37 protein-coding genes (1 of these 37 running past the window's edge) are annotated in these 40,810 nt (G+C 44.5%); 13 read left to right on the forward strand and 24 right to left on the reverse strand.

The features are described 5' to 3' along the window. Positions 1-219: the end of a pantoate--beta-alanine ligase gene (gene panC / locus R7Z41_RS14030; protein WP_065274834.1), read on the forward strand. The gene continues 687 nt to the left of window position 1, outside the view; the window shows 219 of its 906 coding nt (coding positions 688-906); its start codon lies beyond the left edge, outside the window; the stop codon is at positions 217-219. Between the two features lie 53 nt (positions 220-272). Here the strand turns inward: panC and R7Z41_RS14035 are convergent, their stop codons facing one another. From R7Z41_RS14035 to R7Z41_RS14050, 4 genes are all read right to left on the reverse strand, one after another. Further along, positions 273-1,202: a Kdo(2)-lipid IV(A) acyltransferase gene (locus tag R7Z41_RS14035; protein WP_053304122.1), complete on the reverse strand. Its 930-nt coding sequence runs from the start codon at positions 1,200-1,202 to the stop codon at positions 273-275. A 127-nt stretch (positions 1,203-1,329) separates the two neighbouring features. Beyond that, the gene (locus R7Z41_RS14040) at positions 1,330-2,100 is read right to left on the reverse strand and encodes an ABC transporter permease (RefSeq protein WP_065274835.1); all 771 of its coding nucleotides are present in this window, start codon (positions 2,098-2,100) and stop codon (positions 1,330-1,332) included. After that, on the reverse strand, positions 2,101-3,018 hold the full coding sequence (locus tag R7Z41_RS14045; protein ID WP_005380000.1) for an ABC transporter ATP-binding protein: 918 nt from the start codon (positions 3,016-3,018) through the stop codon (positions 2,101-2,103). It lies immediately after the preceding gene. Positions 3,019-3,268: 250 nt separating this feature from the next. After that, positions 3,269-4,939 carry a SulP family inorganic anion transporter gene (locus R7Z41_RS14050; protein ID WP_065274836.1) on the reverse strand — a complete coding sequence of 557 codons (1,671 nt, stop codon included), beginning with the start codon at positions 4,937-4,939 and terminating at the stop codon, positions 3,269-3,271. Positions 4,940-5,220: 281 nt separating this feature from the next. Here R7Z41_RS14050 and can point away from each other — a divergent pair, with 281 nt between their 5' ends. Further along, positions 5,221-5,889 (forward strand): carbonate dehydratase, encoded by a 669-nt coding sequence (gene can, locus R7Z41_RS14055; RefSeq protein WP_005379996.1) that lies wholly within the window; start codon positions 5,221-5,223, stop codon positions 5,887-5,889. A 77-nt stretch (positions 5,890-5,966) separates the two neighbouring features. Here the strand turns inward: can and hpt are convergent, their stop codons facing one another. Further along, positions 5,967-6,497: a hypoxanthine phosphoribosyltransferase gene (gene hpt / locus R7Z41_RS14060; protein WP_005379995.1), complete on the reverse strand. Its 531-nt coding sequence runs from the start codon at positions 6,495-6,497 to the stop codon at positions 5,967-5,969. A 319-nt stretch (positions 6,498-6,816) separates the two neighbouring features. On the opposite strand from hpt, the gene opaR reads away from it, so the two are divergent. Then, a complete protein-coding gene (gene opaR, locus R7Z41_RS14065; RefSeq protein WP_005379994.1) occupies positions 6,817-7,431 on the forward strand; it encodes a transcriptional regulator OpaR in 615 nt (204 codons plus the stop codon). A 138-nt stretch (positions 7,432-7,569) separates the two neighbouring features. Here the strand turns inward: opaR and lpdA are convergent, their stop codons facing one another. From lpdA to ampD, 5 genes are all read right to left on the reverse strand, one after another. Further along, positions 7,570-8,997, reverse strand: coding sequence for a dihydrolipoyl dehydrogenase (gene lpdA / locus R7Z41_RS14070; protein ID WP_005379993.1), 1,428 nt, complete (start codon positions 8,995-8,997; stop codon positions 7,570-7,572). Positions 8,998-9,264: 267 nt separating this feature from the next. Beyond that, on the reverse strand, positions 9,265-11,163 hold the full coding sequence (gene aceF, locus R7Z41_RS14075; RefSeq protein ID WP_005386611.1) for a pyruvate dehydrogenase complex dihydrolipoyllysine-residue acetyltransferase: 1,899 nt from the start codon (positions 11,161-11,163) through the stop codon (positions 9,265-9,267). A 19-nt stretch (positions 11,164-11,182) separates the two neighbouring features. Beyond that, the gene (gene aceE / locus R7Z41_RS14080) at positions 11,183-13,846 is read right to left on the reverse strand and encodes a pyruvate dehydrogenase (acetyl-transferring), homodimeric type (protein WP_005386612.1); all 2,664 of its coding nucleotides are present in this window, start codon (positions 13,844-13,846) and stop codon (positions 11,183-11,185) included. A 48-nt stretch (positions 13,847-13,894) separates the two neighbouring features. Then, positions 13,895-14,662, reverse strand: a complete 768-nt coding sequence (gene pdhR / locus R7Z41_RS14085) for a pyruvate dehydrogenase complex transcriptional repressor PdhR (protein WP_005379989.1) — start codon at positions 14,660-14,662, stop codon at positions 13,895-13,897. A gap of 405 nt (positions 14,663-15,067) precedes the next feature. Continuing rightward, on the reverse strand, positions 15,068-15,619 hold the full coding sequence (ampD, locus tag R7Z41_RS14090; RefSeq protein ID WP_167415436.1) for a 1,6-anhydro-N-acetylmuramyl-L-alanine amidase AmpD: 552 nt from the start codon (positions 15,617-15,619) through the stop codon (positions 15,068-15,070). 92 nt (positions 15,620-15,711) lie between these two features. Between ampD and nadC the strand changes: the two genes are divergently transcribed. The 8 genes from nadC to yacG all read left to right on the forward strand — a co-directional run bounded on the left by nadC (position 15,712) and on the right by yacG (position 22,880). Beyond that, a complete protein-coding gene (gene nadC / locus R7Z41_RS14095; RefSeq protein ID WP_213915272.1) occupies positions 15,712-16,599 on the forward strand; it encodes a carboxylating nicotinate-nucleotide diphosphorylase in 888 nt (295 codons plus the stop codon). Between the two features lie 264 nt (positions 16,600-16,863). Continuing rightward, a complete protein-coding gene (locus R7Z41_RS14100) occupies positions 16,864-17,274 on the forward strand; it encodes a prepilin-type N-terminal cleavage/methylation domain-containing protein (protein WP_172563500.1) in 411 nt (136 codons plus the stop codon). Between the two features lie 3 nt (positions 17,275-17,277). Further along, positions 17,278-18,963 (forward strand): type IV-A pilus assembly ATPase PilB, encoded by a 1,686-nt coding sequence (gene pilB / locus R7Z41_RS14105; protein ID WP_213915271.1) that lies wholly within the window; start codon positions 17,278-17,280, stop codon positions 18,961-18,963. Between the two features lie 23 nt (positions 18,964-18,986). Then, positions 18,987-20,210 carry a type II secretion system F family protein gene (locus R7Z41_RS14110; RefSeq protein WP_213915270.1) on the forward strand — a complete coding sequence of 408 codons (1,224 nt, stop codon included), beginning with the start codon at positions 18,987-18,989 and terminating at the stop codon, positions 20,208-20,210. Positions 20,211-20,274: 64 nt separating this feature from the next. Beyond that, positions 20,275-21,144 (forward strand): prepilin peptidase, encoded by an 870-nt coding sequence (locus R7Z41_RS14115; RefSeq protein WP_017635919.1) that lies wholly within the window; start codon positions 20,275-20,277, stop codon positions 21,142-21,144. Beyond that, positions 21,145-21,759, forward strand: a complete 615-nt coding sequence (gene coaE / locus R7Z41_RS14120) for a dephospho-CoA kinase (protein ID WP_225478057.1) — start codon at positions 21,145-21,147, stop codon at positions 21,757-21,759. It begins immediately after the preceding gene. A 27-nt stretch (positions 21,760-21,786) separates the two neighbouring features. Next, positions 21,787-22,527 carry a cell division protein ZapD gene (gene zapD, locus R7Z41_RS14125; protein WP_005373086.1) on the forward strand — a complete coding sequence of 247 codons (741 nt, stop codon included), beginning with the start codon at positions 21,787-21,789 and terminating at the stop codon, positions 22,525-22,527. A 158-nt stretch (positions 22,528-22,685) separates the two neighbouring features. Then, the gene (gene yacG / locus R7Z41_RS14130) at positions 22,686-22,880 is read left to right on the forward strand and encodes a DNA gyrase inhibitor YacG (RefSeq protein WP_017635922.1); all 195 of its coding nucleotides are present in this window, start codon (positions 22,686-22,688) and stop codon (positions 22,878-22,880) included. A 654-nt stretch (positions 22,881-23,534) separates the two neighbouring features. On the opposite strand, the gene rplS is transcribed toward yacG, so the two are convergent. The 5 genes from rplS to ffh all read right to left on the reverse strand — a co-directional run bounded on the left by rplS (position 23,535) and on the right by ffh (position 27,137). Further along, a complete protein-coding gene (gene rplS / locus R7Z41_RS14135) occupies positions 23,535-23,888 on the reverse strand; it encodes a 50S ribosomal protein L19 (RefSeq protein WP_005379971.1) in 354 nt (117 codons plus the stop codon). Between the two features lie 41 nt (positions 23,889-23,929). Further along, positions 23,930-24,691, reverse strand: a complete 762-nt coding sequence (gene trmD / locus R7Z41_RS14140; RefSeq protein ID WP_005385420.1) for a tRNA (guanosine(37)-N1)-methyltransferase TrmD — start codon at positions 24,689-24,691, stop codon at positions 23,930-23,932. 27 nt (positions 24,692-24,718) lie between these two features. After that, positions 24,719-25,267, reverse strand: coding sequence for a ribosome maturation factor RimM (gene rimM / locus R7Z41_RS14145; protein ID WP_005379964.1), 549 nt, complete (start codon positions 25,265-25,267; stop codon positions 24,719-24,721). Positions 25,268-25,296: 29 nt separating this feature from the next. Next, on the reverse strand, positions 25,297-25,545 hold the full coding sequence (rpsP, locus tag R7Z41_RS14150; RefSeq protein WP_005379962.1) for a 30S ribosomal protein S16: 249 nt from the start codon (positions 25,543-25,545) through the stop codon (positions 25,297-25,299). Between the two features lie 209 nt (positions 25,546-25,754). Then, positions 25,755-27,137, reverse strand: coding sequence for a signal recognition particle protein (gene ffh, locus R7Z41_RS14155; RefSeq protein ID WP_158174155.1), 1,383 nt, complete (start codon positions 27,135-27,137; stop codon positions 25,755-25,757). A gap of 224 nt (positions 27,138-27,361) precedes the next feature. Between ffh and R7Z41_RS14160 the strand changes: the two genes are divergently transcribed. Then, complete coding sequence (locus R7Z41_RS14160; protein WP_005379950.1) at positions 27,362-28,156, forward strand: inner membrane protein YpjD; 795 nt, start codon at positions 27,362-27,364, stop codon at positions 28,154-28,156. Positions 28,157-28,280: 124 nt separating this feature from the next. Next, complete coding sequence (locus R7Z41_RS14165) at positions 28,281-29,561, forward strand: HlyC/CorC family transporter (protein WP_005379948.1); 1,281 nt, start codon at positions 28,281-28,283, stop codon at positions 29,559-29,561. Between the two features lie 68 nt (positions 29,562-29,629). Here R7Z41_RS14165 and luxS read toward each other — a convergent pair whose 3' ends face one another. The 9 genes from luxS to R7Z41_RS14210 all read right to left on the reverse strand — a co-directional run bounded on the left by luxS (position 29,630) and on the right by R7Z41_RS14210 (position 40,182). Next, on the reverse strand, positions 29,630-30,148 hold the full coding sequence (gene luxS / locus R7Z41_RS14170; protein WP_017820391.1) for an S-ribosylhomocysteine lyase: 519 nt from the start codon (positions 30,146-30,148) through the stop codon (positions 29,630-29,632). A gap of 84 nt (positions 30,149-30,232) precedes the next feature. Next, positions 30,233-30,838: a hypothetical protein gene (locus R7Z41_RS14175; protein WP_169644374.1), complete on the reverse strand. Its 606-nt coding sequence runs from the start codon at positions 30,836-30,838 to the stop codon at positions 30,233-30,235. 23 nt (positions 30,839-30,861) lie between these two features. Further along, positions 30,862-32,430, reverse strand: coding sequence for a glutamate--cysteine ligase (gene gshA, locus R7Z41_RS14180; protein WP_005385430.1), 1,569 nt, complete (start codon positions 32,428-32,430; stop codon positions 30,862-30,864). Between the two features lie 156 nt (positions 32,431-32,586). Then, positions 32,587-35,430 carry a M16 family metallopeptidase gene (locus R7Z41_RS14185; RefSeq protein WP_158174157.1) on the reverse strand — a complete coding sequence of 948 codons (2,844 nt, stop codon included), beginning with the start codon at positions 35,428-35,430 and terminating at the stop codon, positions 32,587-32,589. 9 nt (positions 35,431-35,439) lie between these two features. Further along, on the reverse strand, positions 35,440-35,901 hold the full coding sequence (locus R7Z41_RS14190; RefSeq protein ID WP_005379938.1) for a YqaA family protein: 462 nt from the start codon (positions 35,899-35,901) through the stop codon (positions 35,440-35,442). Continuing rightward, the gene (locus R7Z41_RS14195; RefSeq protein WP_005385434.1) at positions 35,895-36,845 is read right to left on the reverse strand and encodes an NADP-dependent oxidoreductase; all 951 of its coding nucleotides are present in this window, start codon (positions 36,843-36,845) and stop codon (positions 35,895-35,897) included. Before R7Z41_RS14195 ends, R7Z41_RS14190 begins: the two co-directional genes overlap by 7 nt. 123 nt (positions 36,846-36,968) lie before the next feature. Beyond that, positions 36,969-38,099: a sodium ion-translocating decarboxylase subunit beta gene (locus R7Z41_RS14200; RefSeq protein WP_005379935.1), complete on the reverse strand. Its 1,131-nt coding sequence runs from the start codon at positions 38,097-38,099 to the stop codon at positions 36,969-36,971. Positions 38,100-38,108: 9 nt separating this feature from the next. Next, positions 38,109-39,893 (reverse strand): sodium-extruding oxaloacetate decarboxylase subunit alpha, encoded by a 1,785-nt coding sequence (oadA, locus tag R7Z41_RS14205; protein ID WP_017820387.1) that lies wholly within the window; start codon positions 39,891-39,893, stop codon positions 38,109-38,111. Positions 39,894-39,924: 31 nt separating this feature from the next. Continuing rightward, entirely contained in the window at positions 39,925-40,182 is a 258-nt protein-coding gene (locus tag R7Z41_RS14210; RefSeq protein ID WP_005379932.1) for an oxaloacetate decarboxylase subunit gamma, read from the reverse strand. Positions 40,183-40,810: the final 628 nt, after the last annotated feature.

The following is a 40,810-nucleotide window of genomic DNA, read 5'->3' on the forward strand; positions in this document are numbered from 1 at the left end:
AGCGACCAACTTCGAGCTGCAGGTCTGCACCCTGATGAGATCTTCATTCGTGATGCTCGTACATTACAAGTGATCACACCAGAAACGACACAAGCTGTTATTCTGATGTCTGCGTTCCTAGGCAAAGCTCGTCTTATCGATAACCAAACGGTAGATATGGTTGTCGAAACGAAGGAAGAAGCTGAATCTAACAATACAAACTCAGAGAACGCAGAGTAAGCTCTGAGCCATAAAAGTAAAAAGGTCGACTCTTAGTCGACCTTTTTTATACTCTACGTATAGACGCAATCTAACCCTTCAGGGCGAGTTTTAAACCGCTTGTGCAGCCACATCCACGCTGGAATATCACGTTTTATCATTTTCTCAAGCTCTTGGTTCAAGATGCTTGCCGCTTTAACCGCATTACGTCTCTCGAAACGCTCGCTAATGTCTTTTCCAATGTACAGCGTGTAATGGTGATTTTTACTCACTGTAACGCCAGATATAACCGCGCACTTTGTTGCATCAATGAGAACACTAGACCCGACGGTACTCGCCGCTTGTTCAACAGCAAAAAACGGCGCAAAAACAGAATGGCTAACGCCATAATCATGGTCGGGCAAATACCAAAGTCGATGACCATTCTTCAGAACTTTGAGCATTGATTTCACGTCTTTTCGATCAATCATTTGATGTCCAAAACGAGTTCGACCTCGATGTTGAATAAACTCATAAGCAGGATTCGAATTTGGGCGATAAACGCCATAACCTTGGGCAAACTGGCTAAAAATACGAGCGGTTATCTCCAAGTTTAAATGGTGACTGCACACCACCAACACACCACGTCCATTCTTTTCCTCAGCGAGTAAACGATCTTTTCCAACAATAGAGGTTATCCGACGTATCCGCCAATCTGGCCAAAACCAAGCGATACCGGTTTCGATGATAGCCATTCCAGTATATTGAAAGTTTTTTCGTACTACGTCCTTACATTGCCAATCCGTAAAATCAGGGAAACACAGCTGGAGATTACGCAGAGCGATCTTGTGTCGGCGCTTCATTACATGCATCGCAATACAGCCGATGCTTCTACCTAAGATTCGCAATACTACGTATGGCAGTACATTAACAAGAATCGCTAAAGATCCAAATGCCAGCCATACAGACCAATATTTGGGCTTAAGTAACTGATAGGAGAAAGGCGGCGGCGGGACAATATTCATAGGATCACTCATTTATTACAAATGATTGAAACCTACCATGATAAAAACCGAAAAATTGTATGGGTATGTATTGTTATGCACGCGAAAGAGCAGCGTGAATCGCCGCTCTTTGCTTTATGAGAATGGCTTAGCTTCTTAGCCCAATCCCTTTGGTTACTAGATAATGCGCAATGACATACAGTGCAACAACAAACACTGCAAGTACACTAAATGAAGTGACAATGCCCACATCCGAGACACCTAAAAAGCCGTAGCGGAACGCATTCACCATGTAGACGATTGGGTTGATCTTAGAAACGCCTTGCCAAAATTCAGGCAGCAGACTGATCGAATAAAAGACTCCTCCCAAGTAAGTTAAAGGAGTCAATACAAACGTAGGGATGATCGAAATATCATCAAACGTTTTTGCGTAAACCGCATTGATCAAGCCACCGAGAGCAAATACAACCGACGTCATGAAGACAGTCGCGACAATAATGCCCCAGTGCTCCACTTGCAAATCAACGAACAAAAGTGACACACAAGTAACAATTGCACCGACCAACAAACCTCGAGTCACGCCGCCCATCACATAGCCAGCAATAATCACATAGTTTGGTACCGGTGCCACCAGCAGTTCTTCAATATTCTTCTGTAGCTTTGCACTAAAGAATGACGACGCCACGTTCGAGTATGAGTTAGTGATCACCGACATCATGATCAAACCTGGAACAATGTACTCCATGTAACTAAAGCCGCTCATCTCACCAATTCGAGAGCCAATAAGATTGCCGAAAATGATGAAGTACAACGTCATCGTAATGGCTGGCGGCACTAAGGTTTGCACCCAAATACGTGTAAAACGAGTGACTTCTTTGCTCAGCAAGCTGCGAAATGCCGTCCAATATAAACCGTACATTTAATTACTCCCCTCTCTTACAATGCTGACAAACAACTCTTCAAGTCGGTTGGCTTTGTTACGCATTGAGAGAACTTTAATGCCATGCTCTGTTAACTGACTGAATACCGAATTCAATCCTTGGCTCTTATCTAGTTCTATCTCTAAAGAGCCATCAACAATACTTTGTCGATTAACACCTTCAAGCTCAGGCACCTCGACTTCTGACTCAATATCCAAGATAAATGTCTCGACGCTTAGCTTACCTAGTAACGCCTTCATGGTGGTATTTTCAATCAGCTCACCACGATTAATAATGCCGATATTTCGACACAGCATCTCCGCTTCTTCTAGGTAGTGTGTCGTTAAAATAATCGTAATTCCTTGCTCTTGGTTGATCTCTTTCAGAAACCCCCACATTGAGCGGCGTAGTTCAATATCCACTCCAGCCGTTGGTTCATCTAAAATGAGTAATTGCGGCTCGTGCATCAAAGCTCTTGCGATCATTAAACGACGCTTCATCCCACCGGATAGGTTACGAGCACGCTCTTGGCGTTTTTCCCATAAATCCAATTTTTTCAGGTATTTTTCTGCTCTTTCTTTGGCTAATACTTTAGACACACCGTAATAGCCAGCTTGCTGCATCACAATTTGCTCAACGGTTTCAAACTGGTTGAAGTTGAACTCCTGTGGCACCAAGCCTAAATTCTGCTTGGCCAATTCGAGGTCGGTATCAATGTCATAACCGAAAACTTTCGTCGTTCCGGAGGTTTTATTCACTAAGGAGGAAATGATGCCAATCGTGGTCGATTTTCCTGCACCATTGGGACCCAGAAGCGCGTAGAAGTCACCCTTTTTCACTTGGAGACTTATACCTTTTAACGCCTCAAAGCCACCTGCATACGTCTTGCGCAATTGTTCAATTTCTAATGCGTACATAAGGTCTTGATTGCCGTTTGTTTGTGATTACTAATACCGACTCATATTTAGCAGCGGTTTACTACAAAATCGCCTTGGGTATCGTACTGGAGGTCCATCAGTTTATCGTTGAATAACGATGATTACAAATAAACCTTTCGATAATATTGGAAATATAACCCTTACCTCGTAAAGGTTATCTTTAAGTAAGACAAAATAGAGCATAAAAAAACGCAACAGGAAACTGTTGCGTTTTTAACTGTCAGAATGATTACGCCGTTATGCGCTGATACTGGTCTGCCTCAACATGTGCCGCCGCCGCATTCAATGCTTCGTAACGGAATTGGTACATATTTTCATCCGGGACAAGGTCAATCACATGGAATTTCTCTAGCTGTTCTCGTGTTCGCTCATTCGGGCATAATAAATACACGGCACAATTGGCATCGAGAGCATCCTTAATCGCATTCTCTAACGCCAAACCGACGGTTACATCAATCATTGGTACATCCGTAAGATCGAGAATCATCACGTCATAGTCCGAAATACTAGAGTGCTGACGTGAAATGGCTTTAGAAACACTAAAGATCATCGGACCGGAAAGATAAAAGAACAGCACTTTACCATTAGCACGATCCAACAAACCACGCTCGCTGTCAGTCAGCGGCACATCATCTTCATCCGCGTCGCTGATCGCTTTTACTTGTCGCGCCTGCTCTCGGCTCAAACGCTCGATGATGATAATGTTCGAGATAAAGACGCCTAAACCCACCGCAACGATAAGATCAACGAATACTGTAAGCAACATAACGCCATACATCACCGCCATTCCGGAAAAGCTTACCTTATGTGCCCTCTGAATAAAGCTCCAGTCTAGGATGTTAAAGCCAACATACACCGCAATGCCTGCTAACACAGCCATCGGGATTGGCTCTGTTAATCCGCCAGCAACCAGTACAACCAACGCCAACATTAGTGCACGAATCACACCAGATAATGGCGAACGAGCCCCAACTTGGATATTCGTTACCGTCCCCATGGTAGCCCCCGCCCCCGGCAGCGCACCAAACAAGCCTGAGATCATGTTAGCTAACCCTTGACCTCGCAGCTCTTTATCTGAGTCGTGTTCTTTACGAGTTAATGAGTCACCGATAACCGCCGTTAACAAAGTATCAATACAACCTAATGTGCCGAGCACTAATGCATCAATGACCATCTCGACAAACATATCTGTGTCAATATAAGGGGCGACGAGAGAAGGTAACCCAGCAGGAATTTCACCGATACGACGAATATCTTCTGTATCAAAGAGAATCACAGACAATAAAGTCACCGCGACCAATGCCACGAGCTGTGCAGGAACGTATTTACGATATTGCTTAGGGAAGAAAAAAAGAATCCCCAAAGTCAGTAGTCCCAAAAACAACTCACTGAACTTAAGGTTAGAAATGGTCTCCGGCAAAGCAGATAACGTTCCGAGTACTCCCCCTGAAGGCGCAGCATGCCCCATCAAAGGCGATAACTGTAGAATGATAAGAATCACACCAATGCCAGACATAAACCCGGAAATAACGCTGTAAGGCATCAAGGTAACGTATTTACCCAGTTTTAACGTCCCCAATAGGATTTGGAACGCGCCAGCCATCATGACAATCGTGAAAGTCATAGCCATGCCCGTTTCTGGGTATTTCGCCATCATACTGGTTAATACTGCGGTCATGATTACCGTCATTGGCCCTGTCGGTTCTGATATTAACGTATTAGAACCACCAAATAACGAGGCAAACAAACCGACCATTATTGCCCCCCAAAGGCCGGCCTCAGCACCGGCTCCGGATGCAACACCAAACGCTAACGCCAGAGGGAGAGAGATAATCGCCGTGGTTACCCCGCCAAATACATCCCCTTTGAAATTGATATCTTCAAAACGACTACCGAACACTGCTGATTTTCCCTGCATTCAATTTTAAAAAGTAAAATATCACTACTTTAACGAGCTAGGCGAAAATTTAAACCATAAATAGATTAAGGCTAAATTCACACCACAAATAGTTTCACCAGATTTTACTTTTTTCTTAATGAAAACTAGTCAGATGAGTCCTATCTGACGAATATTTAACGAGATCGAAATTGTAACATTGTGTATAGTTACAACACTGATCGCTTGCATGTGCACACAAACAGCGGCAGCGATTTTGTCTTTTAAGGGAAGTAGTTTGCAAAATGCCGGAAATAAAACAGTTATTTGAAAACAATTCGAAATGGTCTCAAGAGATCAAATCTGATCGACCTGAATACTTCGCAAAACTCGCTGAGGGGCAAAAGCCTGATTTTCTTTGGATTGGCTGCTCTGATAGCCGCGTTCCTGCCGAGCGACTAACCGGGCTATACTCAGGTGAACTCTTTGTTCATCGGAATGTTGCAAACCAAGTTATCCATACTGATCTCAACTGTCTATCGGTCGTCCAGTACGCTGTAGACGTTCTTAAGGTTAAACACATCATTGTCTGTGGGCACTATGGATGTGGTGGTGTAAACGCAGCCATTGATAACCCTAAGCTAGGTCTTATTAATAATTGGCTGTTACATATCAGAGATATCTATTTCAAACACCGCACTTACCTAGATCAAATGCCGCAACAAGATCGAGCGGATAAACTAGGCGAGCTTAATGTTGCAGAGCAAGTGTACAACTTGGGTAACTCAACCATCCTGCAAAACGCTTGGGAGCGTGGGCAAGATGTTGAAATTCATGGTGTGGTATACGGAATTGAAGATGGTCGCTTAGAGTACTTAGGCATTCGTTCTAACTCTAAGGAAACCGTAGAAGCGTCTTACCAGAAAGCTCTTTCGACGATTCTAAATACAGATAACAAGCTGCTTTGTCGCTAAGTCATATCTAAAAGTTGAACAAAAAACGCCCATCTTAGATGGGCGTTTTTTTATATTTTTAATGCTGCTCTCAATGATTATTCTTGAGGTACAACTTTACCGATGTATGGTAAGTGGCGGTATTTCTGCGCGTAATCAATACCCACACCAACGACAAACTCATCTGGGATTTCGAAACCAATCCAATCCACAGGAACATTCACTTCACGACGAGATGGTTTATCTAGGAGCGTACAAATCGCGATAGACTTCGGCTCACGTAGCGAAAGAATCTCACGGATTTTATTTAGTGTGTTACCAGTGTCAATGATGTCTTCAACAAGCAGAATATCTTTACCTTTGATGTCATCATCCAAATCTTTCAAGATACGAACGTCACGTGAGCTTTCCATCGTATTGCCGTAGCTTGACGCAGTCATAAAATCAACTTGGTGAGTCAGTTCGATAGCACGTGCCAAGTCTGCCATAAATACAAATGAGCCACGCAATAAGCCTACCAACACAAGATCTTCACTACCTTGATAACGCTCTGTAATTTGTTTGCCTAATTCACGAACTCGCTCCTGAACTTCTTGCTCAGAAATCATGACTTCTATTGTATGTTTCATACTGTGCTCAATCTAAATTTGTGGGTTGAGGTAAGTCGCACGCAAACGATCACCTAATCTTACGGCGTGTAGTGTATCACCACGTTCATTGGGTTGAAAGTCACATCCTGTTGCCAAAAAATCTTGGAAGAAGGTCTTAGTTTTATAAAGTTCATAGCTAAATTTATCAATAATAATGACATTACTGTATATAAATTGTTCTACAGATGTTGACCTTGTGCATATGCACCATTACACTCATCACTGCTTTAAGCAACTATTAAAATAATCAATTAGGGGGTTACCCCCAATATCAACTCAAATGGCAAGGAAAATGGATATGGACTCAATTGCAAAGAGACCTAGAACTAGGCTTTCTCCAATTAAGCGTAAGCAACAGCTAATGGAAATCGCATTGGAAGTATTTGCGCGCCGCGGCATCGGTCGTGGTGGTCACGCAGATATCGCAGAAATTGCTCAAGTTTCTGTGGCGACTGTTTTTAACTACTTCCCTACACGCGAAGACTTGGTGGATGAAGTTCTCAATCACGTCGTACGTCAGTTTTCAAACTTCCTATCGGATAACATAGACCTAGACTTACATGCACGTGAAAACATCGCCAATATTACGAATGCGATGATCGAGCTTGTCAGCCAAGACTGTCACTGGCTAAAAGTATGGTTCGAGTGGAGTGCGTCAACACGTGACGAAGTATGGCCATTGTTTGTTTCAACTAACCGTACTAACCAGTTGCTGGTACAAAACATGTTCATTAAAGCAATTGAACGTGGCGAAGTGTGTGACCAGCACGATTCAGAACACTTGGCAAACCTGTTCCACGGTATTTGTTACTCACTGTTTGTCCAAGCGAACCGCGCTAAAGGTGAAGCGGAGCTGAAACACCTAGTGAATTCATACTTAGATATGCTTTGCATTTACAACCGTGAACACTAAAGCTTAGCTCGTAATATATGTCAGCCCACCGTTTGGTGGGCTTTTTATTGTCTGCTAAGCACACATTTATATTCCTATATAACAAGCATAAAAAAACCGCTGCAATGCAGCGGCTTCTATCATTCAGTCAGAAAAAGCTTACTTCTTCTTAACTGCTTTTTTGTTTGGCAGGTCAGTGATTGAACCTTCAAATACTTCAGCAGCTAGACCTACAGACTCGTGTAGAGTTGGGTGAGCGTGGATAGTCAGAGCGATATCTTCTGCATCACAGCCCATCTCAATTGCAAGGCCGATTTCACCAAGTAGTTCACCACCGTTAGTACCAACGATAGCACCACCGATTACGCGGTGAGTTTCTTTGTCGAAGATTAGCTTAGTCATACCGTCTGCACAGTCAGATGCGATTGCACGACCTGATGCTGCCCATGGGAATGTTGCTACTTCGTACTTGATGCCTTCTTCTTTCGCTTCTTTTTCAGTCTTACCAACCCAAGCTACTTCTGGCTCAGTGTACGCAATTGAAGGGATAACTTTAGGGTCGAAGTAGTGCTTCTTACCAGAGATAACTTCAGCAGCTACGTGACCTTCATGCACACCTTTGTGAGCAAGCATTGGTTGACCAACGATATCACCGATCGCGAAGATGTGAGGAACGTTAGTACGCATTTGCTTATCAACGTTGATGAAGCCACGCTCGTCAATTTCTAGACCCGCTTTTTCACCGTCGATTAGCTTACCATTTGGTACACGACCGATAGCAACTAGAACCGCATCGTAACGCTCAGCTTCAGCTGGCGCTTTCTTGCCTTCCATTGAAACGTAGATACCGTCTTCTTTTGCTTCAACTGCTGTTACTTTCGTTTCTAGCATTAGCTTGAACTTGTCTTTGATACGCTTAGTAAATACTTTCACGATATCTTTGTCTGCTGCAGGAATTACCTGGTCAAACATTTCAACAACTTCAACTTTAGAACCTAGAGAGTGGTAAACCGTACCCATTTCTAGACCGATGATACCACCGCCCATGATAAGCAGTTTTTCTGGCACTTCTTTTAGTTCTAGAGCGTCAGTAGAGTCCCAAATACGTGGGTCTTCATGCGGGATAAATGGCAGTTTGATTGGACGAGAACCAGCCGCAACGATTGCGTTGTCAAAGTTAACAACTGTTGGCTCACCTTCGCCTTCTACAAGGATAGAGTTAGGGCCAGTGAACTTACCGTAACCGTTAACTACTGTTACGTTACGCATCTTAGCCATACCGCTTAGGCCGCCAGTTAGTTGGTTAACAACTTTTTCTTTCCAGATGCGGATTTTGCTGATGTCTGTTTGAGGCTCACCGAACACAACGCCGTGGTCAGCCATCGCTTTCGCTTCTTCAATTACTTTAGAAACGTGAAGCAGTGCTTTAGATGGGATACAACCCACGTTCAGACATACACCGCCAAGCGTGCTGTAACGTTCAACTAGTACAGTTTCAAGACCTAAGTCCGCACAACGGAATGCAGCGGAGTAACCAGCAGGACCAGAACCAAGTACAACAACTTGGGCTTTAATTTCTTTGCTCATTTTGACCTCTTGTAGTCATTATCCCTAACAGGCTGAGTGGGTATCGATTTTTTATGTTTAAGAGAGATTTGTTTTAAACAGTTATTTTCAGACCGCTAACAGTTTACAGAGATGTTAATGGTGTGAAAAGTAAATCAATTTAGCCTGTGAGCTAGACAACAATTCGATTGTGAAAACCCTGAACGAAGCAAGGCTGATAACCAAATTGTCGGTAATTATGATTAGCAGAGGCGGCTAAGTTGCCGCCTCTCATTCATCTAATTTCTATTACAGAACTAGACGACGAATGTCAGATAGACATGAGTTTAGGTAAGTGATGAAGCGCGCACCTTCAGCACCATCGATCACACGGTGGTCGTATGATAGAGACAGTGGAAGTTGTAGACGCGGTTCGAACTCTTTACCGTTCCATACCGGTTTCATTTCTGACTTAGACACACCTAGGATACCAACTTCTGGTGCGTTTACGATTGGAGTAAACGCTGTACCGCCGATACCGCCTAGGCTAGAGATAGTGAAACAGCCACCTTGCATGTCAGCCGCAGTTAGCTTACCAGCGCGTGCTTTCTTAGAAACCGCCATTAGCTCTTCAGATAGCTCGTAGATGCCTTTCTTGTTCACGTCTTTAAATACAGGAACAACTAGACCGTTTGGTGTATCTACCGCGATACCAACATTCACGTATTTCTTCAGAATTAGGCTCTCACCGTCTTCTGATAGAGAAGAGTTGAACGCTGGGAACGCTTCAAGCGCTTTAGCTACCGCTTTCATGATGAACACAAGTGGTGTGATCTTCATGCCAGTGTCTTTCTTCGCTTCAATCGCGTTTTGCTCTTTACGGAATGCTTCAAGAGCCGTGATGTCTGCGTTATCCCACTGTGTAACGTGCGGGATCATTACCCAGTTACGGTGTAGGTTTGCGCCAGAGATCTTCTTAATGCGAGATAGCGGTTGAACTTCTGTCTCACCAAACTTGCTGAAGTCCACTTTTGGCCATGGTAGTAGACCAAGAGCCGCGCCGTCGCCTTTGCCAGATGCTGCTGCACCTGCGCCAGACTCAAGACGCTTAAGTGCATCTTTCACGTAAGCTTGAACGTCTTCTTTTAGGATACGGCTCTTACGACCAGAACCTTTAACCTTAGAAAGATTAACGCCAAATTCACGCGCTAGACGACGAACAACTGGAGACGCGTGAGCGTACTCATCGTTTTCTTTGAAATCGCCAGTCGCTGCTGGAGCTGCTGCCGCTGGAGCTTCTGCTTTAGGAGCTGGAGCTGCAGGTGCTGCCGCTTGAGCTGGAGCTGGAGCTGCTGCAGGAGCAGGTGCTGCGCCCGCCACTTCGAATACCATGATTAGTGAGCCAGTAGACACTTTGTCGCCAGCTGCAATCTTGATTTCTTTAACTGTGCCAGCGAATGGTGCAGGAACTTCCATAGAAGCTTTGTCACCTTCAACAGTGATTAGAGATTGCTCTTCTTCCACTGTGTCGCCAACCGCAACCATGATCTCAGTAACTTCAACTTCGTCGCCGCCGATATCTGGTACGTTCACTTCTTTTGCCGCAGACGCTGCTGGAGCTGCTGCCGCAGGAGCTTCAGCTGCCGCTGGTGCTGCTGGAGCGCCGGAACCTGCGGTTTCGAATACCATGATAAGTGAGCCAGTCGATACTTTATCGCCTGCTGCAACTTTGATCTCTTTTAGAGTACCTGCGAATGGCGCTGGAACTTCCATAGAAGCTTTGTCGCCTTCAACAGTTAGAAGAGATTGCTCTTCTTCGATGCTGTCGCCAACGGCAACCATGATTTCAGTAACTTCTACTTCATCACCACCGATGTCTGGTACGTGAACTTCTTTTAGTTCTGCCGCTGCTGCTGGAGCTGGAGCTGCTGCTGGAGCTGCTTCTGCCGCAGGAGCAGGTGCAGCGTCAGCTGCACCCTCGGCTTCGAAAATCATGATTAGAGAACCAGTAGAAACCTTGTCGCCTTCTGCAACTTTGATTTCTTTAACGATACCCGCTTGAGAAGCAGGAACTTCCATAGAAGCTTTATCGCCTTCAACTGTGATCAGAGACTGCTCTTCTTCAACCTTGTCGCCAACGCTTACAAGAATCTCAGTAACTTCAACCTCATCCGCACCGATGTCTGGTACATTAATTTCGATTGCCATTTCTTATCTACCTTCTTAATTAAGCGTATAGCGGGTTTGTTTTCTCTGTGTCGATGTCGAATTTCTTAATTGCTTCTGCAACTACAGATTTCTCAACTTCGCCACGTTTCGCTAGTTCAGTTAGCGCTGCTACTACTACGTAACCTGCGTTCACTTCGAAGTGACGACGTAGGTTTTCACGGCTGTCTGAACGACCGAAGCCATCAGTACCAAGAACTTTGAAAGACTCAGCAGGAATGTATGCACGAACCTGCTCTGCGTAGTTCTTCATGTAGTCAGTTGCTGCGATAGCAGGTTCAGTACCCATTACTGTTTGGATGTAAGGTACTTTCGCTTCCGCTTCTGGGTGAAGCATGTTGAAACGCTCTGCATCTTGGCCATCGCGAGTTAGTTCGTTGAATGACGTTACAGAGTAAACATCAGAAGCAACACCGTAATCTTCGCTTAGGATTTGAGCTGCTTTACGTACTTCATTCATGATAGTACCAGAGCTCATTAGCTGAACTTTCGCTTTGTCGCCCGTGTAAGTTTCTAGCTTGTAGATACCTTTACGGATGCCTTCTTCAGCGCCTTCTGGCATTGCTGGCATTGCGTAGTTTTCGTTCATTAGCGTTAGGTAGTAGAACACGTTTTCTTGTTCTGGACCGTACATGCGACGGATACCGTCTTGCATGATTACTGCTACTTCGTACGCGAATGTTGGGTCGTAAGAAATACAGTTAGGAACCGTACCCGCCAAAATGTGCGAGTGGCCGTCTTCGTGCTGTAGACCTTCACCGTTCAACGTTGTACGACCCGCAGTTGCACCTAGTAGGAAACCACGTGCTTGTTGGTCACCAGCCATCCACGCCATGTCGCCAACACGTTGGAAGCCGAACATTGAGTAGTAGATGTAGAACGGGATCATTGGTAGGTCGTTTGTCGAGTATGAAGTCGCAGCAGCAACCCATGAAGACATAGCACCTAGCTCGTTGATACCTTCTTGTAGAACCTGACCTGAAGTCGCTTCTTTGTAGTAAGAAACAACGCCACGGTCTTCTGGTGTGTAAGTTTGGCCGTGCGGGTTGTAGATACCGATTTGACGGAACAGACCTTCCATACCGAATGTACGTGCTTCGTCAGCAATGATAGGAACGATGTTCTTACCAATGTTCTTGTTCTTAAGTAGAACGTTTAGCGCACGTACGAATGCCATAGTAGAAGAGATATCACGCTTCTGTTCTTCTAGTAGTGGCTTGAATTCTTCTAGCTCAGGAACGATGAATTCTTGAGTGAATTTTGGTAGACGCTGTGGCGTGTAGCCGTGTAGCGCTTTACGACGAGCGTGTAGGTATTCGTACTCTTTTGAACCTTCTTCAAGTTTAAGGTACGGAAGTTCTTTCACTGCTTCGTCAGTTAGGATGTCTTGAAGGCCTAGACGATCACGTAGGTGTAGTACGTGAGTCATATCCATCTTCTTAACTTGGTGCGCGATGTTCTTACCTTCAGCCGCTTCACCCATGCCGTAACCTTTAACAGTCTTAGCTAGGATTACTGTTGGACGACCTTTAGTTTCTGCCGCGTTTTTGTATGCCGCGTATAGCTTAGAAGACTCGTGACCACCACGCTTAAGTGCGAAGATTTCGTCATCAGTCATGTCAGCAACAAGTGCAGCTGTCTCTGGGTACTTACCAAAGAAGTGCTCACGTACGTACGCGCCATCTTTTGATTTGAATGTTTGGTAGTCGCCGTCGATCGTTTCATTCATAAGCTGTAGAAGCTTACCAGTCGTATCTTTAGCTAGTAGTGAATCCCAGTTGTTACCCCAGATTACCTTCACTACGTTCCAACCAGCACCTTTGAACAGACCTTCAAGTTCTTGAATGATCTTACCGTTACCCATTACAGGGCCATCTAGACGCTGTAGGTTACAGTTGATTAGGAAGCATAGGTTGTCTAGTTTCTCACGCGCAGCGAAAGAGATAGCACCACGTGATTCTGGCTCATCCATCTCACCGTCACCTAGGAACGCGTAAACGCGCTGTTCTGAAGTATCTTTAAGACCACGGCCTTCTAGGTACTTAAGGAAACGAGCTTGGTAGATAGAAGCGATTGGACCTAGGCCCATCGATACTGTCGGGAACTGCCAGAATTCAGGCATCAGTTTAGGGTGCGGGTATGAAGGAATACCTTTGCCGTCTACTTCTTGACGGAAGTTGTCTAGCTGCTCTTCAGTTAGACGACCTTCAACGAATGCACGTGAGTAGATACCTGGTGAAATGTGACCTTGGTAGTAAACTAGGTCGCCACCATCCTTCTCGTTTGGTGCACGGAAGAAGTGGTTGAAACATGTCTCGTAGAACGCAGCAGAAGACTGGAAAGACGCCATGTGGCCGCCTAGCTCTAGGTCTTTCTTAGATGCACGTAGAACGATCATGATAGCGTTCCAACGAATAATTGAGCGAATACGACGCTCAAGTGTTGTGTCACCTGGGTATGCTGGTTCTTGGTCTGCAGGAATCGTGTTGATGTAGTTAGTTGTGATACCTGTTGGCATATCAACACCGTCTAGACGTGCTTTATCTAGAACTTGCTCTAATAGGAATTGAGCACGCTCTAGACCTTCTTCACGTACAACTGACTCAAGCGCTTGTAGCCATTCTTGAGTTTCCAGTGCATCTACGTCATGCTTCATATCAGACATGGCGATCTATCCTTCTGTTGGTTGGATCTACTTATTTAAGTAACGCTCTTACGAGTCATTACCCTGCTGAATTCGACGTAGAGAACGCTCTCGTCGAGACTCTTCTCGAGTCAAATCCAACAATGTTTCTTCGATGTAAGCCAAGTGCGAGTGGGACATTTCTCGCGCCTTTTCAGGCTGACCAGAAACAATCGCATCCACGATATTGGCTCGGTGTTTACTGACTTTCTCGACCGCTTCTGGGCGGCGACGTAGTAATTTAAAATTTTGTAGAATATTTTGCTCAAGCAAAGGTGCTAAGCTTCGAACAATGTGCAACAAAACCACGTTGTGCGCGGCCTCTGTCAAAGCGATCAAAAATTGCATTACTTCCGCAGATTCAGCTTCGATATCGTTGTTTGCTTGCTCTTGACTAATGCGCTCAAGGCAACCTTGAATACGCGCAAAATCTTCTTCGGTACCACGTAAAGCTGCAAAGTAGGCTGAAATTCCTTCCATCGCATGACGAGACTCAAGCACATCAAGCTGGGTTTCAGAATGACTAGACAACAAATTCAACAAGGGATCTGAAAAGCTCTTCCAGATATTCTCACTTACGAATGTTCCGCCACCTTGGCGACGAGTCAACAAACGCTTCGCTTCCAAACGTTGAATGGCTTCTCGGACTGAAGGACGAGACACATCGAACTGTTTTGCCAGTTCACGCTCTGGAGGCAGTTGTTGCCCCGGAGACAATGTTCCTTCCACTATCAACCTTTCTAACTCTTGTTCTATAACATCAGAGAGTTTTGGCTGACGAATCCTTTGATAAGCCATAATTTATTGTTCTTCTACTCTTGCAGGTAATTGGTAATACCAATTTTAAGTTGGTGCAGAAATTAACATAATTAAAACGCCACTGTCCAGCCGAAAATTGACCTAAATCATAGAACGAGCTTACTTCCAACACTCTGATAACAATCGACTGTTAAAACAGCAATAGAATTGGTATGACCAATTACATAAAGCATACAAATGGGAAGTCGACGTGCTAGCAGTTTTGGAAAAGAAATACAGAAAATGACAAAATTATCAGTCTATTTATTCACCAAAACGGCATGTGCGAGCGTAAAAATGTAGTTAACTTTTAACAATCATTAATATTTCTGGTATCAAAAAAAGGCATACCTGATCGTATGCCTTATTTATTTCGCTTTTTTGAATTTACACTTTCGCTACAAATCAACGCTGTATAAGCAGTCTATATTTCACCCAATCAAAGCTTAGACCAGGATCGCTTTTTCTCAAGGGCGCAATATATTGATGACCGGTAATTCGTGGCGGGGTGATTTGAGGATAAGACTGCATAATCACCTCAGTGATCTCTGCAAGTGATTGATATTGCGCTTCTGTGTAGGCAGTAAATTCTGTCCCTTCAAGCTCGATACCAATGGAATAGTCATTACAACGCTCCCTGCCCGCGAAACTGGATTGACCGGCATGCCATGCTCTATCGAGAAAAGAAACAAATTGAACAACCTCGCCGTTTCTTTTAATCAAGCAATGTGCAGAAACGCCCATTTTGTGAATAACTTCAAAAAATGGATGTGCATTTGGGTCTAGCTTGCCAGTGAAGAAGTCCTCAATATACGGTCCACCAAACTGCCCAGGAGGCAAACTGATGTTGTGTACCACCAGCAGAGAGATGTCGTTTGTATCAGAGCGAGCATCAAAAAATGGTGACGGAACATGCTTTGCCTGTGTCAGCCAGCCATTCTCGATAATTGGGCGCATATCAACCTCTCTACTTTGCAAATTAACTGCTGAAATTATTGACACCGGAGAGTATCATTCGTTGCCATCTCCCTTTCAAGACAAGATTTGCGATGAAGAACACACACAACATTCAAGAACGCCTAGAATACCTTAAACAACAACTCCCTTTAGAGATCACTCGCTCTGTCGCTGATACCTTAAAAGAAGATCTAGGTGGCAGTGTCGACGCAGATAACGACATTACTGCATCTTTGATCCCTGCCGATGCGGTTAATACCGCAACGATTATTACTCGTGAGCATGGTGTGTTCTGTGGTCAAGCATGGGCTGATGAAGTTTTTAAACAGCTCGGTGGCAAGGTCAGCATTGAATGGCACGTAAAGGACGGCGATAAAGTCAAACCTAACCAAACCCTTTGCACGCTGACAGGCCCTGCTCGTGACCTGTTGACTGGTGAGCGTAACGCAATGAATTTCATCCAAACGCTGTCTGGCTGCGCAACAGTTACCGCAGAGTACGCTGAAAAAATCGCGCATACTGAGTGCCGTCTACTAGACACACGCAAAACCATTCCTGGTCTGCGTAGCGCACTAAAATACGCCGTGACCTGCGGTGGTGGCTTTAACCATCGCATCGGTGTGTTCGACGCTTACCTTATTAAAGAAAATCACATTATTGCTTGTGGTGGCATCACTCAAGCCATCCAAAAAGCGAAAGAGCTTAACCCAGGCAAACCGGTAGAAGTAGAAACGGAAAGCTTAGAAGAGTTGAAACAAGCGATAGAGGTTGGTGCCGACATCATCATGCTCGATAACTTCACAAAAGAAATGATGCGTGAAGCCGTAGCGATTAACGCAGGTCGTGCCGCTTTAGAGAACTCCGGCAACATTACGCTAGAGACCATCGCAGAATACGCAGAAACCGGTGTCGATTACATTTCGGTAGGCGCGTTGACTAAGCATCTAAAAGCGATGGATCTTTCGATGCGCTTCAAATAATTCCAGAGAACCAAGCGATACTAACTCTCTTAATCTCATAGAGTTACGCTTTTAAAACCGCAATAAAGAGCCACAAGGCTCTTTATTTTTATCCGCTTAAAAAATAACACCACTCGCAAAACCTTGTATGTGATATGCAACTACAGTGCAAAGATTTTTATCTCACTCGAGAGCCACTTCGTTTCCAGTTTCCACTTGTTTCTACTCTTTTTACTCTTCTGTCCCATGCATAAGCATTAACTAAATTTATCTTAAGGAAAGAAGATGAAAACGAATAAACAGAAGAAGCAGCAAGGTTTTACGCTGATTGAATTAATGATTGTGGTGGCAATTATTGGTGTTTTATCTGCAATTGCTATACCTGCATACAAAGACTATACAATCAAATCTAATGTAGTAGCGACTCTTTCTGAGTCTGCCTCTTACAAAACTGCAATTGCTTTGTGTTATCAAGAAACTGGCGCAATGGCTAACTGTGATGCGGGAGCTAATGGTGTTCCAGCTATCGCGGGAAGAATCTCAGATATAACAGATGGCGATATTACTATGACACCTGCAGTAGATTGTGATGGTGATGCAACAGATGACACATTTGTATACTCCCCCTCGCCTAATGCTGGTCTAATTGAATGGTCATTTACAACTGATGCTGGCGGTTGTTCAGGCTATCTGTAAGGCATGCTAACAAACCTCTCAACAGTTCTTCGCCAGGCCGGATTACTAACGTTTTCCCAAGAAGAATCGTTAATAGAGCAAGTCAAAGCTTCTGGCATTTCAATGCCGGAAGCTTTACTCAGTTCTGGATTATTTACATCAAGCGAGATCGCTGAGCACTTAAGTTCTCTCTTTGGTTTAAATCAGCCCGAGTTATCTCAGTACGAGTATGCTTCGCTTTGTCAGCAACTTGGCCTTAGGGAATTAATCACGCGGCATAACGCACTCCCACTCCAGCGTACGTCTTCAACGTTATTACTCGCCGTTGCCGACCCCACCAACCAACAAGCAGAAGATGATTTTCGCTTTGCCACTGGTTTACAGGTTGAATTGGTCTTGGGGGAATTTAGTCAACTCAGCGCGGCAATTCGACGCTTGTATGGTCGTTCATTGAGTCATGAGAAGTCCGGGTTAAAAGAGATCAACCAAGAAGAGTTAGCCAATCTGGTTGACGTGGGCGCAGATGAAATCGACAACATTGAAGACTTGAGCCAAGATGAGTCTCCTGTTAGCCGTTACATCAACCAAATTCTATTGGACGCTGTGCGCAAAGGCGCATCCGATATCCACTTTGAGCCTTATGAAAAGATGTACCGCGTGCGCCTGCGCTGTGATGGCATCTTAATTGAAACACAGCAGCCACCAAGCCACTTGAGTCGTCGCTTATCCGCTCGTATCAAAATCCTCTCTAAGCTTGATATTGCAGAGCGACGTTTACCACAAGATGGGCGTATTAAGCTCAAGTTGAATCAAGACACCGCAATTGATATGCGTGTATCCACGCTGCCTACTCTATTTGGAGAGAAAATTGTACTACGACTGCTCGACAGCAGCTCTGCGTCATTGGATATCGACAAGCTTGGTTATAGCGAACAACAAAAACAATTGTACTTGGATGCGCTGCGTCGCCCACAAGGCATGATTCTGATGACAGGTCCAACCGGGAGCGGAAAAACCGTTTCTCTGTACACCGGGCTGAGTATCCTCAATAAACCAGAAATCAACATTTCTACGGCAGAAGACCCAGTAGAAATTAACTTATCGGGCATTAACCAAGTTCAAGTTCAGCCTAAGATTGGTTTTGGTTTTGCCGAAGCCCTGCGCTCTTTCTTACGTCAAGACCCGGATGTGGTAATGGTCGGTGAGATTCGTGACTTAGACACTGCGGAGATCGCCATCAAAGCCTCGCAAACCGGTCACTTAGTACTTTCAACCTTGCATACCAACTCTGCGGCTGAAACGGTTATTCGTTTATCAAACATGGGCGTAGAAAGCTTTAACTTGGCCTCATCTCTTAGTTTGATTATTGCCCAGCGCTTAGCCCGTAAACTGTGCTCGCACTGTAAACAATCACAAGAGCTTACCGTTCAGCTACAACATCTTGGAATTCAAGCAAGCGACAACATTTTTAAAGCCAATCCCGATGGATGCAATGAGTGTACCCATGGTTATTCCGGCCGAACGGGGATTTATGAAGTGATGCGCTTTGATGAATTTCTTTCCGAAGCGCTTATTAAAGGCGCCTCGGTACATGAACTAGAAAAACTCGCCATCGCAAATGGTATGAGCACGTTACAAATGTCGGGCATAGAAAAACTCAAACAAGGAATCACAAGTTTTAGTGAACTACAGCGCGTACTTTATTTTTAATCCTTTAATCAGCAGTCACATCCATGAAAAGCACTACACCACAACTTAAAAACTTCCGCTGGAAAGGCATCAACAGTTCTGGCAAAAAGACGTCTGGACAAACCCTCGCGATGACAGAAATTGAAGTACGCGAGCGTCTAGACGCACAGCACATCAAGATCAAGAAGTTAAAGAAAAGCAGTATTTCGTTTCTCACTAAACTCAGCCATCGCGTAAAAGGCAGAGACATCACGGTGTTTACCCGCCAAATTTCGACGATGTTGATAACCGGTGTGCCCTTGGTTCAGGCTTTAAAATTGGTATCAGAGAATCACAAAAAAGCAGAGATGAAATCCATTTTGATGAGCGTGACACGCGCCGTTGAAGCGGGGACGCCCATGTCAAAAGCCATGCGCACTGCAAGTGAACACTTTGACCCACTCTATACCGATCTTATCGCCACAGGTGAGCAATCCGGTAACTTAGCAGAAGTGTTCGAGCGCTTAGCCACCTACCGAGAAAAAAATGAACAACTCCGTGCGAAAGTGATCAAAGCACTGATTTACCCAGCTATGGTAGTGCTAGTCGCGTTAGGTGTGTCGTTTATCATGCTCACCAAAGTCATTCCCGAGTTTGAAAAAATGTTTGTTGGTTTTGGTGCTGATTTACCTTGGTTTACCAGGCAAGTATTAGATCTTTCCGCCTGGACACAAAACTGGAGTCCGTTTATCGCACTAGGCTCCATGAGTTTATTCATCTCGGCGAGAATCCTCTCTAAGCGTTCAGATTCTTTTCGCTTAATGCTCAATCGCTCTGTGCTTAAATTTCCTGTCCTCGGGCCCGTATTATCAAAAGCCGCTATCGCCAAATTTAGTCGAACACTCGCCACGAGCTTTACAGCGGGAATTCCAATTCTAACCAGTTTAAAAACCACATCAAAAACCTCAGGAAACTTACACTATCAACTCGCCATAGAAGAAGTTTACCGTGATACCGCCGCAGGTATGCCAATGTATGTTGCCATGCGTAACTGTAATGTGTTCCCTGAATTAGTGTTACAAATGGTCATGATCGGTGAAGAGTCTGGTCGACTTGACGATATGCTCAATAAAGTTGCAACGATCTACGAGTTTGAAGTCGACAACACCGTCGACAACCTTAGTAAAATTCTAGAGCCACTAATTATCGTATTTTTAGGTATCGTTGTTGGCGGATTAGTGACAGCAATGTACTTGCCAATCTTTAACTTAATGAGTGTATTGGGCTAGAATGAGCTGTTAACTCCTTTAAAACAGCATCTTGCTGATTTCACTCATCGCTCAAGAGACAAATATGGAAGTATTCCAATACTACCCTTGGCTATTCGTTGTGTTTGCCACCATCTTCGGTCTGATCGTGGGTAGCTTCCTCAATGTGGTTATTTATCGACTACCTAAAATCATGGAACTAGAATGGCGACGCGAATGTGCCGAGTCATTTCCTGAATACAAAATAGAACCTCCTAAAGAAGTGCTGACCTTGAGCGTCCCACGCTCCTCCTGCCAGAAATGCGCAACACCGATACGTATTCGCGACAACATTCCTGTGATTAGCTGGCTGCTTTTAAAAGGCAAATGTCACAACTGTCAGGCAACCATTAGTGCACGCTATCCACTGATTGAACTGCTCACCGCGTTCTGTTCAGGCTTTATAGCTTATTACTTTGGTTTTAGTTACTTTACCGTTGCCCTACTCTTTTTTACTTTTATCTTAATCGCCGCAACATTTATCGATCTCGATACTATGTTGTTACCTGACCAATTAACATTACCATTAACTTGGGCTGGCATTGCCTTAGCATTAGTCGAAATAAGTCCTGTTACTCTACAAGATTCTGTCATTGGTGCTATTGCTGGTTACCTATGTCTCTGGTCCGTTTACTGGGGCTTTAAACTACTTACTGGTAAAGAAGGAATGGGATATGGTGATTTTAAACTACTAGCAGCACTAGGAGCTTGGCTAGGTTGGCAGTCACTGCCGATGATCATTCTACTTTCTTCTGTGGTTGGCATCGTATTTGGCATCATTCAACTACGCTTGCAAAAGCAGGGAATTGAAAAAGCTTTCCCTTTCGGTCCTTACTTAGCAATTGCTGGTTGGATAAGCTTAATTTGGGGCGACCAGATTTTAAACTGGTACTTTACTTCAGTTCTAGGAGTGTAAATGGCTTTGGTTATTGGTTTAACAGGTGGTATCGCTAGTGGAAAAACAACCGTCGCGAATCTGTTCAAACAACAATTTAAAATCGATATCGTCGATGCCGACATTGTCGCAAGAGAAGTTGTCGAGCCAGGTACTCACGGCCTAAACGCGATTATTGAACACTTTGGTCACGATATCGTTCGTGAAGACCAAACTTTAGATCGCGCAAAGCTGAGAGAAAAAATCTTTTCGAATTCAGATGAAAAAGCATGGCTCAACGCACTGTTGCACCCGATAATTCGTGAAAAGATGATCGAAGATTTGCAGCAAGTCACTTCAGAGTATGCGTTACTTGTGGTGCCGTTGCTCGTAGAAAACAAGCTAGATAGTTTGTGTGATCGCGTTCTTGTCGTCGATGTAGAACCGAATACACAGATATCTCGCACGATGAAACGAGACAATGTGAGTGAAGAGCAAGTTCGCGCCATCCTTGCCTCTCAAGCATCAAGAGAGCAAAGGCTCGCGCTTGCAGACGATGTGGTTAAGAATAATCCAAGTGACCCTGATCTTTTGCTTCAAATCACAGATTTGCACGAAAAGTACCTAGCCATGTGTAAGAAAAATCTGCGAAAATAGGAACGAAACTCACAAAGGCTTATGTCGATGACCACGCACAAATTTGAACATCCGTTAAATGAGAAAACTCGTATTTATCTAAGAGTGGAGTCTCTGCTGCGTCAGGCTCACTTGGCCTCTGGGTTTAGCGAAAATCATCAGTATCAACTGTTTTTCCGTGCGTTATTCGATATGGTTGAGATCTTCGAACAAATCCAACTGAAAAGTGAACTGGCTAAAGATCTTGAGAAGCAACGGCTGTCGTACCGCCATTGGCTCAATGTTGATGGTGTCGATCAAGACGCATTAAATACCTTGCTACAAGAGATAGATGTCGTTCATAGCCAACTAATGGGTGCTGAACGTTTTGGCCAAGCATTAAAAGAAGATCGCTTCCTAAGCTCTATCCGTCAACGCTTTAATCTACCGGGTGGTTCATGCTGTTTTGATCTGCCAGCATTACACTACTGGCTTCATCTACCTATTGAACGTAAAAAGCGTGATGCACAACAGTGGCAAGCAAGCTTAAAGCCCTTATCTGATGCGCTTTCGTTATGGTTAAAGCTCACTAGAGAGACCGGACATTTCAAAGCTCAAATCGGTCGTGCAGGTTTCTTCCAAAGTGACGCTGATGAAGCCAACATTCTAAGACTTCACATCCCAATGGAATATGGCGTGTATCCTATGATTTCAGGCCATAAAAACCGCTTTGCGATCAAGTTCATGTCGTTTGAAAACGGTCAAGCATGCACACAAGATATTGAATTTGAACTTGCTGTTTGCAGCTAAGACGACACTACGCCTCGCCTCCATAATCTAAAATTCAACGCTTTATTGCGCTTATATTTGATAAAATTTCGTAGCAGCAATAGCGCGTTGAATAAGCCATCTTTAATTCGTTTAGGTATACTACCCTTTAACACCAATTAGTAATGGGACGCTCAACTATGTCTAAAGTTACCATCGTTCAATGCCCACAATGTGGCGCCGACGTAGAATGGGGAGAACAAAGTCCTCATCGCCCTTTCTGCAGTAAACAATGCCAAATGATTGATTTTGGTGAATGGGCAGATGAAGAAAACACCATCCCAGGCGCACCCGATATGTCCGATAGTGATGGCTGGTCTGAAGACCAGTATTAAATTGAGACCTAGGGTAAAGGAATACCCTAGGTTCCTTCTTGGGGAACCTGAATCACGCTCCGTCGTCGCTGTCCAGAATGACGAATTTGAACCTCGGTGCTATATAATCTTTGACCATCATTTTCCGTCATTCCGAGGAGCCATAGCGACATCAGGAATCTACTCACAGTAAGGATGAAGCTAACAACTTAAACACTTGCATGCTCGACTAGTAGATTCTGAATCACGCTCCTTCGTCGCTGTCCAGAATGACGAATTTTAACCACGGTACTCTATAATCTTTGACCATCATTTCCTGTCATTCCGAGGAGCCATAGCGGCATCAGGAATCTACGCATAGCAAGGATGAAGCTAACAACTTAAACACTTGCATGCTCGACTAGTAGATTCTGAATCACGCTCCTTCGTCGCTATCCAGAATGACGAATTTTAACCACAGTACCCAGTAATATTTGATCATCATTTCCTGTCATTCCGAGGAGCCATAGCGGCATCAGGAATCTATTCACAGCAAGGCAGAGGCGTGGAGTGTACGTCAGTGCATGAGCATCGACAGTGCAGGTCGGGAGAAAAGAAACGAGCAAGCTAATTACACAAATAAAAAAACGGAGCCCTAAAAGGACTCCGTTTAAGATGAGAACGCTAGTTATAGCATTACTTCTTAGCAAGTTTCTCTTTGATACGAGCAGACTTACCAGAACGCTCACGTAGGTAGTACAACTTGGCACGACGTACTGCACCACGGCGTTTAACTTCGATGCTATCAACGATTGGAGAGTGTGTTTGGAACGTACGCTCAACACCTTCACCGTTAGAGATCTTACGTACAGTGAAAGCAGAGTGTAGACCACGGTTACGGATTGCGATTACAACGCCTTCGAAAGCCTGTAGACGCTCACGGTCACCTTCTTTTACCTTAACTTGAACTACAACAGTGTCACCTGGTGCAAATTTAGGTAGGTCTGATTTCATTTGCTCTTCTTCAAGAGCTTTGATGATGTTACTCATTTTTTAAATTCCTAGAATAAACTGATACTAAATAAATTAGGTTACTTTGCGTTATGTTCTTTAATGGCTTTATGCTCATTAACAAACTCAGCAAGTAATTGTTCCTGTTCGTCAGTCAGAGCTAGGTTTTCCAGGAGCTCTGGTCTTCTTAGCCAAGTACGGCCCAACGACTGCTTGAGTCGCCATTGACGAATGTCCTTGTGATTGCCTGACATCAGTACAGCTGGTACCTCTTTGTCATCCAATACTTCTGGACGCGTATAGTGAGGACAATCTAACAAGCCATTTGCAAAAGAGTCTTCTTCTGCTGACGCGAAATCCCCTAGTACACCCGGAACAAACCGAGAGACAGAGTCGATTAACGTCATGGCTGGTATCTCACCACCCGTCATCACAAAATCACCAATCGACCATTCTTCGTCGACTTCAGATTGAATGATGCGCTCATCTACCCCTTCATAACGACCACAAATCAGAAGCAAGTTCTCATTCGTTGCCAGTTCTTCCACTCCTTTCTGGTCGAGCTTGCGACCTTGAGGAGAAAGGTAGATGACTTTCGTCTTGCCCGGTGAGGCTGCTTTCGCGGTATGAATGGCATCGCGCAAAGGCTGAACCATCATTAACATACCAGGGCCACCACCGTAAGGTCGGTCATCGACTGTGCGATGTTTGTCGTGAGTGAAATCTCTAGGATTCCAAGTCTCAATCGACAAAAGACCTTTTTTAACCGCTTGACCTGTTACTCCAAAATCAGTAACAGAACGGAACATTTCTGGAAAAAGGCTAATAACGCCAACCCACATGTTTATCTCGCTCTGTAATTTTGGAGATTAGAATCCAGGATCCCAGTCAACTTCGATCCGTTGAGCTTCGCGATCAACATTAATGATCACTTGCTCTTCAAGGAACGGGATTAATCGTTCCTTCTGCCCGAAAGCATCTTTAAGATTTGCTTTAACAACCAGAACATCGTTTGAGCCAGTTTCTAGCATGTCAGTAACGACACCTAGATCGTAACCTTTAGTAGTTACAACTTGCATCCCAAACAATTCGCGCCAGTAGAACTCATCTTCTGACAATTCAGGAAGTACCGCAGGGTCAATAGCAATTTCAAAGTTCGTCATTAGATGCGCGTCTTCACGAACATCCATGCCTTCCAGCTTAGCCACCATACCTTTGTTATGGCGCTTCCAGCTTTCTACTTTGTACTCAACCCACTTGCCCTTTTGGTTAATGTACCAAGGGCTGTAATCGAAAATGCTTTCAGCATTGTCTGTGTAGGAAAAAACCTTAAGCCAACCACGAATGCCGTAAGTAGCACCAAACTTGCCTACAACAATCTTTTCGTTGCTCATTGTTTCTTTACCTTTCATCGACATAAACTAGTTTCTACTTTTCAAGTAAAAAATTAAGCCGCTTTTTGAGCGTCTTTAACTAGCTTAGCAACACGGTCAGATACTGACGCGCCTTGACCAACCCAGTGGTTAACGCGGTCTAGGTCTAGACGTAGACCTTCTTCTTGACCTTTAGCAGTTGGGTTGAAGAAACCAACTTTCTCGATGAAACGGCCAGTTGCAGCGTTGCGGCTGTCCGCTACTACGATTTGATAAAATGGACGCTTTTTAGCGCCGTGACGTGCCAAACGAATGGTTACCATGTCGTCCTCTTTGCTTTCTCAAAAATAAAATTAACCCCAAAAACCATTCAAGAAATTAAACAGTTTGGGGTCTCGTGCCAAAATAAAGCTCCGGAATTTTACTCTTCTCCCGGAGCAATGCAAGGAGTTTAGTTACTTTTTCACCAACATAAATTGAATTTAAAGTTTGTGACGTACCTAACACCCTGAATCTATGCGTGATCGATTAATTAACGACCAAATGGGTTGAAGCCACCGCCACCACCCATGCCGCCCATCATGCCTTGCATGTTGCGCATCATGCCTTTCATGCCACCTTTTTGCATCTTTTTCATCATTTTCTGCATTTGGGTGAACTGTTTTAGTAAGCGGTTTACATCTTGAACCTGCACACCAGAACCAGCCGCGATACGCTTCTTGCGCGAGCCCTTGATAATTTCTGGGCGTTGACGTTCTTTCATTGTCATGGAGCTGATGATCGCTTCCATCTGTTTGAACATCTTGTCATCGACTTTATCTTTCACATTGTCTGGTAGCTGGGACATTCCTGGAAGCTTATCCATCATCCCCATCATGCCGCCCATGTTTTGCATCTGGCCTAGCTGTTCACGGAAATCTTCAAGGTCGAAACCTTTCTTCTCTTTGAACTTCTTCGCTAACTTTTCTGCCTTTTCTTGGTCAACGTTGCGTTGTAGGTCTTCAATCAAAGACAGAACGTCACCCATGCCAAGAATACGTGAAGCAACACGATCTGGGTGGAACGGTTCTAGCGCGTCAGTTTTTTCACCGACACCCAAGAATTTGATTGGTTTGCCCGTGACATGGCGTACTGAAAGTGCCGCACCACCACGAGCATCACCATCAACCTTAGTTAGAACTACACCGGTAAGAGGTAGCGCATCGCCAAAGGCTTTTGCTGTATTTGCTGCGTCTTGACCCGTCATGGCGTCAACAACAAATAGCGTTTCTACTGGGTTGATAGCTGAGTGAAGATCTTTGATCTCCCCCATCATCTCTTCATCAATTGCCAAACGACCTGCGGTATCGACAATAAGTACGTCGTAGAATTTTTTCTTCGCATGGTCAATCGCTGCATTGGCGATATCAATAGGCTTTTGGTCTGGTGATGATGGGAAGAAGTCAACACCGATGTCTGATGCCAGTGTTTCAAGCTGCTTGATTGCCGCAGGACGGTAAACGTCGGCAGACACAACCAAAACTTTCTTCTTGTCACGTTCTTTTAGAAGCTTAGATAACTTACCTACCGATGTGGTTTTACCCGCACCTTGTAGACCTGCCATAAGAAGCACAGCAGGTGGTTGAGCAGCAAGGTTTAGCGCCTCATTCGACTCACCCATTACGGCTTCAAGTTCTGTTTGAACGATCTTGATAAATTCCTGACCTGGAGTCAGAGATTTAGAAACTTCTACGCCCACCGCTTTTTCTTTAACGCGGTTCACAAATTCACGAACGACCGGAAGCGCAACGTCAGCTTCAAGTAGAGCCATTCGGACTTCACGTAGGGTTTCTTTAATGTTGTCTTCGGTCAGACGACCTTTACCACTGATATTTTTCAGCGTTTTGGATAATCGATCCGTTAAATTCTCAAACATCTTTGTCTCTTCGCTAAAATGGCGATTAATTAGTGTGAGTATACATTAGCCAAGGTCTGAGTCATACCCGTACCGCTGTCCTATTCTTGTCTCTATTTATATATGGTGCGGTAACTTATTAATTTCAATATCTCATCTCTCACGATTGATGTCGGATATAACGTAGCCCCAAAGTGTAATGCAAGGTATAATTTCTCCATCGTGCACAATAATATTTAGGATTCATGGATAGCTTAATAGCCATCGCGGCCGCCATACTTTATGTCTTGGCGATTGCGACCATCATACCCGGACTCTCACAACAGTCAGGAATCAAAGCAAAAACAGTGTTTGCTAGTGCTGCCTGTGCGCTTGTTTTTCATGCGTGGATTTTGAGTGATCTGATCTTTGATGGTTCAGGTCAAAACCTGAGTATTCTCAACGTGGCTTCTTTGATCAGTTTTATTATTTCTCTGGTCATGAGCCTTGCTATGTTGAAAAACCGACTGTGGTTTTTATTGCCAGTCGTTTATAGCTTTGCTGCCATCAATTTATCTGCTGCCACATTTTTGCCAAGCACGTTTATAAAGCACCTAGAGAATGACCCTAAGCTACTCATTCATATTTCATTTGCGCTCTTCTCATACGCGACTTTAACTATCGGGGCACTCTATGCGCTTCAGTTGGCTTGGCTGGATCACAAACTGAAAGCAAAAAAATCTTTGGCGATTAACCCAAACCTGCCGCCTCTATTAATGGTGGAGCGTCAACTCTTCAAAATTATTTTGATCGGTAACTTATTGTTAACTGCCACGCTCATTACTGGCTTTGTCTTTGTGCAGGATATGTTTGCCCAAGGTAAGGCGCATAAGGGCATTCTTTCTTTCATCGCTTGGGTGGTGTACTCAATACTACTTTGGGGTCACTATCAAAAAGGCTGGCGTGGTAGAAAAGTCACATGGTTCGCTGTTGCAGGAGCAACACTGTTAACTCTGGCATATTTTGGCAGTCGCTTTGTAAAAGAAATCATCTTGAATTAAGGAGCTCTAGGGCTCCTATCCTTTATATTTTAGGCTAGATAAAATACAGTACGCCTTAACTCTTTGACTTAACGGACTTACTCAACCGTTATATAACCCAATACTTACAAGGAACAGCAACGTTTTGGACGACATCTCTACGGGTATCTTGTTTGCGCTACTCGCGTGTCTTATCGTCATATCAGGTTACTTTTCCGGTTCAGAAACAGGGATGATGTCTCTGAATCGTTATCGCTTAAAACACTTAGCCAAAAACGGGCATAAGGGTGCTAAGCGAGTCGAAAGACTATTAGACCGTCCAGATCGTTTGATTGGTCTTATTCTTATCGGCAACAACCTCGTTAATATTCTCGCGTCCGCGATCGCGACCATTATTGGTATGCGTTTGTATGGTGATTTAGGTGTCGCTATCGCAACCGGTGCACTAACTATGGTTGTATTGGTTTTTGCCGAGGTTACCCCTAAAACAATTGCAGCGCTTTACCCTGAACGTGTGTCCTACGCGAGCAGTATATTATTGACCATACTGATGAAGTTACTGTCGCCTTTAGTGATGCTTGTTAACTTTATTACGAATGGCTTTATCCGCTTACTTGGTGTAAGAGCGGATCACTCAGCAGAAGATCATCTTAGCTCCGATGAGCTGCGTACGGTGGTAAATGAAGCTGGCGGTTTGATTCCTCGCCGACACCAAGACATGCTAGTGTCTATTTTAGATCTTGAGCACGTCACCGTGAACGACATTATGGTCCCACGCAATGAAATTACCGGTATTGATATTAACGACGACTGGAAATCCATTGTTCGCCAGCTAACACACTCACCACATGGACGCATAGTTTTCTATCGTGACCAAATTGATGAAGTGGTTGGCATGCTGCGCTTGCGTGAAGCTTATCGTCTGATGTTGGAAAAGAACGAATTCAACAAAGAAACGCTATTACGTGCTGCTGATGAGGTCTATTACATCCCAGAAGGCACACCACTGAACGTGCAAATGTTGAAATTCCAACGCAACAAGCAACGTATCGGTCTGATCGTGGATGAGTACGGTGATATCATCGGTCTAATCACTCTTGAAGATATTCTGGAAGAGATCATTGGTGAGTTCACGACGTCAATTTCTCCAAGCCTCTCTGATGAAATCAGTCCTCAAGGTGACGGAAGCTTTCTTATTGAAGGCAGCACCAATATTCGAGATATTAACAAAGGCCTGAAATGGGATTTACCAACGGATGGCCCAAGAACGTTAAACGGTCTTATTTTGGAGCACCTGGAAGATATTCCAGAGAGCCATTTAAGCGTGAGAGTAGCGGGTCACCCAATGGAACTTGTTGAGATTGAAGAGAACCGAATCAAGCTCGTTCGTGTTTATCCGAAGAAGAAAAAATCGACATCCAAATAAACAAAAGAAAAGCCTGACTCATGTCAGGCTTTTTTACTTATTGGGGCAATATGCTTCTTAATGAGCACCTAGTCGATGCGCAACTCTTTTAACATCGACTCAGGCAAAGCAAGTTCATCATTTTTGTTCACCGAAACACCAGCATCCAAAATGTTCTTTGCGATCTGTTGTGCTTCTTTTAAAGAGTGCATTGCTGCCGTGCCGCATTGGTATTCGTTAAGTTCAGGGATCTTATTCTGACTTTCTACCTTCAGCACGTCTTCCATTGCTGCAATCCAAGCATCTGCGACTTGCTGCTCTGATGGTGTGCCAATCAGACTCATGTAAAAACCTGTGCGGCAACCCATAGGCGAAATATCGATGATCTCAACAGAATCACCGTTTAGGTGATTACGCATAAAGCCTGCATAAAGGTGCTCTAGGGTGTGAATACCTTTTTCAGAAAGAATGTCTTTGTTTGGCGCAGTAAAGCGTAAGTCGAAAACAGTAATCGTATCCCCTTTTGGGGTCTGCATGGTTTTCGCCACTCGCACTGCCGGTGCATTCATACGAGTGTGGTCCACGGTAAAACTATCGAGTAAAGGCATTACATCTCTCCTGATTGTAACTCCAGTACCTTTCGGTAATGGATAAATGTCATTCATCCCTACAGCACATGAACTGACTGTGGGCTAAAAGAACCAGCTGCTGTTGTCTTCTAATTCCTGACGACATTGCTTCAGCTGCCAGCCATAAGTTTTCGCTGTTTGTTCAACACGTCGAGCGACTTTGATTAAACTAGGCTTTCGATTATAAGTACCTCGCTTATACCCACCTCGCCCTTCATGATAAGCCAGATACTGGTTGTAGGGATCCCATAATGAAATCCCCAGCTGACGCCGTGTTTCATGAGTATACCAACCGACAAACATCATAGAATCATCGAAGTTGGTACGAGAGCCACCCTGACCTGTGGCATCTTGGAAGTCTTCCCAAGCAGGGTCTTGAGCTTGAGCGTAACCATACGCACTGCTGACTCGTCCCCAAGGAATAAACCCTAGCAAATAATCTTTAGGTGGTTTTGCATCGTGCCGAAAGCTGCTTTCTTGTTTAATGATGGCCATAGCGACATGAATAGGGGTCCCCCATTCAGCTTCCATATCTTTGGCATCATCGTACCAACCGGATTTCTCTCGGAATATCTCGCATAAGTTATTCTGCTGCTTTGGCGGTGCCGTAGCACAACCTGCAAGTAACACGCTTCCAAGTACCGCTACTACTAACGACTTAATGTTCAACCCCACCAATCCTTAGTTAGTCATTACTGCTTCAGGTAAGCAAAGTAATCTTCCAAAAAATCATCAAAAGAAAGCGTGTCACTCTGCTCTGCTTGCTTTTGTTTTTCCACGGACGACGCTACTTCCGTTTCCATCGTATCTTGTGAATAGTACTGATAACCGTGAGCTAGGTTTTCATCACGGTACTTCATACCAAGAGTACAACCAACTTTACCTAGCCCACCCAGCTCTTTCGTTAGCTCTAATAGTTGACCAGAGATCGTTAGTTCTGGGTTATCAATCCATGTCTCGAGTTGATTACACACATCTTGGTATGCACTGCCACCAGCGGTCATATCCATTTGCTGTGCTATTTGACGTAACTCGACGAAAACTCGGTGTGCCCAATCTTGTAGAGATAGACGTTCACCTTGACAACCAATTTGCAGCATTAGACCTTTTTCACGGCCAGAAACAATGACTTTATTCCAGTTATCGCGCCAACACTCTAATTCACAGTTATCCATAGGATCTGAGTCTGACAAGGCCGCCCAGGTAAGGAAGAGATCCAAGAATCGTACTTGCTCTTCATTTAAGCCCACTGCGCTGAATGGGTTAACATCTAGAGAACGAACTTCAATGTATTCGACACCACCGCGTCGTAACGCATCTGAAGGCTTCTCACCACTTTTCGATACACGTTTTGGACGAATCGGAGCGTACAGTTCATTCTCAATTTGTAAGATATTGGAATTAAGCTGGCGGTATTCACCATCCACTTTTACCCCAATTTTCGCAAACTCTTCTGATGGGTGGCGAATCGCATCACTCAAACCATCGAGGTATTGGTCAATGCTGTTAAAACCAATTTTCAGCACACTTTGAGCACTATTGGTATAGCCAAGATCGCTCAAACGCAAAGACGTCGACTTCGGCAAATATAATGTCCCGCCAATCTTCTCGAATGGCAGATCGGTTTCACGACCTTGAATAAAAGAGCCACATAACGCTGGTGATGCACCAAAGAAGTAGGGAATCATCCAGCCAAAGCGGTAGTAATTACGGATCAACGCAAAGTACGCATCAGACTTAGCATCTTGGCGGGCTTGTTCATCTTGCTCGCCATAGAGCGCATCCCAAAATGTTTCAGGAAACGAGAAGTTAAAGTGGACACCTGAAATAATTTGCATCAGGCTGCCATAACGACGCTTTAGGCCTTCTCGGTACAGCGTTTTCATTTTCGCTGCATTCGAAGATCCATACTGGGCTAACTGAATATCATCCTCTGAGCCTACGTAGCAAGGCATTGATAGTGGCCACATTTTCTCTTCACCCATTTTGGTTTGAGTGAAATGATGGATATCTTTCAGCTGTGCCATCAGTTCTGGAATTTCATGTGACACAGGCGTAATGAACTCTAACAATGATTCCGAAAAATCCGTTGTGATCCATTGATTTGTGAACGCAGAGCCTAACCCTTCAGGATGAGGAGTTGTAGCTAGATGTCCATCCTGACGATAGCGCAAAGTTTCTCGCTCAACACCGCGTCCAAACTGCTTAAATACTTCGGGGTTTGATGCAACTTTTTTTAGTCGCGCAGCAAAATCAGTCAAAATGAGGTTCGCTTATATTGGGAGCAGGACACTTGTTACATAACACAAGTGTAAGCTAAGTTATTGATAGTTAATGCATCTAGATAAATAACCCACGAAAAGTTGCTTATCTAGATGAATAGCGGAGAAACGTTTCTCCGCTATTAAATGTGTACTCTATCGAATGATTTCAAGCTCTTCTACGTCTTTCCCCAACTTTTCTAATTGAGGACGCAACGATTTAGCATCACCAACGACGATAATTTGATAGTCATTTGGATCAAACCATTTCTGAGCCAGCGCATTCAACGTCTGCTTATCAACTTTTTCTACGATAGCGTTTCTTTGCTGCAAGTAATCATGATCGAGGTTGTACTTAAGAATATCACTGATGAGCTCCGCTTTTTGTGTTGGCGTTTCATATTTCAGTGCATCTTTTTGACCGACCGCTTGACGCATAAATTTCATCTCTTCATCAGTAATACCTGACTGCGAGTATTCATTTAGCTCATTTTCCATCTCAATGATCGAAGCAACCGTTGCATCCGCTCGTACTTGCGCGGTGAAAACCACCGAGCCTGTTTCTGGATTACCAGAGAAATAGCCGTAAGCACCGTATGTGTACCCCTTGTCTTCACGTAGATTTTGGTTGATGCGGCTATTGAAGTTCCCAGCTAAGTTGAAGTTTGCCAGTTGGCTTAGGTAAAAATCGCCCGTTGCGTCGTAAGGCATACCTTGACGAACCATCATGACCACACTTTGCGGCGCTCCTGGTTTATCAACAAGATGGATCTTTTGCTCACCTAATGCAGCAATGCTTTGCGGTGCATACAATGGCGCAGCTTCATCTTGCCAGTTTTTCCAGAACGTCAGTTGCTGCTCAATTTCCTGTTTATTGATGTCACCAACAACGACGATTTGCGCACTTTGTGGCGTGTAATGCTTCGAGTAGAATTCACGGACATCATCCAACGTTAATGCACTGACACCTGCTTGCGTGCCGTCTTTTGGTCGAGCAAAAGCCGAATCCCCATAGAGCACCTGGCGACTCGCTTGTGACGCCATCCAACTTGGATTTTGGTGCTCATATACCAGGCCTTCTAGCGCTTGCATTTTTACACGCTCGAAATCATCTTGATTAAATGCAGGAGACAGCAACATCTCTTCGACAATTTTTAACGTCGGCTCTAAGTTCTTTTCTAGAGCAGAAACACTGATGTTTGTTGTATAACCTGTGGCATTAACAGAGATAACACTACCCAGTTTATCAAGCTCAGCTTGAATCTCTTCGACACTGCGTTTCGTTGTACCTTCTTGCAACATCGCAGCGGTCAATTGGGCAAGACCTTCTTTACCCTTTTCAACAAAACGTGTCCCTGCAGGTAGACTAAATTGCATCATCACCGTCGGCGTTTCATCGCTAACTGCACCAAGCAGCTCTGAGCCATTCTTGAAATGTAACTCGTACAGCTCTGGCATCGTCGCTTTCACTGGTTCTCCTACTGGCGGTTGCACTGAGCGATCGAAGTTATCGGTCGCACGACGATACGCCAATTGGTCATCGGAAATCTTCTCATATTCTGGCAGCGTACGCTTTGGTGTCACAAAGGTCGCAGGTTTTACGACAAGGTCTGTTTTTCCTTTTGGGACCACGCTTAGGGTCACTTTGTTCTTACCTTGGATAAAGTCCGTATACGCTTTTTCTACCGAAGTCGGCGTAACTGCACGGATTTGTTCAAGCTGTTGCTCAAGACGATCAGGATCGCCGAAAAATGTCTCGTTGGAAGCCAACTGAGTCACTTTACCTTTAACGCTTTCTAGAGCAAAAATAGCATCCGCTTCCGCTTTACCCTTCAACTGCTCAAGGCGATCTTCTGTCACGCCTTTTTCCGCAAACTGATTCAGTGATTGTAAAAGCTCGTCGTACAGTTTTGATAGGTCGCCTTTGTCTCCAGAATCACCCATTGCGTAAACGTAAAAGTTACACGCCAGTTCAGCACAGTCATGGAATGAACCAGCATCGACCGCTTTTTGAGTCTTCACTAGGTCTTGATAGAGCACGCTGTTGGTACCGCCACCCAATACTTCTGATAACGTGTCGAGAGACGCTTGGCTTTCTTCGCCGTTGTAGGTTGTTGGCCACGCGATCATCACCATAGGTTGTTGAATACGATCTTCTAGCGTGATGTATTTGTCTTCTTGCAGTTTTGCAGGTTGTTTCGGCGCATTTTCAACCTCAGGACCACGAGGAATCGAACCGAAGTACTTATTTACCCACTCTAGAGTTTGTTCAACGTCTAAGTCACCACCGATCGTGATAGTCGCATTGTTTGGGCCATACCAACGCAAGAAAAACGCTTTGAGGTCGTTCACATCAACACGATCAAGATCTTCAACATAACCAATGGTTTGCCACGAATACGGATGACCTTCAGGATATAGCGCTTCGGACATGCGCTCCCAAATTAAGCCATAAGGACGATTATCGTAACGCTGAGCTCGCTCATTTTTTACAGTCGAACGCTGAATTTCAAATTTGCGTTGAGAAACCGCATCCAACAAAAAGCCCATACGGTCAGACTCTAACCACAGCATTTTCTCGAGCTGGTTAGCAGGGACAGTTTCAAAGTAGTTAGTACGATCGCGGTTTGTAGTACCATTTAATGTGCCGCCAGCCTCCGTGATGATTTTGAAGTGCTCTTGGTCACCAACGTTCTCTGAACCTTGGAACATCATGTGCTCAAAGAAATGCGCAAAACCAGACTTACCCACTTCTTCACGAGCTGAACCAACATGGTAAGTCACATCCACATGGACCAATGGGTCAGAATCTTCAGGAGCTAAGATCACCGTTAAACCATTATCGAGTTTATACTTTTGGTATGGAATCTTAACTTTGCCTTCTTCAGCTTTCGATGACTCAACGAAAGTTACCCCTTTCGGCAGTGATGAAACTGGCGTATTTGATGCACAGCCCGTGATCACCAACAGTGAACACGCGCCAACCCAAAACATCTTCATGTACTTTCCTTAAAATAATCCGAGATAGATGGCCGCAAGTAAGCTATACCTAGCAGCCTTTCCTAAAAATATTAAAATCACGCAAGGCAGAAACTTCATTCTTAGCCACCCTGCGGCTAAACACAGCGGGTCTCCTATTACAGGTAACCAGCTAAAAAATAACCCCCAATAGCCATACTTAGAGAGCCACTTTAATGCGGTATGACCGTGCTTTTCCTCTTGTGCTTTGTTGGGAATCCACAAGCCAAGCCAATAATTTGTTAAGCCACCAAGCGTATTACCGATAGTAGCGACCATAACAATTGAAGAAACGGAGTATTGATTTAATGAGAGAGTGGCAACTAAGCCCGCTTCAGAACCACCAGGCAACAACGTGGCACTGAGAAAACCGGTCATGAAAAGCACCCATAATGCTGAATCTGAAAACCAAAGCGCTAAACTTTCAAAACTCGTGTTAAATGCTTCTAGCATGTCATATCAAGCAACACCTTGCCTCTGGTTCTTCCTGATTCGACCTGCTGGTGAGCACCAATGACATCACTCATAGGATAAACCTGTTGAATTTCAGTCTTCAGTAAGCCGACGCCGACCATGTACAACAAGGTATCTAACTGCGCAGGGTCTGGTTCAACCAACATGCCACTAGCCTCAAAGCCTAGGAGTTTGGCTTTTTCACAAATCAGCTCAGCAGTTATGGTTGGAACGGTGATGACTCTCGCATTATCTTTCAGGCATTTAAGCGCATCTAACGCAGCATCTCCGCCTACTAAATCAATCAAAACATCAACATCTTCAACACGTTCTGACACTGGTGCAAATTGATAGTTCACTGCATGAGCACCGAGCGTCGCAAGGTAATCTAAATTTCGTTCACTGCAGGTTGTAAAGACTTCCGCTTTCGTCGCGATCGCAATTTGTACCGCGAGGTGTCCAACACCACCGGCTCCAGCGAGGATAAGTACGCGATCGTTTTCCGTCACATTAGCCTTACTGAGAGCTTGTGCCGCAGTTTGTCCCGCCAACGGTAATGCAGCAGCTGCCTCCAAAGTTACGGAGCTAGGAACATGACTTAACTCAGTTTCTGGAACACATATGTATTGACTGTAACCACCGCCTCGAACTGGGAAACCAATAAATCCAGCCACCTCATCACCTTCATTAAAACGTGATGCCCCCTCTCCACAAGACATCACTTTTCCTGAGATGTCGTAACCTGGCACCCAAGGTAAATTATCCTTATTCTGCGCTGCTGCCCAACCGAGCCCAGCTCGAGTTTTGACATCAATAGGATTTACGCCTGAAAAAGCGACTTTTACTAAGACTTCACCAGGCTGTGGTGATGGTGTAGAAGCATGTTGAATCGCGAGTACGTTGGCATCACCAAACTCAGTGATAACGATCTGTTTGTGTTCCATAAACCATTCCCTGCAAGAAAACAAAAAGGGATGCGAAAGCATCCCTTTGACTATAAACCATTTTGTTAACCTAAGTTAATCGTGATTTTGTAAATTGGTTGATAATTCCATTTTCAATAATGTCTAACCAACAAGTGCTAACAATATACCAGCCGCAACGGCTGAACCCAGCACACCAGCAACGTTTGGTCCCATCGCATGCATTAACAAAAAGTTTTGCGGGTTAGCTTGTAAACCAACTTTGTTTACGACTCGCGCGGCCATTGGTACCGCAGAAACGCCAGCCGCACCAATAAGTGGGTTGATGTCTTCTTTCGAGAACTTGTTAAGCAGTTTCGCCATCAGGACGCCCGCACCAGTACCGATACTAAATGCAACTGCGCCTAACCCCAAGATACCTAACGTTTCTAGGTTCAAGAACTGCTCAGCTTGCAGCTTAGAACCAACACCAAGACCTAAAAAGATAGTCACTATGTTGATCAATTCATTTTGAGCAGTTTTCGATAAACGATCGACCACACCAGCTTCACGCATCAAGTTACCCAAACAGAACATACCAACCAATGGCGTAGCTGAAGGTAAGAACAGAATCGTCATCAGTAATACAGCAAGCGGGAAGATGACTTTCTCCCATTTACCAACATGACGAAGCTGAGCCATCTTGATTTGACGCTCTTCCTTGGTTGTCAGTGCTTTCATGATTGGTGGCTGGATGATCGGCACCAATGCCATATAGCTGTATGCCGCGACTGCAATCGCACCTAACAGATCTGGAGAGAGCTTACTCGCCAAGAAAATCGCTGTTGGCCCATCAGCACCACCGATGATCGCGATAGACGAAGCATCTGCCATGGAGAACTCCATGCCAGGTACATAGTTGAGCAAAATAGCGCCAAACAGTGTTGCAAAAATACCAAACTGCGCAGCCGCACCTAACCACAACGTTTTTGGGTTTGCGATCAAAGCACCAAAGTCAGTCATCGCGCCCACACCCATGAAGATCAATAGCGGGAACACACCCGATTCAATCCCAATGTAGTAAACGTAGTAGAGCAAGCCACCAGGCTCAGTAAAGCCAGCATTTGGAATATTCGCCAAAATAGCACCGAAACCAATCGGCAATAACAGTAAAGGTTCAAATCCTTTTTTAATTGCCAAAAACAGCAAGGTACAACCAACCAGCATCATACAGATTTGGCCGAACTCGAAGTTAGCGATCCCTGTTTCTGCCCAAAGGGTTAACAATCCGTCCATGATACTCCCTTACGCCAGGCTCAACAGAGGCGCACCTACTGTGACAGCATCGCCTTCTTTAACGTTCAGCTCTTGAACCACACCACCACGCGCCGCTCGTACTTCAGTTTCCATTTTCATCGCTTCAAGGATGAGCAATACATCGCCTTCAGCTACCTCAGCACCAGGTTGAACATTCACTTTGAAGATGTTACCTGCAAGAGGAGCAGGTACCGCTTCTGCTGAAGCATTAGAAGGTGCGCTAGGTGTAGCCGATTTTGCCGGTGCATTAGAAGGAGCAACAGATGTCAGTTCACCTTGAGGGCCAACTTCCACCTCATACACCTGCCCGTCAACACGTACACTATAAGTTTCTACACCACCAGTTGCTGGTTGAGCTACAGGTACAGCAGGCTTCTCAGCTTCTAGCGTTGGTGCAGGCTCAAATGCTTCTGGGTTTTCACGATTCTTAAGGAACTTAAGCCCAACTTGAGGGAAAAGTGCATAAGTGAGTACGTCATCAACACGCTCACTTGCTAGCTTAATGCCTTCTGATTTCGCTTTCTCCATCAGATCAACCGTAAGCGTCTCCATTTCAGGCTCAAGTAAATCGGCAGGACGACAGGTAATTGGCTCTTTACCATCAAGCACTTTCGCTTGCAGTTCTGCATTTAACTCGGCTGGCGCTTGACCGTACTCACCTTTCAATAGGCCAGCGGTTTCCTTGGTAATACTCTTATAGCGCTCGCCAGTAAGAACGTTAATCACCGCTTGCGTACCGACGATCTGTGAAGTTGGAGTCACCAATGGAATGAAACCAAGATCTTCACGTACACGAGGGATCTCTTCTAATACTTCATCAATGCGATCCGCAGCACCCTGCTCTTTCAACTGGCCTTCCATATTGGTCAGCATACCACCAGGCACTTGAGCAATCAGGATGCGTGAATCGACTCCTTTTAACTGGCCTTCCCACTTCGCATACTTCTTACGTACCTCACGGAAATATGCGGCGATAGGTTCCAGTTGCTCGAGTTTCAAATTGGTATCTCGCTCGGTGCCTTCTAGCATAGCGACTACCGTTTCAGTCGGTGTATGACCGTAAGTACAACTCATTGAAGAAATCGCAGTATCGAGAATATCAATACCGGCTTCTACTGCTTTTACCGCTGTTGCTGTAGACAGCCCCGTTGTTGCATGACAATGAAGTGCCAATGGCACATCACAAGACGCTTTGATACGCGTGATAAGCTCTTCCGCTTCATAAGGCTTAAGTAAGCCAGACATATCTTTAATACACAGCGAATGACAACCTAAATCCTCTAGGCGTTTTGCCAAGTCAACCCAAGTGTCTGCGTTATGCACTGGGCTCGTAGTGTAAGACAACGTACCTTGAGCATGCGCACCAACATCAACCGTTGCTTTAACGGCTTTCTGGAAGTTTCGCACGTCATTCATTGCATCAAAAATACGGAATACATCCATGCCGTTAGCATGCGCGCGTTCAACAAACTTCTCTACTACGTCGTCGGCATAATGGCGGTATCCTAAAAGGTTTTGACCACGCAGTAGCATTTGCATTGGTGTATTAGGCATCGCTTTTTTTAGTTCACGTAAACGCTCCCAAGGGTCTTCTCCTAAGAATCGAATACAAGAATCAAATGTTGCACCACCCCAAGTCTCTAGAGACCAGTAACCAACCTTATCCAACTCAGCTGCGATAGGCAGCATATCCTCAATACGCATACGCGTAGCAAATAGTGATTGATGGGCATCACGAAGGACCACATCAGTAATAGCTAGTGGTTTAGACATGCTCTTAAACTCCTTTTTAATCCTAGTTCGGCTACTTCGCGAATGAGGCGCGATGTTTATGAATCGCAGCCGAGATCGCCGCCACTACTTGTGGACTAACAGCTGAAGAGGTTGATTGAATATTAGTGTTTGTTTTTGGTGCTGCGATCGGCTCTGGTACTTCTTCTGGTACCAATTTCGACATTAACCGAACGAGATAAACAAGAATAGTGAGGAAAATAAATACGACCGCCATCCCCGTTAGCATCAGGGTGGCCGCATCTACTAGCAGGCTTCCTATATTAGTCATGTTGCTTCCTTTCTTTGTCATCCTGACAACGTGCAGGACTTTAATAGTGTCAAATCCCGACCCATGGATTATCTCGATTGGTTAAATTTTGTCAATTTTGTTTAAGGAAGGTTTGTAGTAATCCTGATAAATGATTATTTATTCACTACCCAGATCACAGTTCATGACAAAATAATCACTTCAAATCGCTATCACCTTACGAACAGAGTAAAGGAGGACATAAATAAAAACTGCGATTTAGATTTCAAAATCAAATCGGGACTCACGCAGTAAAAACCAACAAAAACAAAAAGATGAACAAGATTAACAATAAATAAACAAATAACAAACAAAGTGACTACATGAGAGTGATTGAAATGAAAAATGGAAGTCAGTGTATAGGAGGGATAATCAGGATGATTTCACACGATGCGACAGAAGCTTGATAGCAAATTGCTTAGATACGCACATATTCGCTTTTAAAAAAGAGGAACATAGGCTCTAGTGATCCTACGCCATATTTCAGATGTCTAGATACAAAAAAGCCTCGCAATTGCGAGGCTGTTTCAATGAGTGGCGCGTCCTGGAGGATTCGAACCTCCGACCGCCTGGTTCGTAGCCAGGTACTCTATCCAGCTGAGCTAAGGAC

It is taken from the genome of Vibrio sp. 1457, assembly GCF_033340195.1.
Lineage (GTDB): Bacteria > Pseudomonadota > Gammaproteobacteria > Enterobacterales > Vibrionaceae > Vibrio > Vibrio alginolyticus.

Coding starts and splice junctions, on each gene's coding strand:
- rpsP (WP_005379962.1), bottom strand. CDS start 25,545: ATGGTAACCATTCGTTTGGCACGTCACGGCGCTAAAAAGCGTCCATTT.
- R7Z41_RS14210 (WP_005379932.1), bottom strand. CDS start 40,182: ATGACTAATATAGGAAGCCTGCTAGTAGATGCGGCCACCCTGATGCTA.
- nadC (WP_213915272.1), top strand. CDS start 15,712: ATGAAGAACACACACAACATTCAAGAACGCCTAGAATACCTTAAACAA.
- lpdA (WP_005379993.1), bottom strand. CDS start 8,997: ATGAGCAAAGAAATTAAAGCCCAAGTTGTTGTACTTGGTTCTGGTCCT.
- aceF (WP_005386611.1), bottom strand. CDS start 11,163: ATGGCAATCGAAATTAATGTACCAGACATCGGTGCGGATGAGGTTGAA.
- R7Z41_RS14045 (WP_005380000.1), bottom strand. CDS start 3,018: ATGTACGCATTAGAAATTGAACAATTGCGCAAGACGTATGCAGGTGGC.
- coaE (WP_225478057.1), top strand. CDS start 21,145: ATGGCTTTGGTTATTGGTTTAACAGGTGGTATCGCTAGTGGAAAAACA.
- can (WP_005379996.1), top strand. CDS start 5,221: ATGCCGGAAATAAAACAGTTATTTGAAAACAATTCGAAATGGTCTCAA.
- hpt (WP_005379995.1), bottom strand. CDS start 6,497: ATGAAACATACAATAGAAGTCATGATTTCTGAGCAAGAAGTTCAGGAG.
- R7Z41_RS14195 (WP_005385434.1), bottom strand. CDS start 36,845: ATGGAACACAAACAGATCGTTATCACTGAGTTTGGTGATGCCAACGTA.
- oadA (WP_017820387.1), bottom strand. CDS start 39,893: ATGTCTAAACCACTAGCTATTACTGATGTGGTCCTTCGTGATGCCCAT.
- ffh (WP_158174155.1), bottom strand. CDS start 27,137: ATGTTTGAGAATTTAACGGATCGATTATCCAAAACGCTGAAAAATATC.
- R7Z41_RS14040 (WP_065274835.1), bottom strand. CDS start 2,100: ATGTACGGTTTATATTGGACGGCATTTCGCAGCTTGCTGAGCAAAGAA.
- pilB (WP_213915271.1), top strand. CDS start 17,278: ATGCTAACAAACCTCTCAACAGTTCTTCGCCAGGCCGGATTACTAACG.
- zapD (WP_005373086.1), top strand. CDS start 21,787: ATGACCACGCACAAATTTGAACATCCGTTAAATGAGAAAACTCGTATT.
- R7Z41_RS14185 (WP_158174157.1), bottom strand. CDS start 35,430: ATGAAGATGTTTTGGGTTGGCGCGTGTTCACTGTTGGTGATCACGGGC.
- R7Z41_RS14160 (WP_005379950.1), top strand. CDS start 27,362: ATGGATAGCTTAATAGCCATCGCGGCCGCCATACTTTATGTCTTGGCG.
- ampD (WP_167415436.1), bottom strand. CDS start 15,619: ATGCGCCCAATTATCGAGAATGGCTGGCTGACACAGGCAAAGCATGTT.
- rplS (WP_005379971.1), bottom strand. CDS start 23,888: ATGAGTAACATCATCAAAGCTCTTGAAGAAGAGCAAATGAAATCAGAC.
- R7Z41_RS14190 (WP_005379938.1), bottom strand. CDS start 35,901: ATGCTAGAAGCATTTAACACGAGTTTTGAAAGTTTAGCGCTTTGGTTT.
- R7Z41_RS14035 (WP_053304122.1), bottom strand. CDS start 1,202: ATGAATATTGTCCCGCCGCCGCCTTTCTCCTATCAGTTACTTAAGCCC.
- luxS (WP_017820391.1), bottom strand. CDS start 30,148: ATGCCTTTACTCGATAGTTTTACCGTGGACCACACTCGTATGAATGCA.
- trmD (WP_005385420.1), bottom strand. CDS start 24,691: ATGTGGGTTGGCGTTATTAGCCTTTTTCCAGAAATGTTCCGTTCTGTT.
- yacG (WP_017635922.1), top strand. CDS start 22,686: ATGTCTAAAGTTACCATCGTTCAATGCCCACAATGTGGCGCCGACGTA.
- aceE (WP_005386612.1), bottom strand. CDS start 13,846: ATGTCTGATATGAAGCATGACGTAGATGCACTGGAAACTCAAGAATGG.
- R7Z41_RS14110 (WP_213915270.1), top strand. CDS start 18,987: ATGAAAAGCACTACACCACAACTTAAAAACTTCCGCTGGAAAGGCATC.
- rimM (WP_005379964.1), bottom strand. CDS start 25,267: ATGTCGATGAAAGGTAAAGAAACAATGAGCAACGAAAAGATTGTTGTA.
- opaR (WP_005379994.1), top strand. CDS start 6,817: ATGGACTCAATTGCAAAGAGACCTAGAACTAGGCTTTCTCCAATTAAG.
- R7Z41_RS14200 (WP_005379935.1), bottom strand. CDS start 38,099: ATGGACGGATTGTTAACCCTTTGGGCAGAAACAGGGATCGCTAACTTC.
- pdhR (WP_005379989.1), bottom strand. CDS start 14,662: ATGGCTTATCAAAGGATTCGTCAGCCAAAACTCTCTGATGTTATAGAA.
- R7Z41_RS14115 (WP_017635919.1), top strand. CDS start 20,275: ATGGAAGTATTCCAATACTACCCTTGGCTATTCGTTGTGTTTGCCACC.
- R7Z41_RS14100 (WP_172563500.1), top strand. CDS start 16,864: ATGAAAACGAATAAACAGAAGAAGCAGCAAGGTTTTACGCTGATTGAA.